This window comes from Mycobacterium sp. shizuoka-1 (assembly GCF_002723835.1).
Classification (GTDB): Bacteria; Actinomycetota; Actinomycetes; order Mycobacteriales; family Mycobacteriaceae; genus Mycobacterium.
This window is the reverse complement of record NZ_BEWG01000082.1, coordinates 1-57,218: the sequence shown is the minus strand read 5'-3', so window position 1 is coordinate 57,218 and position 57,218 is coordinate 1. Positions and strand designations below refer to the sequence as shown.

Sequence of the window (57,218 nt, the reverse complement as noted above, 5' to 3'; positions counted from 1 at the left end):
CCGGTTCCGGTCACGGTGATCTCCTCGACCATCGAGACCATGCCCGGGACCGAGCCGTTCGACGCGGTGGTGTGCTCGCTGGTGCTCTGCTCGGTGGCCGACCCGGACGGCGTGCTGCGGCAACTGCACGCGCTGCTGAAGCCGGGCGGTGAGCTGCGCTACTTCGAGCACATCGCGACCGGAGGCTGGCGGGGCGGGTTGCAGCGGCTGGCCGACGCCACCATCTGGCCGCGGACGGCCGGAAACTGCCACACCCACCGCCAGACGGAACGCTCGATCGCCGGCGCGGGATTCGTCATCGACACCGCACGGCATGCGGCAACCTTCCCGGCTTGGGTGCCGCTGCCGGTGCAGGAAGTCGCGTTGGGCCGGGCAAGTAAGTCGGCCTAGCTCCCCAGGAGTTCGGGCAACTGCTGCAACAGCCGCGGCAAGGCGGTGCTCGCCGACTCGCGGATCGACACGGTCGCGTTGTCGGACAGCGGGGTCGGCTCGGGGTTGACCTCCACCACGATCACCCCGCGGGCCAGCGCCACGTCGGGCAGCCCGGCCGCCGGATACACGATCCCGGAGGTGCCGACCACGACCAGGACGTCGGCGGTGGCCACCGCCTCGACGGCTGCCTGCCAGGGTTCGTCGGGCAGCTGTTCGCCGAACCACACGATGCCGGGGCGAATCAGGCCGCCGCATTCGCACTGGGGCGGCATCTTCTCCAGTTCCGGTTCCGGCATGTCCGGAAGCGGCGCGTGATAGCGAGATCCGCAGGTGTCACACCAGAACTCGAACAGGCTGCCGTGCAGATGATGTACCGGCCTACTGCCGGCGCGCTCGTGTAGATCGTCGACGTTCTGGGTGATCACGGTGACGTCGGCATAGTCCTGCCAGGCCGCGACCGCGCGGTGACCGTCGTTGGGCTCGACGCGACCGACCAGGTGGTGCCGCCACAGATACCAGGCCCACACCCGTTCCGGATGGCTCTGCCAGCCTTCGGTGCTGGACAGCTCATAGGGGTCGTACTTGGCCCACAGACCGGTCTCGTCGTCGCGAAACGTCGGCACCCCACTCTCGGCGGAGATCCCCGCCCCGCTCAGCACCGCGATACGCACATCCCCCAAAATAGCCGGTCTACGCGATACTGAGCAGGTGTCGGAGTTGGGGCTTGGACTGCGCTTGGACGCAGGGGCGGGGCGTCCATTGTTCGATCAGCTGAGAACACACGTCATCGCGGGTATCCGCGATGGGACGCTGCCGCCGGGGACCCGGCTGCCGACGGTGCGCGAGCTCGCCGGCGAATTGGGTCTGGCGGTCAACACCGTGGCGCGGGCGTATCGGGAGCTGGAAACCGCCGGAATCGTCGAAACCCGGGGCCGCTTCGGCACATTCGTGGCGCGGGCGGACCCGGCCGACGCCGCGATGGCCGCCGCCGCCAGCGCCTACGTGGAAGCTGCTCGTTCGCTCGGGCTCGACAAGCACGCCGCGCTGCGGTATCTGGACTCCGCGTTCGGTTGAGGCCTCAGCCGAACTCCAGCAGGGTGTAGGAGCCACGCAGGTTGCGGGCCGGGTGCAAGGCCCAGATCGCCGGGAACACCTTCTGGAAGAAGAATCCGCGGCCGGGCGGCATCGGGATGTCGTGGACGGCTTTGATTCCCGGCACCGTGTTCGCCAGGTCGGCCAGCTCGTCGTGGGTGAGGCTGAACGGCATGGGCGGCACCCGGTAGTGCCGCGAGGACCGCAACCCTTTCGGGGCGAGCTTCTTGACCAACACCGGCGGCAGGTCGAAGAACATCTGACCACCGGGAAAACGCTTGGCGCACTCGACGATCAGGCCCATCGCGTCGCCCGGCTGCAGGTACATCAGTAGACCTTCGGCGGTGATGAACACACCGTCGCTGCCGTCCACCTGGTCCATCCAGCTGTAGTCCAAGGCCGACTGGGCCAGTGCGGTGATACGCGGGGAGGCCGGCAGCAGGCGCTCACGCAGCTCGATCACCGGCGGCAGGTCCACCGACACCCACCGGAACTGCGGATCGGACACGGCGTCGGACACCCGCCAGAAGCTGGTCTGGAAACCCTCGGCCAGCGCGACGACGGTGGCCTTGGGGTGGGCTCTGAGATAGGCGACTGCGCAGCCGTCGACGGCCAGCGACCGAAGGGCCATCTCCTGGCCCTTGCGGCCGAACTTGTCGAAGTCGAAATCGATGGCGTCGCGCAGGGTGATGGCCATCGGGTCGTGCAGGATCGCACCGGGGAGCCCGGCCTGGTGGGCGCGGCCGTTGAGGGTCAGCAGCGCGGTCTCCGAGACGCCACCGAGCTGGCTGGCATTGATCTTGGGGCTGTTCACCCCACCACCTTTACCAGCGTGCGCAGATTACGGGTGGTGGTCGAGGATTTGTAGCGCTTCTTGCCCATCGTCTTGCCGATCGTCGAGTCCAGCGTGGACGCCTTGGGCACCTGCCAGTACAGGACGCCGTCGCCGCGGGCGATCTTCTCGTCCGGCCCGGCATCCTCGGCCAGCGCGGCAAGCTCGTCGAGCATCGCGGGATCGCTGACGAACGTCACGTACGAATGATGGCCCTCGACCTCGGGCTCGAACGGGTAATCCTGCGCGATCTTTCGCACGGTCTCCAGGTCGTACACCAGGACCCAGGCGTCGTAGCCGAATCGCTCCCGCAGCGCCGCTTCGGCGGTGGCGCGAGCTTTCGCTGAAGATTGCGGCGATTCGAGGACCACGTTGCCGGAGGCCAGGATCGTGCGCACATCGGTGAATCCGGCGTCGGTGAGGGCCGCGGACACGTCGGCCATCTTCATCGTCGTTCCCCGGACGTTGACACCGCGCAGGAACGCCGCGTAGCGCGTCATGGAGTCGATGCTATATGTCGGCCGCGACGGGACTCGGAACCTGTGTCCGGACCTGCTGAAGGCCAGCTTCTACCCCATTGGCAACGCATATTATGATCTCAGTCAGGCGTCGGCAATAAACTGCGTAGTCACAGGTCGATGCCCGGAAGGGAATGTGGACGTGGGAGTCAGTGCGCGGGACGCGACAATCGTCGGGCTCGGTATGACTGAGATGGGCAAGGTGTACGGGCGGTCCTCGACACGGCTCGCCGCGGAGGCAGTGCTGCATGCGGTGGCCGACGCGGGGTTGCAGCTGTCCGACGTCGACGGCTTGTTGGTGTCGCCGGGGGTGACCAATGACCTCGGGATCGGATTGTCGGCCGTCTTGGGACTGCACGAGTTGGCCGTTCTGAACGAAATCAAGGCCTTCGGTGCCAGCGCGGGTGTGATGGTGGCGCAGGCCGCTAGGGCTATCGCCGAGGGCGCCGCTTCCACGGTGGTCTGCGTGTTCGCGGACACACCGCTCAAACCCAAGGAATCTGCGGGCGCATCGTGGCTGGGAGCAGCGAACAAGCGGCAGAAGGGAACCCCGGCATCGGGATTCACCGGGTGGTCGCTGGTGTCCGGTGCGGTCAACCCAAACATCCTCTATGCCCTCTGTGCGAGGCGGCACATGGAACGATTCGGTACCAGCTCTACGCAACTGGCGGAAATCGCGGTGGCGCAACGGTCCTGGGCGGCCCGCAACCCACTGGCCCAACTGCGCAATCCCATCACCGTTGCCGACCACCAAGAGTCACGATGGATCGCCGATCCGCTGCACCTGCTCGACTGCTGCCTGGTCAGCAACGGAGCAGTCGCGGTCGTCGTCACCTCGGCGGAACGCGCCGTTGCGCTGGCCCAGCCACCGGTCCACGTCTGGGGCTATGGGCAGGCGCACGGGCCACGGCGAATGCATGCCGGTTCCGAGTGGGGCCTCGTCACACCCGCTGCCCGTTCGGGGCCACAGGCGATGCGTATGGCCGGGATCAGCGTCAGCGACGTCGACGTCGCGGAGCTGTACGACTGCTACACCTATACGGTCCTCGTCACGCTCGAAGACTACGGATTCTGTGCAAAGGGCGAGGGTGGCGAGTTCGTGTCGGACGGGCGGTTGGCTCCGGGCGGGGAGTTGGCCTGCAACACGGGCGGCGGTCAGTTGTCCTCCTACTACATGTGGGGTTTCACCCCACTGTCCGAGGCGATCATCCAGGCCCGTGGGGCCGGTGGCGATCGACAGGCACCGTGCAACGACGTGCTCATCGTCAGTGGCAACGGCGGCATCCTGGAACATCATTCGACGTTGGTGCTGAGCCCGCATGAACGGAGTGCCGCATGAACAGCTATCCGACTGTGCAGCGCGACGATTCGTCGGCCGCTTTCTACGATGCAGCGAGTCGCGGAGAGTTGCAGCTGAAGGCCGATGGGTCGGGTGGAGTCTGGCCTCCGCAAGCATCGTTGGATCCCGGTGATCCCGACGTGACGTTGCAACCAGTGATTGCCTCCGGTGGCGGGACATTGATGAGCTGGTCAGTGGTTCACCAGGCGCCGCATCCGCTGTTGGCCGGTGCCGTTCCGTATGTCAGCGCAGTCGTCGAACTGTCGGAGGGACCCTGGCTGTTCGTTCGGCTATACGGTGACGTAGAGCAGTGTGCCGTCGGTGCCAAGGTCCACGTCCGCTTCGATTCGACCGGTTCGCAGGATCAACCCGGCGAGGTTGTGCCGGTGTTCGAACTGGGTGCCGGTTAGATCGGGGCGACGCCGACAGCGTTTTCAGTGGCCGGTCATGCCGCCGTCGACGACGAGGGTCGTTGCGGTGATGTAGCTGGAAGCGGGGCTGGCCAGGAACAGCATCGCGGCGTCGATCTCGCGCTGTTCGGCGAATCGCGGTATGGGACAGGCGCCGACGAGTCTTTCGCGCCACTCCGGAGTAAGTTCGGCGGTCATTTCGGTCTCGATGAATCCTGGCGCGAGGGCATTGACTCGGATGCCCCGTCTAGTCGTCCATTGACCCGCGAGATCCCGCGTCAGCCCGATCAGTCCCGCCTTGCTCGCCGAGTAGGCCGCCTGCGGCAGTAGCGACCCGGACAATCCCATCACGCTCGCGACGTTCACGATGCTGGCCCCGGGCTCCATGACCCGAGCGCACGCGCACGCCATTTGATACGCCCCGACCAGATTGACGTCTATGACGCGGCGGAACTCGGAGACGCTCTGCTGCAAAGCCGGCGCGACAGCACTGATGCCGGCATTGTTGATCAAGATGTCCAACCGACCGAACTCCGAGACAGCTCGAGCTGCTGCCGCCTCGCAGGACGCCGGATCGCAGACGTCCATGCTGACCACCAGTGCCCCTCGACCGCGTTCGCGGACGGCACCGGCGGTTCGGGTCAGCTCGTCCACGCGTCGCGCGGCGAGAACCACATTGGCCCCGGACTCCGCGAGCGTACGAGCGAAACCGGCACCCAACCCGGAACTAGCGCCGGTGACCACGGCGACCCTGCCGTCGAGTCGGAAGAGATCGATGACCGACCGTGCCTCACCGTCTGGCTTGCTCAGAGCACGTGGCATAAGTTCTCCTCCTGGGATCACGATGTCACCTGGACATGCTCATCTGGACTCGACAGCCGTCGCGAACAATTGGCGTGCGGCGTTGTAATCAGCCTTACCCGATGGGGTACGCGGGACGTGCGGCACCCGGCAGATTTGGCGAGGCACCTTATAACCGGAAAGCCGCTCGCGGACAACGGCCACAATAGCGTCGTCCGTCGTCTCGCCCGCGTGCTCGGTGAGCTCCACCACGGCGACGACGCGTTGACCGAAACGTTGGTCGGCGACGCCGAAGACCAGACTGTCGGCGACACCGGGATGTGCTTTGATTGCTTGCTCGACTTCTTCGGGATAGACCTTCTCACCGCCGGTGTTGATGCAGCTGTTGCCTCGACCAATAAGGTGAATCGAACCATCCGCCTCGACGGTGGCCATATCGCCGGGTATGGAGTGTCGCACGCCGTCGATCACAGGGAAGGTGCGAGCGCTGCGCTCAGGGTCCTTGTAATAGCCGCGAGGAACCATCGTTGACGCAATTGCCACCGTGCCAATCTCGTTCGACCCCGGTGGTATCTCGCTGCCGTCGTCCCGCAGCACGCGCACACCGCGTCTGAGGCGAAAGCGCGCCGAGGCATTGCTCTGCCCTTTCCGTAAGACAGCGCCACCCATTGACCCCTCCGTTGAACCCAGCATGTCGGCCACCGCGATTTCGGGTAGGTGGTGCAACAGTCGGTCTTTTACGTCATCGGAGAGCATCGCGCCGCTGGACAAGATCATCGACAGGCTACTCAGGTCGGGTTGATCGGCTCGCTCGGCGCGTCGGTCGAGTGCATCGACGATAGGGCGGCCGAAAGCGTCGCCCACGATCACTGCGATAGCGACCTGGTGATCCTCGACTACCCGGATGAAGCTCTCGCCGTCGAAACCCTGCGAATCGTTCAGTACTACCGTGGCACCGAATAGATGTGGCGTAATCGCACCCATCCACATCCCGGCACCGTGCATCAGTGGCGGACAGGCGAACGTCCTGGTAGGCCGTTGCTCACCGTGAATCGTCAACGCGCATACTGCTGCCCGACTCGGATCCGTGACCGGCTCGTGGTGATAAGTGCCTGTTCCACCTCGCAGGAACGAGCGTGCCATGTCGCCGATGTCGTACATCACTCCTTTCGGCAGGCCAGTGGTCCCACCTGTATAGAGCATGTAGAGGTCATCTTCGGAACGCTCGATGATGGGCTGAGCGGTGGCCGTCCTCAATGCCGACTCGTAATCCAGTGCGCCCGGCAACGATGTGTCCCCGCTGCCAGCGTCAGATGCGTCTTCCACTTCGATCAATAGGCGAAGCTTGGGTAGACGATCGAGTGCCGGTTTCACTCTGGCGGCGAGGCTGGAGTGGTACACCAGTGCCTCCGCGTCGGCATTGTCGAGCAACTGTGCCAGCTCGTCGGCCTGGTAGCGATAGTTCACATTGATGGGCACCGCCCGCGTCTTGAAGGCTCCGAACTGTGCTTCGAGGTATTCCGGGCAGTTGTGGAGCAGCAAGCCAACTTTGGAATCGAATCCGATCCTATGGGCTGATAGCAGGCCGGCGAACCTGGCGGCACGTTGTTCGTAAGCACGCCAGGTCAAGACGCGGCTGCCCTGAATGACGGCGGGATGCTCCGGTACGGCTGCTGCGATTGACTCCCAGATGTCGGCGAAGTGCATCAACACGTGGTTCTCCTAGGTGGGATTCCATCCGAGAATGTATGGCGGCCCGCTGCCTGGGCCGATCAAAGTTCCGGAGCGCGATGGCAGTATGCGATGGTATCAGCATAATTATCGACGCAAAACATCACGGTGACTACCCAATGATGTTGATATTCGCATCGCCGTCGCGCCTCGAATCCGGACGGTCTGGGCGACTGCTCGCAGTCGCGCCGCCGGCAGGCCGTGGAGTGGACAGCACCTACGACCATGAATCACGTTGTGACAGAGATGGTACGGAACGCAAGCTATATACTTCTGGTCATCCCGTGTTACGTTTTGCAGTTATGAGTGGCGTACTCGGTGCCGTTGACAAGGGGGCTGCCGTAATGCCCCCCTCGATCGGCGCTCCGCCGTCAGCTGCTGACGCCTTGCGTGCCAGTGCCGCTCTGGTCCCCCTTGTGGGCTATTGGGCGCTCGACAGGTTGTGGTCACGCTCGCTGCCTGCGGGTGCCGTTGTTCCCGGCCGGGTCGAACTCGTCACGCCGGCATGGATGACTCGAGTGCTGCGACCGAAACTTGGCGGAGCACGCGTCGAATCGCTTACCGTAGAGCCGCATTCGTCAGGAACGTCGGTGCGGGCGCGCATCCGGTTGCGCTACGTGACGTCCGGCGACGCGCCACCCCTTCCTGCGACATTGTTCGTCAAGTCCACACCATCGTTGGCGACGCGGATCGGCAACGGGCTGACGGGATGCGCCCCTGCCGAGGCTGGTTTCTACAACACGGTGCGGCCGCTGCTGCGGATCGAAGCACCTCACGGGTACTACAGTGCCGTGCAACCGCTGGCGTACCGGGCCATCCACCTCTTAGAAGACCTCAGCGCCACTCGTGCGGCGACCTTCTGGACGCCGACTACCGCGCTCACCAGAGAGCAAGCCGACCAATTGGTCGAGCAACTTGCCCTACTTCATGCCCAAGCTGCCAGCACCGGCTTCCTTGACTGGCGGCGGCCGCAGTGGTTGCGCACCTATCCGCAATGGTGGCATGCGACCGGAGGGATCTCGATGATCCGCCGCTACCACCTGCGTGGTCAACAGCGTGCAGACGAGCAGGGGATCACTCCACCGGGACTGGTCGGTCGCGGCGAACGGCTCTGGCACAGCTTCGAGGCGTCGGTCGATGCTCATCGTCGGCTGCCGCACACCCTCATTCACGGTGACCCTCACCTGGGCAACTGGTACATCACCGGCGAGGGCCGAATGGGACTCTGCGACTGGCAGTGCATTTCGACTGGGCACTGGTCCCGCGACCTTGCCTACACCCTCGCTTCGGCGCTGACCATCGACCAACGTCGTGATTGGGAGGATTCACTCATTGATTCCTACCTCGATCGTCTGGGTGATGAAGGTGGCCAGGTAGTATCGCGCGATCGCGCTCGGGCGCTGTACCGCTTGCAAATACCTGGGGCACTGGCGATGTGGACGACTACGCTGTACCCGCCGAAGTTCCTGCCGGCCATGCAGCCTACGGAGACGTCGGCCGAGATGCTGCGGCGAATCCTCACTGCTATCGACGATCACGATGTCCTGCGGTTGGCGTGATCACGTCTGATCGGCGGCGCTCTGAGCCTGAATGGCGCGACTGATCTCGTCAAGCAGGCCGGGCTTGACTCGGTAGGGCGTGTAGAAGGTGACGCGGTCAGCGAGACCCTGGTAACGCCGGTACATCTCGGTCGCTACATGATCGGGTGTGCCGATCACTGCGAACTCAGCGAGTACCTCATCCGGAATCGCCGAACCCATCTCGTCCCACCGTCCTTGCTTGGAGAGGGCGTGTAGCTCGCTTTGAAGGTCACCCCAACCGTGTACGTCCAGGACTGCGCGATAGGCGGGGGTCGAGGCGTAGAACGCCAACTGCTTCTTGGTCTTGGTGACAGCGTTGGCCATCTCGCCCTCATCAGTTCCGGTCACGGTGAAGACCGGCCATGCCACCTCGGTACGGCCGCGGACGCCCTGCGCTTGGCCGCGTTCCAACGCCGGTAGCGTCACCTGCCGGAAGTACTCCGGAGTGCTGAATGCGTGCGCGATGAATCCGTCACAGACCTCGCCGGCAACCTCGGTCATCTTGACGCCGACTCCCGCGAGAAAGACTTTGGGAGTGCCGAATTCGCTACTCCCCGGATCGAAGAAGGGAGTCATCAGCGTGTGGGTGTAGAACTCTCCCCGGAAGTCGAGCTTGGTGCCCTCGTGCCAGCAGCTCCAGATTTCGCGCATCGCCATGATGATTTCACGCATCCGCGGTGCCGGATGCGACCACGGCATCGAGAATCGATTCTCGATATGTGTCCTGATCTGACTTCCGAGGCCGAGGATGAAGCGGCCTTGTGAAAGCCGCTGAAGGTCATTCGCGGTGACGGCCAATGTCATTGGCGTCCGCGCGAACGCGACGGCGATCGATGTACCGAGCTCCAAATGTGTCGTTTCCCTTGCGGCCGCCTGGACTGCGAGGAACGGATCGTGGCTCGTCTCGGCCGCCCAGGCGCCGGCGTACCCGGCGGTCTCGGCGTTGCGCGCCGTCTGAGCTGCTTCTACCGGGTCCGCCGCGATTCCTCCATCGACCTTCATGACACCTTCCCGCTGCTCGTCGTATCGAATACCGCAGGCCGACGTTCGATGACGGCCGCGACCGCCTCCCGCTGCTCGCGGGTGCCTAAACACAAAGATTGCGTGCGATCCTCGAGTGCGATCGCGTTCGCGAGGCTCGGTGCTTCCAAGTTCGACCACATGACCTCCTTGGTCATGCGAACGCCGAACGGGCTGTTGGCGGTGAAGCTGCGAGCCACCTCGACGGCGGCGTCAACAACCTCCCCATCGGATACCACGCGCAACACCAGACCACGGTCGGCAGCCTCCTCGGCACTGACCATTCGGCCGGACAACATCATTTCGAATGCCGCAGTCGTGCCGACAATGCGCGGAAGCAGGTAGCTGACACCCATATCGCAGCCGGAGAGTCCGACCCGGACGAACGCCGCACCGAACTTCGCAGATGTAGAAGCCAATCTGGTGTCCGCGCCGAGCGCCAGAGCCAAACCGCCGCCCACGGCAACGCCGTTGACCGCCGCGACGATCGGTTGCGGAAGTGCACGCATGGCGGTCACGAGCCGAGCGAACTCCTGCTGGTGCTCCATGCCGACCGCGGCCGGGTTGGACAGTCGGCGCCCACCGGAGGCTCCGTCTCTCAGCTCGCCGAGATCATGACCCGAGCAGAAGCCACGGCCCGCTCCGGTGAGGACGACTGCCCGGCAGCTGCGGTCGCGCCCGAGCTCATCGAGTGTCTCGTGAAGGTGCTCAACCAGGCGGGCCGACATGGCATTGAGCGTGGAGGGGCGGTTCAGCGTGCATACCGCCACCCCCCCCGTCGACCCTGTCGACCAGCACGGGAAGATCTTCGGTTTCCATCGGTTGTCTCCGCCCTCTCGTTGCCCCGCGCCGACAGCGCGAGCTGGTCTACAGGAACATTCAGGATCGGCGAAAGCTCCTCCTGGCGGCACCGCCTCAGGTAAGCATTTAACATCACTTCGGTACGCATTTACTAGTGGTGTAGGCATGAATACCGAACTATTGGTGATGAACTATCGATCATCACTCCGCAACATGTGATTTAATCGGAGCGAGGCCCGGGGGGCGAGCGCCTGAGTTCTTGGTGCGGTTGTCGGGTCGGGCCCGTTCGCGGTTGGGCCGCGTGTCGAGACGGTATGCGCTGACCAAGGAGAGTGAAGGGTTCCGTGGATCCAAGGCTCGTGACTGTGGATCGTAGGGTGGCGCTGGTGAGCGGTGGCAGCCGTGGCATCGGTCGGGCCATTGCACTTGGCTTGGCGAAAGACGGCTGCGATATCGCCGTCAACTTCCGTCGAGACGTGGACGCCGCGGCGGCAACGGTTTCCGAGATCGAGGCGCTCGGCGCCCGTGCGGTTGCGGTGCAGGCAAGCGTCGACGACGAGGCAGCCTGCAATGAAATCGTGCAGAACGTCGTCGAGAAGCTAGGGCCGCCGAGCATCGTGGTGCACAGCGGCGGCATCGCCAGTTCCGGCCGCAGCGTTCTCGACACCGAATTCGCCGAAGTCCAGCGCGTGATGGGAGTGCACGCTTACGGCGGATTCCACCTCGCCAAGGCGTGCATACCCTATCTGGTCGACTCGCCCCGAGGCGACATCGTCATGGTCTCATCGATCGCTGCTGACGAGTTGGCGGCCAACGGCTCGCCCTACAACATGGCCAAGGCTGCCCTGGAGGCGCTGGCCATGACGCTGTCCAAAGAGCTCCTACCGTATGGCACCCATGTCAACATCGTCGCGCCGGGCCTGGTGAGTACCGAGATGGGTGATCGTCTCACGCAGGCGATTACAAGAGGCAAGGTCAAGGAGGCGGCCGGCCTCGACGCCCGAGCGCCGTTCGGCCACGTATGCCATCCCGACGAGGTTGCCGACGTAGTGCGGTTTCTGGTCTCCGACGCTGCCAGTTACGTCAGCGGTGTTCGGATAAAGGTGAGTGGCGGCTTGGGAAACCGCTGGGACTGAGCATCTTTCGAAGTTGCCCTCGGCCGGTGATGGCACGGCGAGCAGCCAAGTAGTCAGATCTCTGCGTCGCAGTAGGACGCCGACGGACGTTGAGGAGGAGCATCGATGTGGATCAAGGCGGCTGTGCTGCGGTCCGCGGATGGGCCGTTTCTCATCGAGGATGTCGAGCTGTGCGATCCCGCGCCTGACGAAGTTCGGTTGCGAATCTCTGGCACGGGCTTGTGCCATACCGATCTGCTACCAAGGCATCCCGGCTTCGCAGCGGTGTCTCCCATAGTGCTTGGCCATGAGGCCTCCGGAGTCGTCGATGCGGTGGGCGAGGCGGTCACCAATGTCGTCGTCGGGGACCATGTGGTGGCATCCTTCGACTCGTGCCGACAGTGTGCTACCTGCACGTCGGGCCACCCGGCGTACTGCGATGGCTTTGTGGTGCGCAATCTGACGGGTGTGGGAATCGAACACTCCGACTCTGTGCTTGATATCGACGGCAACACCATTGCCTCACGTTGGTTCGGGCAGTCGTCATTCGCCAGCCACGCCATTGTCGCTGCTCGCAATATCGTCAAGGTCGACCCGAGTCTTCCCCTGGAACTGTTGGGTCCGCTGGGGTGCGGAATGCTCACCGGCGCGGGATCGATCTTTGGAGCGCTTGGCGTGACACGGGGCTCGAGCGTGGTCGCTTTCGGTGCGGGAAGCGTAGGTCTGTCGGCCGTAATGGCGGCGCGAGTTGTGGGGGCCGCGGTCATCGTCGCCGTCGATGTACACCCGGCGCGCCTGCAGTGGGCACGTGAACTGGGTGCAACACATGTCGTACCCGGCGCCGCGGACGACTTGTCCGAACAGCTGGCCGAGGCCACCGGTGGGGGCGCTGATTATGCGCTGGACACCACTGGCATTCCCGCGGTGGTTCAGGTCGCCATCCGGTCGTTGAAACGCACCGGCACCTGCGGCTTGGTCGGCGCGCAGCAGGGCCCGCTGATGCTGGAACCCATCGACCTGGCATTCGGCCGCACCGTCAAGGGGATCTTGGTGGGCGATGCGGTACCCGAGGTCGTGATTCCTCACCTCATCGAACTGTGGCAGCAGGGTTGCTTCCCCTTCGATCGACTTGTTACACGCTACCGACTCGACCAGATCAACGAGGCCGAGAGTGCGAGCCTTCGCGGTGAGGTAGTGAAAGCGGTTCTGGTTCCCTGAATTCCTGGCAGCGTGCGTCTTGAAAGGAGCACACCATGCAGTACAAATACACCACCATCTACGTTGACGGCCAGTGGGTTGAACCCCAAGGGCAAGAACCGATCCCGGTGATCTCACCCGCAAGCGAGCGGCAGATCGGGGTGGTGCCGCGGTCGACGTCAGCCGACGTGGACAGGGCTGTCGCTGCGGCACGGCAGGCGCTGACTGCCTCCCAGTGGAGCGGCCTCGGCGCCGAAGACCGGTCAAAGGTGCTGATGCGATTGGCCGATGAACTGGAAGCCAACTCAACCGAACGTGCCGCCCTGACGTCGATCCAAAATGGCATGCCGATCATGATTGCGGGGCCAGCCGAGGGCAGCGCTCCCGTGGGTATCCTGCGTTATTACGCGGCCCTGGCAAACGAGATGGCAGTCGAGGAGCGGCGGCCCCGGCTCGGCGGCGGGGGCACGACAGTCGTGCGGCGTGAGCCGGTGGGTGTGGTGGCCGCCATCGTGCCCTGGAACTACCCGCAGGCCTTGACGATGTTCAAGCTTGCACCAGCTCTCGCGGCCGGCTGCACCGTTGTATTGAAGCCGGCGCCGGAGACGACACTTGATGCGCTGGAGCTGGCCGCGGCTGCCGAGCGGGCCGGCTTGCCGTCCGGTGTGCTCAATGTGGTTACCGGTGCCGCCGATGTCGGCGCGTATCTGGTCTCCCATCCCGGTGTGGACAAGGTGGCGTTCACTGGATCGACAGCTGCAGGTCGTGCGATCGGTGAGGCGTGCGGTCGGCTGTTGCGTCCGGTCACCCTGGAACTCGGCGGAAAGTCGGCGGCGATTGTGCTCGATGACGCGGACGTGGCGGCCGTGGCTACCGGGCTGGCGTCGGTCTCGTTGCTCAACAACGGGCAGACGTGTCATCTGTCCACCCGAATTCTCGCCCCCCGCAACAGGTACGACGAAGTCGTCGGCGCGGTGGCAGCGATGGCGTCGGCGTTGCCGGTGGGTGACCCCCTCGATCCGGCGACGTTCATCGGACCCCTTGTCTCGCAGCGACAGCGTGATCGCGTGGAGTCCTACATCGAGCAGGGGAAATCGAGCGGCGCTACCCTGGTCGCCGGTGGCGGCCGCCCCGCTCTAGAGGCGGGCTGGTTTGTCCAGCCAACTGTCTTCGGAGACGTTGACAACAGCAGCGTAATCGCGCGCGAAGAGATTTTCGGGCCCGTGCTGAGCGTCATCCCTTACGGGGACGTCGACGAGGCGGTGAACATCGCCAACGACTCCGATTACGGTCTCGGGGGCAGCATCTGGACTACGGACCTCGACAAGGGTCTGGATGTCGCTCGTCGTGTGGAGACGGGAAGCATCGGAGTGAACTTCTACGAACTGGACCTCGGCTCGCCGTTCGGTGGCGCCAAGGCGAGCGGTCTGGGACGCGAGTTGGGACCCGAGGGACTGGCCGCGTACTACCAGCTGAAGTCGATCTACCTGAGGTAGAGCCAGAACTCGACGGGCGCATCGACGTCACTGCGGGGAGTCGAGTCTTCTCATCGACGAGCTGATTCGGACCACCTCGACAATCAACGAGGTGTCGGTTGCCAGAACACCATCCATGGACTGGATGGCACTGACGATGGACATTAGGTCCTGGGCGGTTCTAGCGGTCACCGCAACGTTGAGATCCCAGCTGCCCAGGCAGGTGGCGGCAAAGGCCACACTGGGCGACTGGGCGAGCTCCTTGAAGGTCGCGTACAGGCGGTGCCGATCGACCCGAATCGACACTGTCGCAATTACTCGGATCCGCCCCAGCGCAACGGTGTCCACCAGGGCTAAGACGCGGATGAGCCCGGACTGGGTAAGTCTGGTGACACGCGCTCGAACAGTTCCTTCGGACACTCCGAATCGCCGGGCCATCATGCGGGAGGACTGGCGTCCGTCATCGGCCAACGCTTGCACGATCGCGAAGTCGAGGTCGTCGAGCCCGATCCGTGGAGCAGGCATTCGGATCGGAGGGGTGTTGTGACCGAAAAATAGCTGCCGGCCGTGGGTGGGCACGGCAGTGTCGGTGGCCACGTCGACGTCGAGATCAGCCAACCCGTCGACCGCGGCGACCCGTTCGGTCAGATCTCGCAGCTCCGCGCGATCAGCGACCAGGAAATACCCGAGAACGTCGAATGAACCCAGCGCGACCGACACTGCTTCGCACTGCGGGAAGCCGCTGATGTCGTCGGCCACCTCCCGCGGGGTGCGGATTCGGGTCTTGATGCGGCAGATCACCAACCACTCGAAACCGGCCAGTTCCCAATCGATGATCGCGGAGAAGGCCAACACGCCAGAGTCGATGAGCTTGTGCAGGCGGATGCTGACAGCAGACTCGCTGATGCCGGTTCGACGGGCGAGTTCTCGGTTCGTGAGCTTGCCGTCCGCGATCAGCTCTTCGATCAATGCTGTGTCCTGGTCATCGATCGCGGCCGGCGGCGATGCGGTGTAACCGTCAGAGGGCGTCAGCCCTGCCAGGTCCTGCCTGACCACTAACGCACCGTTTCCCAGGCGCGGCAGTCACGATCGCTCGCCCTGTATGCGACGCGAATCATCGCCCCTTCCCCGTTCGGATCTAGAGTATGCGGACGTAGGACCGCTGTAATGTGCGCACACTCCAATCCACAAAGCGTACTGCCGAAGATTGCCGCCCGCGCCGGTTTTGGAACTGCGCTGACATGCGCGTCACGGTAGGCCATCATCCATCTGAGCTACGAAGATTGGGTTCAAAATCCTTGCATGGCGCTAGTTCGCGTAATACTGTGGTCGATACGTGGGGTGATTCAGAACACGCAACCGAACAATGAGGTAGGTACTATCTTGGCGATCACGGAACGGCATGGTGGACCCGTGGCGGCCGTCAGCACTGCACGGCGACGAGCGCCCGGCCCGGGGGTGGGCCGGCTGGCAGCGATGTTTGCGCGCTCCCGCGATCCGTTTCAACTTCTCAGCGATTGTGTCGAGCGCTACGGCGACTTCTACTCACTTCCGCTGGGGCCGGGCGGGACGATGGTGGTCAATGACCCTGAGCACGTTGGCAGTTGGCTGTTGGACTACTCGCGGTATCACAAAGGCGTGATGTCGAGAGCGTTGGTGCCCGCTATCGGCGAGAGCATCCCGGTGGCCGACGGCGAGCCATGGAAGCGCAACCGCAGATTGCTCAATCCGGCATTCGCGCGCCGGAATCTCAACGGAATCGCGGCGATTCTGAGCAGCGCCGTCGATGACACGTTGGAACGTTGGGATGCGATCGCGGCGGCGGGCGATGAAGTGGACCTCTATCGCGAGCTCTCCATCCTGACGATGGCGGCACTGCAGCGATCGATGTTCTCCTCCTCGGTGCCCTCCGACGGCATTCCCGAACTGGTCGATGACTTTCGGGTTCAGACCAACTACATGGGTGGGCTGATGCTCACCTTCTGGGCGCCGTCCTTCGTTCCCGTGCCACACGAACGTGGTGGGAAGGTGGCCGTGGCAGCAATTCGCCGCCGGATCGAGGCCGCGATCGACCATCGGCGAGCCAACCCCAACGACAGCTCCGATGTGCTCAACACGCTACTGGCAGTTGGCGAAGGCGACGGCGAGGGGGCACTGGAGCACGAGAATCTCGTCGATCAATTGATCGGCTTGTGGTTCGGTGGATTCGACACTACGGCGTCTGCCCTTGCCTGGACGGTCGCGATGCTGGCGCAGAATCCTGACGCCATGGAGGCGATGCGCGCCGAGGCGGACGGCTATACCGGCAACTTCGACTCGTTTGCCGACCTGAATCTACTGCCGTACTCGAAAGCGGCATTTGACGAAGCGCAACGATTGCAGGGCGCTCTCCTCCTGACCCGTCAGGCACTCGAGGACGACGAGATCGCTGGCTATCACGTGCCGGCGGGAAGCCAGGTTGGTGTCAGTGCCTACACCATCAACCGGCACCCAGCCCTCTGGGACAATCCCGAGCGGTACGACCCGATGCGCTGGCTAGACGAGCGCAAGGCAGCTCAGCATCGCTTCCAATTCGTCCAGTTCGGTGGCGGCCCACGGCACTGCATCGGCGTCGGCATGGCCTACCTCGAGGCGCAGTTTGTTCTGACGAAAATTGCCCAGCGCTTCTACATCCAACCCCGCCCGGGATGGACACCACGTCACGACTTTCATCTCAGCGTCGGGCTCAAAGGTGGTCTGCCCGGTCGGATCATTCGCCGCAAGCATGGAGTCTCAGCATGAAAAGAGTGATCTTCGACGACAATCTGTGCCAAGGCACCAAGGAGTGCGCGTCGATCGCGGCACAGACGGTGACATTCGCCAGCGATGGCATTGCGGAAGGTACCGACGCGGTGATCGACGATGACACCGCAGAGCGCATGGTCTCTTCCTGCCCGAGCATGGCCATCACCGCCGTCGACGCCTGAGCACAGTAAACGACAACACATTACGAGAACAGGAGTACATGAGAATGACTGCTAACGACTATGACGTAATCATCAAGGGTGGCACCTTGATTGACGGAACGAACACACCGCGCAAGTTCGCCGACGTTGCGATTCGCGACGGCCGGATCGCCCGGATCGGTGGACTGGGCAATGCAACGGCGACCCGGATCGTCGATGCGTCCGGAAAGATCATCGCGCCGGGTGTGGTCGATGTGCACACCCACTACGATGCTGCGATCTTCTGGGATCCGTACTGCACACCCTCGGGCTATCACGGGATGACTACCGCTGTGGTGTCGAACTGTGGCTTCGGTTTCGCTCCGTGCAAGAAGGAAAAGGCGGTGCAGGAACGCTACATGGGCATGATGGAGACCACTGAGCAGATTCCCACCGCCGCGCTGCGCGAGGCACTGCCGTTCTCATGGGAGTCGTTCCCGGAGTGGCTGGACGTCGTCAAGGGTCTTGGCAAGGGCATCAACGTCGCCAGCTACATTCCGCTGAACTCGCTGATGATCTTTGTGATGGGATCGGTCGAGGACGCCCGCGATCGACTGCCTACCGAGGTCGAGCTGGCCGAGATGAAGCGTCTCTTGCGGGAAGCTCTGGAAGCTGGAGCCATTGGGTTCGCCTTCTCCAAGCTCAATGAGTTCAACTCGCACAAGGACCACGGCTCGCCGATGCCCACCGACGCCGCCGATGAGTCCACCGCCTATGCATTGGCCGAGGTGCTTCGAGAGATGGACTACGGCGTCATCCAGGCATTGGTCGACTTGCCGATGGCCATCGACAACAACCACATCGCTGAGAGGCTTGCCGAGATCTCGGGACGCCCGGTGCTGCAGAACATCATCGTGCCGTTCGACCACATTCCCGAGGAGATCGACCGGGTTCTGAATTGGCTGGACGCGTGTGAGGCCAAGGGGCTGGACTGCTACTCACAGGCTCTTGCCTTCCGTACCTGGCAGGAATCGCGGCTGCTGGATTGGAACACCTGGGATATCCTTCCGGCGTTTGCTGAGTTCTCCGAGCTCGGTGACGACATCGACGCACGGGTCGCCAAGGCCAGCGATCCCGAGTGGCGGGCGAGGATCAAGGAAGTCCACACGGTGGACAACATGACATCCGGTGGCGGCATGCTCGACAACTTGAAGCTGATCACCATGCCCGACGCCAGTGATCCGCGCATCGGCAAGCGATTCGGCGACATCGCCGAAGAGGCGGGTATCCACGTTGTGGACGCCTTCTTCGACGCCGTTGTCGACTCCCGTTGCGAAATGGACTTCCGCACACTTAGTTCGATGAGCCAGGACCCGGCGCTGTTCGAAAAGCTCTACAAGCATCCGCGTGTCATCGCAGGCACCTCCGACGGCGGTGCACACATCCGGTTCTTCAGCGGCGGGAATTTTTCGACCGACCTGATCCTGTGGCTTGCGTTGGAAGAGAAGCGTTTTACTCTCGAGGAACTCCATCACAAGTTCAGCATGATGCCCGCACGGCTGCTCAACCTGGTTGATCGAGGCGCACTGCTGCCGGGCTTCGCGGCAGACCTGATGATCTACGATCCGGAGACACTGGGCTACCCCGATCAGTATGAGTTGGTGACGGACCTGCCTGGAGGTGAGTTCCGGCGGGTGATCCCGGCATTCGGTATCGATCTGATCATGGTCAACGGTGTCGTGACGTTCGAGAGCGGCATGAAGTCCACCGGGGCAACCCCCGGTCGGGTGCTCGTGTCTGCAGGGGTTGGGGAAAACAACTAAGCTGCCGGTCCCTTCCCTCACGGGGGGCATGAAGGACTGGCCGAGATGGTCGGGGCGAAGGCGCTTGGCTCTCCATGGAGGAGAAGGGCGCCTTCGCCCTGACTGCGTATGCAGGCTCGGTTTACATCCAAGCAGCATGTCAGCTTCGGACAAGCATTACTGAGGCACCCGGGTGCCACGGGCGAAAGACGGGACCCCGCACGTCAAATGTGCGGAGGTCCCTGTCATCTCCGCGGGCGCTCGGGTACTTTCCTCAATTCCGGCGGCTAGCCCGGTTCGCGGCAGTCATCATCGCCGACACCCGTTCAGCGACCATCACGCATCCCAGGTATGTGTTGCCCGCGGGTATGGTCGGCATGGCGGAAGCGTCGACGACGCGCAGTCCAGACACACCTCGCACCTGACATTCAGAATCGAGGACTTGACCCATCGGGCAGGTGCCAACCATATGGCCGTAGCTGATGATGACGCGCGCCAGCGCATCTTCGACTGCTGTCGGAGATGCGAGCTCATGCGGTTCGGCAGGCCGGCAGCCGAAATCGCGGAAAGCAGATGACTGCTCCCAGTCGGCAATTCGCTGGAAAGCGTGACCCAGCCGGATGTCGACATCGGTAGGCATCGGAGGTGCTGTCACAACGGGCGGAGCCTGGGGATCCTGGGCGAGCTCGACACGTCCTTGTCCGGTGGACTTCAAAACATAGGCGAGCAGCAGGAAATCTCCCGGCCGAGTGAGGTCCGGAGACGGTGAGGGGAATACGTGGTAGTCGATTTCGCGGCCGTTGGAGGAGCCGACGAGAACGGTCTGTGCGGGCCCGCCGAGCATCTCTGTCGGCCCGTCATGGTGATAGCGCAGGGCAGTGCCGAGGTGGTCACTCATCGTCAAACCGACTGGTAGGTCTGCATGTACCGCGATGCCGCGCGCCTCGAGCTCAGCTCGCGGGCCGATGCCTGATCTCATCAGCAGGGTCGGCGAACCAATCGCGCCGGCAGAAACGATGACCTCGTCGGCCATGAGTGTTTCCCCACACTCGAGGTTCACGCCGACCGCCTTGGCTCCTTCGATGATGATCGTCGACACAGGCGAGTTAGGCCGAAGGGTCAGGTTCGCTCGTCCGCGGACCTGCTCGGTCAAATAGGCCGTGCTGACCGTCAGTCGTTGCCGTGAACTGTCGAGTGTTGCGGGGAAGGCCCCGATGCCCGGCAGCTGATCGGGGTCATTGACGTCGTCGACGCTCGGAACACCGATTTCACGCAGGCCCTCGGAAAATGCCCTCTGAAAGGTGCTGTTCTCCTCGGATCTCCAACGGCTCACCGACAGTGGACCGCGGTTGCCGTGGATCGGTGCGTCAGGAAAGTCCAAATCGTTTTCGGCTGCGATGAAGTACTGGCGAACATCACGCCAGCCCCAACCGTCGAGGCCGGCCTGCTCCCAGCCGTCGTAGTCCTGCGGCTGACCCCGGATCGTCGCCAAATAATTGACGGCTGAGGTGCCGCCCATGACGTTACCCAGAACCATGGGGATGACTCCCTTAGGGTGCGCCATCGTGGTGACCGTGGAGTTCGCCAGCGTCGACCACACTTCGTGCGCCCGCCGCGGATCACGAACCTCTGCACCGTAGTTGTCAGTGGCGCCGGACTCCAGGAGCGTTACCGACATCAGGGGGTCTTCGCTCAGCCGGGCCGCCAGCACCGCGCCTGCCGTGCCGCCACCGACGACGATGACCGACCGCGCCGGTCGGTCAGCCGCGAACGTATCCGACGGGGCGGATCGTTGATCACAAGTCATGTTGGCATTGCTCATGGGCTAACTATACGCATTACCGAGTCAAGTCTATGGTGGGTTGCCTATCTGCGTAGAATATGTCCAAAACATGCAGCTAATGCTTCAGGTGCTGACGCGTTGTGACGTATACTGTGCGTTCCCCGAAGCTCGTCGTTATATGGACGCCGGGTGGTCCCCTCGAACAGGGGCGTGTGCGCTCGTCGTTTCGATGGGCGGCGTGGATGGCCGGAGATGTTTCCTCTGCAAGAAGGGCCGAGTCGTGGATCGTGGCGCCGTAGTTCGTCTTGCTTGGGATCTGGCCGAGGCCGCGCGGCCGGCTCTCGCCCCGTCCGCTCGCACCCGCGTGTTCACCGCACTAGGTGCCGGTGACACCGAACGTGCAATCGAATTGATTCTGTGCGAGCACAAAGGTTCTCCACAAGGATTGGCCCCCTCGCTCACGGCGTCCGTCGAACGCTGGATCGACGGCAGGGCTGATGAAGCCGTCAGGCTCCGACTCAAGGCCAGGCTGCGCTCCGTCACCTGTTCATCGCACCGTGGCGGCGATCCAGCGGTTCCGCCACTGGATTCTCAGCCGATCACCGCCGAAGTGGACCTCAAGTCGCACGAGGCTCTCGGATAAATGCGTCGCCCCAACGGCAGTTGGGAACGCGAAGTGCGGTAGTCGATTGCAGAATATCCGTGGTCTGCTTAGATTCTGCGCAACTCATGGTTAGACTGCCGGAATGGTCGATTCTTCGGCAGCCGCCAACGTTGTGCCGGCTGCCGAAGACGTGACGCCTTACATCCCTTCCGGGCGAGAAGAGCAGCTGTTCGCTGCGGCGCACGCCTGCGGGCTCGCGGTCATGCTGACCGGGCCAACAGGCTGCGGCAAGACCAAATTCGTTCAAGCCATGGCCGCCAAGCTGGGGCGTCCACTGATCACCGTTGCGTGCCATGACGACCTCAGTGCTGCCGATCTGGTTGGTCGATACTTGTTGCAGGACGGTCGAACTGCCTGGTTCGACGGCCCGCTTACCCGGGCGGTTCGGACCGGTGCCATTTGTTACCTCGATGAGGTGGTGGAAGCGCGCCAGGACACGACAGTGGTCTTGCATCCGCTCACCGACCACCGTCGCGAACTCCACATCGATCGATTGGGCGAGACGTTGGCGGCTCCGCCGCAATTCCAGCTCGTCGTGTCCTACAACCCCGGCTACCAGAGCATCATCAAGGATCTCAAGGACAGCACACGCCAGCGCATGGTGGCCATTGCAATGGACTTCCCAGCTGCGAGCACCGAGGTCGCAGTGCTGTGCCAGGAGGCGCTCGTCAGCAAGGAGCAAGCCACCGAGCTTGTCTCCCTTGGTGTCGCAATCCGCAAGGCCGGGCGTCTGGACCTTCGGGAGGTCGCCTCCACCCGGGCACTGGTGTCTGCGGCCCGGCTCATTGCGGTCGGCGTCCCGGCGCGCGAGGCCGCTACCGCGGCAATTGCCGGTCCGCTGTCCGACGAGCCGTCGATCCAGGCCGGGTTGACGGAACTGATCGAGAGCTATTTGGCGGAGTGAACGAACCGCAGGCGATTGGCGCTTCCACCGTTGCCAATCACGATCCCGATGAAAGTCGGCTCCAGCGATTGTCCTTTCTCGCAAGTGCGTTAGCCGCGCGTCCGATCGACGTCACGTACGCGGCGAACGGACGGGCACGGACCGATGGACGTTCGATATTCGTTGCCGCCGAGGCTGATTGGCAGACATCGCGCAAGCAGGTTCTTGTCCACGCTGCACTGCTCGCCGGCGGGATGACGGCTGATCAGCTCAAACCACTACGGCGGCGCCGGGAGGGGCTGCAGCGGTACTTCTTGCTTCAAATCCTCTGCGCGGCCGCAGCTCCGACCGTGGAGGCCGCGATAATCCAACGCGGAGTCGATGATCTCCCAACCGGAGTGCGTCCTCCGCGTGATTCCGCCGACGTCATGCGTCGCGCACTGAGCGTTGAAGATCTCCCTGCCGCGCCGGCCTGTTGGGGCACAATCGATGTGCGACTGTTGAGGTCCACTGGCGCCGTGGCCGATCCGGCTGTGGGTCGGCCTGCGGCTTCGGCGCTCAGCGACATGCTGGATGAGGATGAACGGCAATGCCCCGAATTCGATGACGGTGGCTCGCAACCGGACGTCTTGTTCGATTCGCCGATAGGCAGTGGCTTCCTACGCCGACTGTTCCAGAATATGGCAGGTGTGCAACAGGCGCGCATGACCGACAGCCCGGCCGGTGCCGAGTCGTCGGCCGGATCGGCGATGCGAGGTCGGTTGACCGGCGCGGTCCGTCCAGCCACGAGCTGGCGGGGCACCAGGGGCCGCGCAGCCGATCCACCCGGCCTCTCCCGCTTGCAATACCCGGAGTGGGACCACATTTCGGAGACGTTCAAAGCCGATTGGTGCCACGTCGTGGCTACTTCGGCAACCGATCGTCCGGTGATCGGCGGTGGCGAGGTAGCCGGTGGGATCAAAGCAGCAACGTTGCTCCCACGCCTGCTACGGGCTTTGTCGACAGTCGGGATGAGGTCTATTCCAGTCGGCCGACTTTCGGACGGTCCTGAGCTGGACATTGACGCGGCGATCGAGGCCATCGTCGACTCCGGGTCCGACCAGGATGCCGTCTATTCTCGTGCACTGCCCCGCAATCGAGATCTGGCCATTCTCGTGCTTCTGGACGCGTCGGCTTCCACGAAGGACCCGAGTTCTGCCGGTGGCACGGTGTTCTCACTGCAGGCGCAGGTCGCTTGGGCTGTCATCGCCGCGACGACGCGACTGGGTTGCCGCACATCGGCGATGGCGTTTCAGGGAATGGGGCGCAGGTCGGTGAAGCTGAGCTCTCTCAAGGACTTCGACTCCGTGCGGGACACACAGTTCTTGCGTCGGATTGTGGAGGTGGAACCGGGTGGTTACACCCGTACTGGCGCCGCCGTCCGCCACGGCACGCATGTGCTGAGAACTCGGTCTGGTGCTTCACGGGGCCTGCTTGTGGTGATCACCGACGGATTGCCGTACGACATCGGCTACACCGACGATTACGCGCGTGCCGATACCGCCCATGCTCTGGCCGAGGCGCGCGCGTCCGGGATCGGTTGCGTATGCCTGTCGGTGGGCTCTGATAATCCGAACGCTGAATTGGCGCGTGTTTTTGGGGGGTCGACGACGGCCATACTTCCCGACAGTTCTGAACTACCCGCAATGGCACGGCGTCTGTTCATTGATGCGCTGAAAGGAGCCGACCTTCGTCGACGTCTTGCGAGCTGACTACGACGCCTGATGGGGTGCGCCACCCGACTATCTGACAGAGCAGAACGGATATGAGGCGGGAGCGCGACTTTGGCGTGTTGCGGCGTTGGTCCCAGATACGTATTCCATTGCTGCACTGAAAAATTGGCTATTGATTTAGCGTATGTGCGACACTAATGTCGCACATATGGTGAGCTCTGAACAACGCGCCGTCGGTACAGCGACCGGCGGCAATCAACGTCCTGTCGCCGGTCGCTGGACCGGCGCATTCATCGCGCTTGGCGCAGTCTTTGCCCTGGTGGCCTTGGTCGCTATCGCCCGGTGGGGCTTGCAGGGCCCACACTCGGTAAATCCGGGCCCGGACGAGTTCGGTGGCGTAAAACTCGTCATCCTGCGTGTGCTCGAGTGGGGCCAGTTCGCAGCGTTTCTGGTCCTGGTGGGATGGTTCGTCGTCAAACCCCTCGTCGAACGCCGCGGCCTCGGGTTTGATGGACTGTTCATCCTTGTTTCCTTCGCGATGAACATCTGGGATCCGCTGGACAACTACTTCGTCTTCGCGTTTCAGTACAACGCACATTTCCTCAACGTTGGTTCGTGGGGCGGCTTCATCCCCGGTTGGCAGGGGCCGCACCCAGAACTCTGGGCCGTGCCGCTGGGATTCATCTTTGGCTGCTATACGTGGTCGTGGTATGCCGCCGTTCGGCTCGGTAGCTTCATCTACCACCGACTCGTGGTGGCCCGGCCGGCTTGGGCGCAGTGGCAACGCTACGGGTTGGTCTATCTCGCAGTTGTCGTCCAAAGCGCGATCAGCGAGATCATTTTCATTCGCCTCGAACACTGGACTTACCCAACTCAGAATTCGTTCTTCGTCATCGGTCACGGTCAGTACGGCTGGCCCTGGTTCAACTGCATCATCTACGGCATGACCTGGATGGTGATGGTGTGGCTTCGGGAGTCGGCCAATCAAGACAACGGGCAGGGATTGTCGTTCGTCGAGAGGGGCATCGATCGCTACCAGATCGGCAGTCTGCAGAAGACCACACTGCGCTTCCTGGCCATCTTCGGCTTCGTGAGCGCGGTCTACATCCTGATCTACTTCGTTCCCTTCAACTTGATCATGATGAACGGAACACCGGTAACCGACCTGCCGTCCTACTTCCCGGTCCCTTGGGGCGGCCGATGATCTGACTGCGACATAATGAGTTGATGCGCGCATCGTCACGCCCACGTCGTGCCGATGCGCGCATCGCTCGTGAACGAATCCTGGCCGCAGCGGTGAGTGTCTTGGGGACTGAGCCGCTGGTGTCCTTGGAGCGCGTTGCGCAACTGGCAGGTGTGCATCGCGCAACTGTCTACCGGCACTTCCCGTCTCGCGAACACCTTATCGAGGCGGTGGTGGAACAAGCGCTGGCCGAGGGGCGCGACGTGGTGGATCGCACGGCACGGCACCCCGTCGGCGAGAAGGCGGTGTACCTTCTGGCCGCTGAAACCACTCAATACGAAGATCGTTATTCCTTCCTCATCGGATTGCCGGAGGTCGCGGCTGCGGGCCCGGACCCGATCGGGCTTTCCGCGCTCATGCAAAGTTGGCAGGAACACGATGTACTGCGCGATGACATGAGTCCCCAATGGTTGGCAGCGACCTTCGTCGCTCTGGCCCAGGCGTTGCTCGCCCCGGGCGCGGTTCTCCCAGATCAACTACCCCATGAGGTGCTGGCCGCTATGTTCCTGCGGGGGGCTTCGGCAAGCGACTGAAGAGCTGCGGCCGGTGCGGCGTGGTTTGGGCCCACCGCATGGCGTCGCGGCGCTCTCAGACGATCCACGTCCATTCATAGGTGTGCTTGAGGCTCTGGCTCATGTGCAAGGTCTCGGTCCGTAGCACTCCGGGTATGAACGTGATCTCCTCATTGACAGCGGCCATGATCGAACTGTGATCTCGTGCAGTCATTACAAGAATAAGAGCGAAATCGTCGAGAACGTGGGTGATTTGGGAGATGTCGTCCCGTGCCGCGAGTATCGCTGCGATGGACTCAACCGTGCCGGGCTCCGCGGTGATCAGCACGAAGGCATAGGCATATCGGCCGAATGCGAGCAGGTTCGTCACAGCCTGAATGCGGAACACGCGTTCGTTCAGCATGCGCTTGATTCGTCCGCGAATGGTCCCTTCCGAGAATCCGAGCTCAGCGGCGATGCTTCGATTACTCCGGCGCGCGTTTTTCTGCAGCAGCTGGATGATCTCCAGATCGACGCCGTCGACGGTGTCGCTGGGCTGTGCTTGAGGTGTGGTTCCGGGGTTATGGAAACTCGCCCAGTTCGAGTCGTACTTCAGGACGTCGAGAGCAAGAGTGCCGTGAACTCCTTCGACGCCGTCAATAGCGGTCAAGACTGTTCCGAACATCTCCGCAGTGTGTGCGCGATCTCGGCACACCACGGGTAGAACGATATCGAAGCGTCCTGAAGTAACTGTGACACCGATGGTTTCGGGCAGCGCAGCTAACTTGGTCGCGACATCCTGGACTGAGCGCCCCCGTACTCGAAGGAGGGCGAAGTTGAATTCGCGATGGCCGAACAATCTGATGTCGGTCACGGCCACGACTCGCATGATGCCGGCATCTTCCATTCGGCGGAGCCGAGCAGCGACCGTCACCTCGTTGACACCGAGTCGCTGTGCCAAGGAGCGATTGCTCTCGCGTCCGTCGATGCGGAGCCGATTGATCAGAGCGCGATCGAGGTCACTGATCTCCGTTGCGCGCTCATGGTGGGGAGCTGTGCTCGGATCGCTCTCTTGTGCGATCGCCTCGGGCTCGCGCGCCACATCACCATCCTGTCGCTCGGCACGGGTTAGCAGCGCCGTCACTTTATGGCATTGTGGCAACCCTTCCGTGCATGGACTGCTGAATGCGCCAGCAGATGCGCCACAGACTACGCAGAGTATCGTAAAGCCAAGGCTCTCGCGTAAGTTTGCTCCCAGCATAGTGGGCCGTAACGGACGAGATGGCTGGTGAAGCATCAGGTTCCCAACAGTCATCCTGATCGGTTTGCTCAGGACAGCTTGACGCGGGTCGCCACAGCGGTCACACGCAGTGGCCTGCAACGTCCTGTGCGGCTGTCGTTCAGAACCAAACCAGATGTAGATGGCGGCCCGCGCAGAGGGCCGGACGATGGCTGCGTGCGACGAAAAGCTCAGCCGATTGTGTCGCCGTATGCCGTCGGGTTGGCGGGCCTGCCGGCTAGCGCCCAGGGTCTCGGCTGGCGGCCTCGCGCATCGTCGGTCGCGGCAATGGGCAACAGGCCGTGGTATCCCGCACCGTGGCGGTGCGGCTGTCAAAGGTGCAAGTGGCTGGAGAATTTATCGCAGCTGTTGCGCACTGAAACTACGCGTTCTTGACACTCACAAGCCAAGTACTGGCACCTTCCGATGCGAATCATCTGTAACTCACGCGAGTGATGTGGTAGACATCTCACTTGTACTGCACATGTGAGACTCGTGAGGTAAGGCATGCGGCACATTGACGGCAACGGTGACCGTTAACGCTCGGACCGAAAGCTCGGTCACCCTATTGACGACAGCCAGAGGCGCGGCCGAGAGAGTGGCGGCCCGCTTGGTTGCCATCCCGATGCGCAGCATGGCGACGACCGGCCGCAGTGTGCACTTGGCGCTGGCGGTGCTTCGCTACGCGGTAGTCGATACGGTGAAACTGCGGATACCTGTCGGAGAGATGATTGTCCAGGCGTGGGGTTTGCTGAAAGTGACAGCCACTCCTGCTTTGTTGATGGCCATCCCGATCGGCGCGATGGTGTCGGTGCAGGTGTCCGGGTTGGTCAACCAGGTCGGTGCCAGCTCGCTCGTGGGTGCCGCGAGCGGAGTCGGAGTCATTCGGCAGGGTGCGGCGATCACGGCCGGCTTGCTCATGGGCGGTGCAGCGGCATCGGCAATCGCGTCCGATCTCGGCGCCCGGCAGATCCGAGAAGAGCTCGACGCGCTGCGCGTGCTGGGAATCGATCCGGTGCGGCGACTTGTGGTCCCGCGCTTCCTCGCCCTGATCATGATTGCGCCGATTCTGTGCACACTGATCATCGCGTCGGCAGTGGGGGCCGCCTTCATGCTTGCGGTGACAGTCAGCGATGTGACGTCAGGGAGCTTCTGGATGTCATTTGGGTCGTTCGCGAAGATGGTCGACGTCTGGTTCGCCATGGGCAAGGCGGTCATCTTCGGCGCCATCGTCGCCGTCATCTCTTCGCAGCGCGGAATGGAGGCCAAGGGTGGTCCACGTGGTGTCGCTGACGCCGTCAATTCATCGGTGGTGCTCAACGTCGTCGGAATTGTGCTGGTGAACCTGGTGATGACTCAGTTGCAAGCGATGTTCTTCCCCATGGAGGTGTCCTAGTGGCGGTGCCGAATGGAGGAAGTGCCGTTCCTGCTAGGCTTTTCAGCCTTCCCGGCAGGCCGGTCGGGGCGATTCGGCGGACCTCCGAAACCGCCGGGCAGTGGGTGGTATTCATCGGGCAGACACTGTGGCTGCTTCCGCTGACGGTGCGCCAGTATCGGCGGCAGACGCTACAAGAGATGAATAGCCTTGCCTGGGGAAGAGGCTCGCTCATCGTCGACGGTGGCGTGATCAGTGTTTTGGTCATCCTCGGCCTGGCGGTCGGCGCATCGGTGGCCATCGAGGCGTTCGCCACCCTGAACCTGCTCGGCTTCGGCGCATTGTCCGGGATCGTCGGTGGTTTGGCGAATGTGCGCGAGATGGCTCCTCTGGTCGCAGGCATCGCATTCGCCACCCAGGCCGGTTGCCGTATGACCGCCGAGATCGGCTCGATGCGGATCGCCGATGAGATCGACGCGACCGAGGCGATGGGACTCAGAGCCATCCCATTCGTGGTCGGAACCCGCCTGGTTGGTGGCATGTTGTGTGTTGTGCCGGGCTTCTTGCTGACGCTCGTGGTCAGCTTCTTCGTCTCGGACTTCATGTTGCGCGTTCTGTACAGTCAGCCGGGCGGTACCTACCAGCACTACTTCGTGCAGTTTCTGTCCCCGACCGATATCGCGTATGCAGTCATCAAGGCCGTCGTGTTCTGTGCGGCTGTCACGCTGATCCATTGCTACTACGGATATTTCGCCTCCGGAGGCCCCGTCGGTGTAGGCCAGGCGTCAGGTCGTGCCGTTCGGGCGAGCCTCGTGGTGATCATGGTCCTTGACTTCATGCTCACGGTCACCCTGTGGGGCCTGCGTCCCGAGTTCGTTTTCAAAGGCTAGGAAGGGCAGGGCACAAGAATGCTGTTCCGAGCTTCGGCCGAAGAAGAAGCGCGTCGTCTGGCTTTCATCGGACTAGGACTGTTTCTCGCTGTCGCGCTGGCGATAACGCTGTGGGTGCTGAATCCGTTCGCTGGGCGGCCGGCGAATCAGCTGTCGTTGACCATCGATACGCCGTACTCCGGGCAAGGAGTGGTGAGCGGGACACCGGTCATCATGCACGGCGTCAAGGTCGGTGAGGTCAAGAATGTTTCGAGCATGGCTGACGGTGGTGTCCGGCTCAAGGTAGATCTTCAGGGGCCGTCAGCGGCAGGTCTCACCGAGACCTTTGGGATTGACTATCGGCCGGCCAATTACTTCGGTATCACCGGTATCAACCTAATCAAAGGGGAAGGGGGGCAACCACTTCGCGACGGAATGCGAATTACCACAGTTCCACGCGGCAACTTTGCCCTACAGACTCTGTTGTCAAGGCTCGGGCAGATCACTCAGGGAGTGGTCACACCACAGCTGGTGGGCGTCATCGACCGGTCGACCCGCTACGTCAACGGCATGGAGCCACTGCTGGAGACCATGTTGACGGTCACCAGAGCTGTGGACAATGTCCAGACCGTCAGCACCGCAAGGCTGCTCGCAAATGCGACCGGGCTGAGTGTCGCTTTCCCCGCCTTCACTGATGCGCTCATAAAGACGGGCACCGAGTTTGATAATTCGGGCCTGGTCGTGCTCGACGACGGCGGTGCGACAGTGACCGAGGAATTCTGGCAGAATCGGTACCTACCGACGGTCGAGCTGACCGCGAAGGGTCTGTTTGGTGCCGCTGGCAGGCTGGAATCCTCCCACGTCAGTGATCTGCTTCCAGTAGTCGGCATCACAAAGATCTTGTCCGACACAGTTCCGGGATTGGTGCGGCCAGACGACATCGCCGCAACGCTGGTCGAGCTTCGGCGTCGGTTCGAAAGCCTCTACGGAGGTTCACCGGAACAACGTGCCCTGCAGGTACATATCGTGCTGGATGCGCTTCCCGGTATGGCCGCACCGCTTGGTGAGATGGGAGTCGCGCCGTGAAGCCGAGAGCCGCGTTGTGGCGGTTTGTCCTGAGTGCGGCGCTCGCAGTGGTTGTCTTCATCATCTTGGCGAATGTCATGCTCCAGCCAGTGTCCAGTGAAACCCGCTCGTATACAGCTGATTTCACCGACGTGTCCGGCCTTCATCTGGACGCCGACGTCCGGGTACGCGGGGTGCGGGTTGGCAAGGTGAACTCGATCGCGCTCGAGCGTAGAAGCGGCCAGAGTCTCGCAGCAGTCGGATTCACCTTGGACAAGCGCTACGCGGTGAGTTCTGCGACTCGTCTTGCGGTCAAGTACCAAGCCCTCACCGGCCTGCGCTATGTGGACGTCGTGAACCCGTCGGATGCGGGTCCCAACACTGCCACGGTGACGCACATACCCACCACGATGACGCAGCCGTCGCTGGACATCACCACGTTGTTCAACGGCCTGCAGCCTGTCTTCGCGACATTGAGCCCAGAGGAGATCAATACCTTCACGGCCAACGCGGCGGCGTACCTATCCGGTGATGGCACCGGAGTCGGGCCGATGCTCGACAGCATCAGGAAACTGACGGCCTTTGTCTCCGATCGTCAGGAGGTTGTGGCCACTCTGATGCAGAACCTGACTGCGGTGGCGGACAAGCTCGGTGGTCACAGCAAGGACATGGTGCAAATTCTCAAGTGGGCGAACCGTCCGATGGATCAAGCACTGCTCATCCTCGACGAATTCCGCAAGTCCGATCTCTATGGGCTCGGATTCACCAGTGTCGTCGTGCGGCTGTTGCACAACGCCGGCATCAAGCCTGGAATCAACTTGGACACCGCCTTCGACAAGGCGTTCACGAATCTCGACAACGCAGTCGAGGCCTTCAAGTTGGTTCCTGTGATGTGGGACAACATCGAACCTCCACAGCAGGAGGGTGTTCCGCTCACCTGCTCGCGGGGTCGAGCCCAACTTCCGGCGACCATGGATGTGCTTCTCAACGGACAACGGGTGGTGTTATGCAATCAGTGAAGTTCTTGCGCAACCCCACGGTGTGGGGAGCCGCGGCGCTGATATTCCTTGCGGTAACCGCGATGGCCATTGCCTTGGTATACGTCAGCCCCCCCGGGCAGAAGACCGTCAGCTTCTATACCGATGACGCAGCATCGGTCCGGGCTGGTGACACGGTACGGATCGCCGGTATCACCGTAGGAAAGGTGAAAAGCCTCGCGATCGAACCGAATCAGGTCAAGGTCGACACTACGGTCAAAGAGGATGCCTTCGTCGGCGACCAGTCCCAGGTCGATGTCCGAATGCTCACGGTCGTGGGTGGTTATTACGTCAACGTAGTATCTCTGGGCGACAAGCCACTGGGGGACAAGGTCATTCCACGCGAACGCGTCACGATGCCCTACAGCCTGGTGCGCACACTTACCGATGCGGTGTCGATTACGGATCAGATCAAGACGAAGCCGATCAACGAATCCCTGGATGAGATCTCGAAGGGATTGACCGGTACCAACGTCGATTCGCTGAGTGCGGTGATCGACGCCGGCAATTCGTTGACCGAGACGATCGACAAGCAGCGCGGTCAGATCTCGGCGATCCTGAATCTCTCCGACGAGTACATCCAGGAGCTGAGCAACTCGACATCCGAGCTCAAGGAGGTGATCTCCAAGGTCTCGATACTCGAGCAGACGTTGACGTTGTATGGCAAGGGCTTCGGGGCGGCGTTGATGGGAATGGGCGACATCGGAGATGCCATTGCGCCGATCGCGCCGTTCTACAACGCACATCGGGAGCGGTTCCTGGAGAAGATCCACAACTGGCAGGCGATTTTCCGGAGCTGGGCGGATCGGAGCGGCATCATCGTTCGTGGACTTCGTCGGGTACGCGACAAGCTTGATCGCGTTCTCGACGCGCAGAATGCGCGGCCGGAGCTGCTCGCAACTGATGTGTGCATCCCGATGCCGGGGAGTGCGTGCTGATGCGCCACCACCTCGGAGTCTCATTGCGCCGCGCTGCCCTGTCTGGCGCCACCCTCGCCGCGGTTGCCGCCGCGGCGGTGTCATGCGCCACCCCATCGGCTTCCCCAATAAGCAGCACCAGCGCCGACTATTGCGCCGTGATGCCCGACAGCATTGGGCTGTACGTCGGAAATCCCGTGACGCAGATGGGCTTTCCCATTGGGAAGGTGAAATCGGTTACACCGAGCGCGAAGAGCGTCAGGGTCGATTTCACTTTGACCGATGACCGCCCGCTGCCCAGCGATGTGCGCGCGGTCATTCGTTCACCATCGGTTCTCGCCGATCGTGCGCTGGAGATGGTCGGCAATTATGAAAAGGGTCCCCGGCTCAAGCCGGGGGAGTGTGTTCCATTGGACCGCTCGCTCACACCGAAGTCGCTGTCCCAGGTGATCGGCTCGACAACCGAGTTCGTGAATGCGATCAATCCCAAGGATTCGACCAATGTCGGCGGAACTGTTGCGGGACTCGATCAGCTCATGCGCGGCAATGGGGAGCCTGCTAACAAGCTTTTGACATCCACGTCGGCACTGCTCGACAGCCCCGACCGGGCGATCAGCGAGATGGGGTCGATCGCCACCAATCTCGCTGACCTCACCACGTTCCTGGCCGATGTCAGAGGGCCGATGAAGCAGATCCTCCTCGACGCGGTGACCACGACCCCCGACCTCAATCGATCTCTGGACGGGGGCACACGCCTTGTCCGCCCGTTCCCCGCATTGATCACAGCCGTCGGTGACCTCGAGCAGCATGCCGGTGATGAGATCCAGCTGACCCTGGATTCCTTATCAGACGCGCTCAGAAAGACGACTCCGCACGCCAACGCGATGGCCGATCTGTTCAATCCGGTGCCATGGTGGATCAACACATTCGCCAATCATGTCAACAATCGGGGCCTCAGCATCCGGTATCGGCCCCCGATGTACCGGATTCCCACACACGACGGGCTGCTGCAATGTGGATACATGAACGCTCAGGTCCCGGGCAGCTGCATGGACGTCGCCGGCCAGCCCTACGCGGTCGACGTCGCGCTGCTGCAATACGTTCTGACGATGGCCAACAAACGATGAACCGCGTAATTCCGTCGATGCTGGCGTTGTTGAGCACAGTCGTCCTGCTCACATCCTGTTCGTCGCTGTCGGTGAACAATCTGCCCCAGCCGGGCAAGTCCTACAGCGACGGCTACGACATCGTCATGGAGTTCGCCAACGTCCTCAACCTGCCGGACCGGGCCAAGGTCGTCATTGACGGAACGGCGGTCGGGGTGGTGACCAAGGTGGCGAGCGCCCGCGATCACGTCGACGTGACAGCGCGCATCGAGCCGAGCGTGACGGTACCGTCGAATGCGCATGCGACGCTGCAGCAGGCTACCGTCCTCGGTGACATCTACGTTGCGCTTGAACGCTCCCAACAAGATTCCGCGACTACTGCGCTGTCAGCTGGTGGTCGGATCCCCCTGTCGAACACGACGTCGCCGCCACAACTCGAAGACACCATTGCCAACATGGCGAACTTCGTGGCCAGCGGGTCGATTCAGCGAGTGCAGCAAGCGATCATCGGCATCAACAGGGTCACCCCGCCCGAACCTGACGTTCGAAAGCTGACCACGCGGGTCGCTGTCGACCTCTCCGATCTGGCCAACAACATGGATCTCGTTGATCAGTGGCTCGACGGTGTCTCACGAACCGGGGATGTCATGTCCGTCCATGTGCCGGACTTCCAGCACTGGTTCTCCCCGGCCGGAATGCTTGGATTTGACCGGGGCACAACAACTGCGTCATACGTCGGGTTGTTGCTCCCTTCCATCGGAAGTATCTACAGCGGCGGCTTCTGGCTGGTACCGCTGCTGGATTCGCTCGGCGTCACAATGGGGGCGATTCAACACAGCAAGTGGGCCGTCGAAGACGAAGTGCCGCACTGGAGAAAGCTTTTCACGGACTTCTTCCTGCCGGTCGACAAGAACCCGGCGATCAACATCACCTCGATTCAGGGGCCAGACGGGCGAGAACTCTCCGGCAATATCCAAGACGTGCTGCGAATTCTGGGAGCAACGCCATGAGGCTACGTGACATGGTGTCGTTTACCGTCTTCGCGGCGATCATCGCTCTGTCGATCACCTATATCGCGTCCTTCGGACTACGACTGGGGCCGCCGTCGGATCGGACCAACCTGTCGATGACGGTCGCCGACGTCAACGGACTGGTCGTGGGATCCAATGTGTTGTTGCGCGGTGTGCCAGTGGGCAAGGTGACCGGAATCCAATCCACCGTCTCCGATGCCACGGTCGACTTCTATATCGACCGCAGCCAGCCCATCCCGGTCGATACCGATGTACGCCTGGACAACTTGTCGGCCCTCGGCGAGACCTATCTTGGCTTGCAGCCACGCACGTCTGACGGGCCGATGTTGAAGAACGGTCAACGGATCGCCGCCGAACGAGTTCACCAACCGGCTTCGATCTCGGAACTGGCCGCCAGCGTCGTCCGGGTGATGAATCAACTCGACCCCGATCAACTCAAACGCATCGTCAACGAAGCCGACGCGGCGCTGCCGGATCCGGGTTCGGTGCTGCCGAACCTCGCCCGCACGAGCTTGCTGCTGCGAAACACCACCGCAGGCATGAATGGCCGTGGGCAAACGGTCTTGGCGAATATGCAGACACTGCTGCAGAACGCGGACTGGCTTGGCCCGACGCTGACCAGCTTGGTCGACCCCGTCACCAAGCTAGGGCCACTGATCCACTCGACCTACGGCGCAGCTATGCAGGTGGTACTGGTGAACGGTCCGCCGGGGCTACGGCTGTTCCAGGCGTTCCTCGCCCGGCTGCAGAAGTTCCTCGACGACCGTGCGCCCGATCTCAAGGTGATCTCCGAAGCTCTTCTGCCCAAGATGAACGGCATCGCCGGATCCTTGATGAACTTCGACACCGGCCAGATCCTGTCGAACATGCTCGCAGCGGTTCCTGAGGACGGTGCCATCACACTGCATGTCACCGTTCCGGATCCGGCGGGATCTTGAGAGCGAGGCTCACCCGTGACCGAAACCCCCATTGAGAGAAGGAGATCTGACATGACTGCCGCGATGGATACCGAGAAGAGCGCGACCCCGCGCAGCGCTGAGGAGAGTTCTGCGGCGCCTGAGCCCGACGCCGCGAGGGTGGAGCGGAAGCCACCTAAGGCTGTGTCGGTGCGAGCGCTCGTTACGGGTGTCGTCGTCGTCGTTCTCGCCGCCGCAGTCGGAGTGCTGGCTTGGCTCTATGTCAGTGCTGAGGGCACGATCGATGCCCAAAAGCGCCAGGCCGCAAACTACAAACATGCCGAGGACGTGGCCCTTGACTATGCGGTGAATGCAGCGGTCATGGATTTCCATGACCTCGGCAGCTGGAAGACCAAGCTGGTTGCCGGGACGTCACCGGAGCTCAAGGACAAGCTGACCAAGGCCGCCGATTCCATGGAGCAGATCCTGGTACCGCTGCAGTGGAATTCGACCGCGAAGCCGCTAGTGGCCAAGGTACGGTCGGAGTCTGGCGGAGTTTACGTGGTCGATTCGTTCGTCAACGTCGTCACCAAGACGATGCAGGCGCCGGATGGTCTTCAATCGACGGCGACCTACAGCATCACCATGGATGCCAACAACAATTGGCAAATCACCGACGTCGGCGGCATCGACGCGGTCATGCCCCCGAAGTAAGACGCCTGTTGCGTTGGTGCTTGGCACCGTGTTTCTGATGGAGGGAGCTGGAGTGGCCGGTCGCCTGAACACGGCACGGAGCGTGTCCGCGCTCAGATGCCGAATGGGGGTCGTCGCAGCGTGTGCGGCGATGGCCGCGGCAGCGGTAGTTTCGCTGACCGGCCTCGCGGCCGCGGACCCGGCCGGCAATGACGCCCGACCACCGCTGTTGCCAGTCGTCACTCCGACTCCTACCAATTGGCAGCCTCGTTTCCCGTTCCCGTACGACCAGACGCGAGACGAGGTCACCGCCGCCGACATCACCGCCGCTGGCGAGATGTGCCAGTGGTACAACGCGCAATATGATCAGTTGATTCATCAAGTCGAGACCTTTAACTTGAACCTGATCGGCGAGAACGGCAACTGGAATGCGCCCGGCATCAATGAACAAGCCGATACCCTGGTTGCCAATCTCAATGAGTCGCTGGACTTCCTCACACCTCGTGCGCAGGCGTTGACTATCACCCAGGACTCATCGAACGACCAGTATTTCCCACTTTTTCAGGGCGAGAGCTTCTACCGCCTCTGGCAACAACTGTCCAATGTCCGAGACGGCCTCAGAGGCCGCCAACCCGCCTGGTTCACGGGCCCGTCGTTCCAGCATGCGCAGCGTTTCGGCAGCAAGATCCATCGGTCGCACGTCTGTGACTGACGGGGATGGCGCGGCGAACCGCGCGGAGAGAAGGGCCATTCACGTGAAGTGGCAATCCTTACGATGCCGGACTCCCGAAATCCTGCGGACGGCAGGCGCCGTCGCATCGATCGTGCCGTCGGTTGCACTGGCTCTCTGCACCGCCCTGTTGCAATCCGCACCCGCCGGTGCCGAACCATCGCCGACCTTGGCTGACGCGGTAGCCCAGTTGCGTGGCGGTACGAGTTGCCCTGCACTTCAGTATGACCCGCTCGCCGAACATACTGCCTCGATCGTGAATCGATCCACCGACACCTATCTCAGCCATCAGGCGGAGAACGTCCCCGTGGACGATGCACTTCCGATCTACCGGGACCTTGGCGGCAAGCGGGCCAAAGTGAAGGTTCTCCTCGGCGCGGCCGACAGCGATGGTGGTGCGACGAAGGGACTTATTTTGCAAGGGTTTTCGGCCCTTCCGGACTGTTCCTTTACCGCCTTCGGCGCAGACAGATTGTGGAACGCAGACGCTGGCAAGGTGCTTCTCGCTGTCGTGTTGGTGGGATCATGACAGCGAGGCTGTGGCCAGGGGCGCGTTCCGGAGATGTGGTTCGCGCTTTGGCAGTCCTGCTCTCAACGGCTTTCGTTGCGGGGCTCCTCAGCCCGTACGCGCGCGCGACCGACGACGTAGTGACCTATGAAGTGGTCTCCGACAGCGTCGGTATCGCCGGTATCGAGTACATGGATGCTCAGCGCAGGATGTTGATCAGGGATGTCCCCCTCCCATGGCGGCTCGATACGACAGTGGCCGGGGGAGTTGCACGAAGCGAGCTCCGGGCGGATTGGAGACCTCGAGCCCAGGTTAGGAATTGGGTGAGCGTCCGAATCTGGTATCAGGGAAAGCTGCTGTGCCAGAGCACTTTGGACATCGGCAATGCGACCTGCTATGGGGATACGCCGCACATGGCCTAACGGACGAGAGTGACCTTCGTAGACGAAAGTAGATGCTTGTGATTGCCTCAGACAGTATCCGGCGTCGGTACCGGCGCAACGTCGGTGTCCTTAGCGCCATATGTGTGGCGATGATGTTGACGGGCGGCACCGCCACCTCGCAGGCCGACCCCGCATCTCCGCCGCCGGACCCGCCGGCGGCAGCCGGTCCGGCGGACTCCCCGGCCGCTGATCCTGGCGCCAACCCATGGCCGGATATCAGGTACTACGATCGTCTCGACGCCAATGACTTTGCGCTGCCGGGCGGAGTGTGGTTCCTGTCACCGACCGGATTGACTTGCGGAATCTGGGGCAGGGGAAACTTCGGCTGCAGCGGCCAAATACCTGGTGCACCTGCTGATGTGACCCACATTGGATGGATCAACGGTGACCGTGATGTCCACTACGATTGGTCGATGGCGGTGAGGTTTCCAGCCACCCAGGCCCAGCAGCCGCTACTCCCGCGGTCGTTCATCACGCATGAAGGCACCACGTGTGCGGCGACACCAGACAGCCGAATCTACTGTGAACGCGGGCCCTTGAAGCTCTCGGTCGAACCCACCAGAACGTGGCTGTCTGCGCCCTGGACGGATCTCAGCTGGCAGGTCCTCGGCCCCACCACCAGTGCGCCAAAGTAGCACTGCCACCAGGTTGGGTTCACTTCGCAGGCCGGTGTAGTGCGCGCGCCGAGGGGGCGCACGACATGCGGGTCGTGAAGGGACCCACGTCATCCGGTGAAGGCACGGCCAATCGAGGCAATAGCTTCCGGTGACGGCGACGGCTGACCCTTGGCGGGCATGATCGCCAGCACCGGCGTGGTCACCCCAGCGTCCACGTATTCCCTTGTCCGCGCGGCGATATCGTTCGGACTACCGTAGATGAAAAGGTCGTCGATGACCGCCTCGGGTATTGCGGCAAGCGCGGCGGCACGGTCACCGGACTGCCAGGCTGCCCACATCGGCTCCAACTGGTCGCCGCGGCCCAGCCAGCGATGGAACTCTGCATACACCGGCACATTCAGGTATGCCGCGATCGCCCGTCGTGCGGTGGCCCGTACAAGCGCCACATCTTCGCTCGGAACCACGAACAGGCGGGCGACGATCTCAGCATCAGAGCCAGTCGAGCGCACACACCGCTGCAACCGGGGCACATCGGAGGCCGCGAGCCAGTTCACGATCGCCCCGTCCGAGATTGCACCGGCTAGCCGCAGCATGCCTGGTCGCAGCGCCGCTATCAACAACTTGGGTTGTCGCCTAGGGACACGTTCGAGTCGGAAGCCGTCGATCCGGAAGCTGTCGCAGACCATGTCGATGCGCTCACCTGTCATGGCCCGGCGTACGAAGGACACCACATCACGAACCTGTTGATACGGTGCCTGGAACTTGAGGCCGTTCCATTTCTCGACGATGACGTCGGAGCTGGCGCCGATGCCAACTGCGACGTCGCCTTGTGCGACGTCGGCCAAGGCTGCCGCAGACATCGCTATCAGCGCCGGGCCGCGCGTGAATGCCGACGCGATCGCCGTACCGAGTCTGAAGCGCGGATGACTGACCGCGGCGGCAACCAGCGGAGTGAAGGCGTCGGCGCCAGAGGCTTCGGCCGACCACAGGTCGGTGAAGCCGCCGCCTTCGATGGTGTCGAGGTGACATTGCTGCTGTGCTAGGGCTGTTCCTTCCAGTGGGATCGTCAAGCCGAGACGGGACATGGTGATCCGACCTTTCTGGTGGAATTGAGGACGGTACGCGGAACTGGCGTCAGGCCGTGCCGCCGTCGATGCGCAGGACAGCCCCCGTGCAGAACGACGACGCCGAGGTCGCGAAGTAGAGCGCAGCCCCAACGATTTCATTGGGATTGCCGCAGCGTTGCAGGGCGGCAGAGTTCTCCATGTGGGCGCGTCCTTCGGGCGTCCATGCCGAGGCGATGTCGGTCAAGAACGCGCCCGGCTGGATCGTGTTGACGCGGACCGTCGGCGCATATGCCTGGGCGAGGCCTTCGGTGAGCGAATTGAGGCCGGCCTTGGCCGCCGCATAGGGAATGGCGCTGGCATTGGGTCGGATCGCGGCAATGGAGCTGATGTTGATGATCGCTCCACCGCCGGCTTCGACCATCCGAGCGCCGATCTTCGCTGAAAGCCGGAACGGACCTTTGAGATTCACACCGATCACCTTGTCGAACAGCGCCTCGTCGACCTCCGCAAGGGAAGGGTACAGCGGCGATAGACCGGCGTTGTTGATCAGCACGTCGACGCGCCCGAACTCGTCATATACGGCCTGGGTCAACCGGTCACAGTCTGACCAGTTGCTGACGTTGCAACCCACGGGAAGCGCGCGGACCCCGTAGCGGTCAGTCACGAACGCAGCCAATTGCATGCAGTTCTCCTGTTTCCGGCTCGCGATTGCCACATGCGCGCCCCGTTCAGCGAAGGCCACGACCATCTCGCGCCCCATGCCCCTGCTACCGCCCGTGACAACGACTACTCGGTCCTTAAGGTCATCCATCCAGTTAATGTACCAAGCGCTCGGTTAATGTTGACCGACTCTCGCTAACGCAACGGGTTTCGCTTCATCCCCGGTATCTGACGGAGGACAATAAATGTCCTATCGAACCTATTAATTGGCTGCCATCGGGTGGGTCGTGCGGACGCCGACGCCCATCGAGGGGCTCAACCCGAGCGCGATCGAATCGTGGATGGCCGAACAGGGTCTCGGCACCGGGCCGCTTGGTCTTGCAGCGGCTAGTGCCTCGGTGGCCTGGTGAGCTTGAGTCCTACTCGGCCCTGAGCGACTACACCCCCGGTCAGCTACAGGGACGCTCGCACATTGTGGCCTCATCCCGAATTCGAAGATTCCGCGGAGCGCGGCCCAGTCCTTGCCGCCGGCGGCGAGGCATCCCGTGGGGACCCCGTCAAGCGCTACTCGGAGCGAACGGAACGCGACGCGTCGGCTATCACGTGGTACCTAGTCCTTGCCGGATTCAAACACGGCATCATTGCGGCGGCCACGCACGCCCGCGCCGGTGCGGGCAAGGCTTCCCGGCACGCCGGTGACCGGTTTCATCGAAGTGCGCGCAGCGTATTCGAGCCAGCCCATGAACTTCGACTGATGCCATCTCGCTGTTTTGAGTGAACGGACCCGTGATGATCAGCCGAGCGGGTCAGTTCAGCTCAATGACTCGGACGGGTGAACAGTCGACCGTTGACGATGCCGGTGTCGAGACGGTCCAGCGCCTCGGTAAGAGCATCGAACGGCACTTCCTCGAGTACCGGCACGAGCGACCCGTTGGCGATCAATCCGAGTACCTGGGCGAGCTCGTCCCGCGAGGAACCCAGTGAGCCCTGCAAACGGACGTTTCGGGTGACGAGATCGACCGTGTTGATGGTGGCCAGCTCCGCGCCAAGTCCGACGACGACGACGCGTCCACCCAGACGCACGGCAAGTGCCGCCTCCGCGGTGGTCGTACCGACACCGGCGAAGTCCACGACCACATCGATCGGCCTTGGTACGTCAGCGATACTCGTGAAGCACTCCGTCACGCCCTGCGGGCGTGCGGCGTCGAAGCTATTGATGTCGATATCGACGCCGTAAACGGTGGCGCCGCGCAGTACCGCGATGCGTGCTCCGCTGAGACCCAGGCCGCCAAGGCCGATAATGGCCACCCGCATGCCGCTGACGATCGCCGCCTCGGTGACAACCGCGTGGTAGGCGGTGGAAATGGAATCCGTTGCGACGGCCGCCTGTTCAAGGCTGACTCGGGGTGGGATCTTCACCAGGAAATCAGCAGGGAAAACTGCTTGTTCGGCATAGCCGCCGTCGCAGCCCAGTCCCGGTGCCGTTCTCGGATCCATCTCGGATAGCGGATGACTCACGAGCGCTATCGCGACTCGGTCGCCGAGCGCCACATTGCTGACGCCGGATCCGACCTGGCGAACCGTGCCCGCAATCTCATGGCCGAGAATGATGGGCCGTTTGGACGCCCAAGCCCCTCCGTGCCCCTTCAGAATGTGGAGATCTGAATGACAGAGGCCGGCGGCTTTCACGTCGATAACCACCTGACCCGGCCCTGCCGCTAGGTCATCGAGCTCGACGAACCTCAGACCTTCACTGGCGGAGTTGAAATGGTAGGCCTTCATGCGGTCGCCATCGCTTTCATCAGGGTCGGTGTTGCGCTCTAGTGGGAAGAGGCTTCGAGTAGGTGCGCGAACCGCTGTTGGGCGGCTTGTCGGCGGGTGGGCACGTGTTCTGTCGGAATGCCGTCGAGAGGCGGTTGGTAGTCGCGCAGGATCAGCCGCGCGACCGTCTCCCGATGCACCTCGTCCGGGCCGTCGTACATGCGTGCAGCGCGTGCGGCCTTGTACATCCATGCCAGCGGTAGGTCATCGGAGTATCCGAGCGATCCGTGCACCTGGATGGCGCGGTCGATCACGTTGTGGAGCACTGATGCCCCGTAGAACTTGATGAGAGCGATGTCCTTACGGGCGGCCCGGACCCCTTGCTGGTCGATCACCCATGCTGCGTGCAGCGTCATCAGCCGGGCCGCCTGGATCTCGGCAGCGGAGTCGGCGATCCACGCCCGGACGGTCTGCTTGTCACCCAATACGCTGCCGTGTGCCCACCGATAGGTGGCCCGCTCGCACAACATGTCGAACGCCCGCTGGGCCTGTCCAATCCAGCGCATGCAATGGTGAATGCGGCCGGGGCCCAGGCGTTTCTGCGCGATGGCGAAGCCCTCGCCGACGCCCCCGAGGATGGCGTGCGCAGGTACGCGTACGCCGTCGAAGACCACCTCGGAGTGGCCACCGTACAAGTTCTTCTCGGATGCGCCGTGGTCCAGTGAGGGAATGTCGCGCACAATGCGAAGACCAGCGCTATCAGCCGGCACGATGAATTGGGAGGTGCGGCCGTGGCTGGGTGCATCGGGGTCGGTGACGGCAACCACGATGAAGAAGTCGGCGATAGATGCGTTGCTGATAAACCACTTGTGCCCGTTAATGATCCAGTCATCACCATCGCGTACTGCCGTTGTGGTCAATCCGGTGGGATCTGAACCCGCATTGTCGAGTTCGGTAAGCGCGAATGCTGAATATGCTTGCCCTGCAAGCAGGGGGCGCAACCACCGGTCCTTCTGCTCGGGCGTGCCCATTTCGGCCAGTATCTCGCTGTTGCCCGAGTCTGGGGCCTGGTTGCCGAAAGTCAGCGGAGCGTAGAGGGATTTGCCCAGAATCTCGTGCATCAGCCCCAGCTTGACCTGACCGTAGCCCTGGCCGCCCAGTTCGCGGCTCAAATGGGTGGCCCATAGACCCTGAGCCTTGACCTCTTCCTTGAGTGGTGCCACGGCCTGAAGCAGCCCCTGCCAATCCAGGTCGATGGTCTCCAAGGGCAGGATCTCGGATCGGACGAAGTCATCCATCCAGTCAAGTTTCTTCTGGAAGTCCTCATCGGCAAACAGTTCGGTGATCATGGCTTTCCCTTCTGGTCATGGGAGTGACGAGCGACGTCCAGCGACAACATGCGGGTGCAGGGGATCCTTCGCTGCGGCCACATCATCGGACGGGGGGCCAGCGGACGAACCGAGGCAGCGCCTTGCGATGTCGACAGCGCGCCGAGGCGAAAGCCACTGCGGGTCTGCTTCGCCACGACGGTGTGCACGGCCCGAGAGTAGTCCTCATTAAATTGATTGTCTACTACAATTGTAGAGGCATCGCGGCCGACACCTGCTGTGCGATAGCGATACTGGCGGCGATTGGTACTTGATTAATTGTGTTGATGCTCCATTACCGTAAGCTGCGTTGAACGCCGCGTTCTGGTCGGCTCGAGAGCGCAGCGGGTGTCTGGGCGGAAAATCGGCAGCTGTCTACGCCGGCGTCTCGAGTGAGGGTTCCGGCTTCGCCGGCGATCTTGTGGGTCGGCGGCGGCGCGGCCTGAGAGACGCGATCAAATGTGCGAATATCATCCAGTCATGTCCCCGACCCGCCCGCGGAAAGATTCTGAGCATCGAGGTCCTGGCAGGCCTCGCGGCAGCGTAGCGGCCAATCGCGACATCACCCGTGACCGTATCTACGAGGCGGCCACCGAGCTATTCGCCCTGCGGGGATACCACGGCACCAGTGTGGCTCAGATCAGTGCGAGCTCTGGCATCCAGACTGGTGCCCTCTATCACCACATCAAGTCGAAAGAAGAGTTGCTGTGGCAGATTCTGCGTCGCTACACCGGTAAAGCCCTTGCAGCCGCGGTAGGCGTGACGTCAGCTGCTGCAGACCCCGTCGACAAGCTTTCGAGGCTCATCGACACCCATGTCGAGGTTATCGCCACGCACCGGCGGGAAGTCGCAATCCAGACACGTGACGCGTCTGAACTCAACTCCGAGCACGGCATTCAGCTGCAGGCACTGCGCCAAGGCGTCCAGGATTGCTGGGAAAGCGTGATCGGAGATTGTTGGCCGGACAAGCGGTCGGCCGAGGTTCGGGTGTTGGCCAATGGGATGCTCGGGATGGTGAATTCCCTGTGGTACTGGTTCCGACCCGAAAGAGGCGATACCGCAGCGGAAGTCGCGCGCGAGTTTCGCGACGTGATCATCAACGGGGTGGGACGTACGAGGTAGCGGTCGACGGCCGTCTACAGGACTCGCGCAGATGGCTAGACATCGTAGCCCGCATATTGTAGCTGTAGTAGAGCGGTTAATGCGTATTGCGTATTCGTCCGCCGCTGTGCTACGCATACTGCGTAACTGTCGGCCCGCCGAGTGAGCTAGTACGGACGAACGCTCCAGGGAGTAGGGCTCAGCGTTGTAGGTTGCCCATACGCGAGGGGAGTCCCTGATCCGATCGTCATTGGCGGGCGTCCCCAGCCCCAGCTTCGGTCACGAAGTGGCCGACGTCGTGGAGTTCACCAGCATGCGTCGTGCGTGAGTGTCCGTGCGCTCGTGCGTTTCGCCGGCCGCTAACCCCAGACCGACAGAGGAGACTGTCATGGATGCTCTGGTCTATCGAGAAGACCACGATGGCTGGACAACGTTGTGGTTGAACCGACCTGAGAAGCTCAACGCGCTCACCACTGCCATGTTCACCGAGTTGCGCAAGCATATCGAAGCTCTTGCGGGCGACGACTCCGTCCGATGCGTTGTCTTGCGGGGAGCGGGGCGGTGCTTCTCGGCCGGACACGACCTGACCGACATTTCGGCGGGGGAGACCTCGCCTGCGCCCGGTTGGCACAGTCAAACCCTTCGCCTCTTGGAAAGACTTCCGCAGCCGGTCATCGCCGCCGTCCATGGGCACTGCTACACCGGCGCCCTTGAAGTCGCGCTCGCCTGTGACTTCATCGTCGCAGCGGACAACGCCCGATTCGGTGACACCCATGCAAAGTGGGCGTTGACGCCCGTCTGGGGAATGAGCCAGCGGCTGCCTCGACGGGTCGGCCTGGCGACAGCCAAACGGCTGATGTTCACCTGCGACATCATCGATGCTGCCGAAGCTGTGCGCATCGGTTTGGCCGAGTTCCTGATAGCCGATGGCAGCTTTGATGGGGAAGTCAGCGGGTTGGCGACTCGGATCGCAACAAACTCGTCCTTCAGCCATCAGGCCGTCAAGGGTCTCTTGGACGCAACAGAGGGTAGCTCCATCGACGCCGGGCTGCATTGGGAAGTAATGGAGAGCGCGGGCACAGGTCCCGACATGCAGGAGCGCATCGCCACGTTCTCCGGCCGGGGAAAGGTCAGTGAGTCGCATGCATCTTGACGTTGATCCGCAACTCGAGGCGTTTCGCGGGGAGGTCGCCGAATTCCTGGACACCGCGCCGACAGAGGCCATCCGTGAGGCGGGCCGCAAGACGACGAGCGTGTTCGCGCCCTTTGAGGAAGTCATGCAGTGGCACCGAATACTGCACCAGCGAGGCTGGGCCGCGCCGGCATGGCCGGCCGAATACGGGGGTGCCGGTTGGACTGACGAGCAGCGGTTGATCTTCACCGAAGAGTACTGCGATCGTGACCTCCCCCCGCTGCTTCCCAACGGCCTCCAGATGGTGGGGCCCCTACTCATGGAGTTGGGTACCGAGGAGCAGAAACGGAAGTATCTGCCGGGAATCCTTTCCGGAGAAGACTACTGGACACAGGGGTATTCCGAGCCGAACGCGGGGTCTGACCTGGCTGCCCTCGCCTGCGCCGCCGTCGCGGACGGCGAGGACTACGTGATCAACGGGCAGAAGACCTGGGCGACTCTGGCGCATAAGGCTAACCGCATGTTCATGCTGGTGCGTACCAGTAGGGAGGGTAGGAAGCAGCACGGAATCACCTTCTTACTGCTGGACGATCTGGATCAGCCGGGCCTGACCGTGCGGCCGATCATCGGGTTGGACGGTCACCCTGAGCAATGTGAAGTGTTCTTCGACAATGTCCGGGTTCCGCAGTCCGGCCGAGTGGGGGCTGAGAACGACGGGTGGTCGGTCGCCAAGCAGTTGCTGCGCCACGAGCGCGGCGGCGCACTGCACAGTCCGTGGATGCGCCGGAATCTCCGTCTAATTCGAGACGCTGCCGAGACGGTGCCGGTGCCCACGGGAGGGTCGCTCGCCACCGATGCCGTCTTTCAGCGCGATATCGGTGAGCTCGAAGCAGAGGTAGCTGCGCTGGGAGCCCTCGAAAAACTGATGATCACCGGCCATGGGCTGATATCCGACCCGGCCACTCCATCGCTACTCAAGATCGTGAGCTCTGAACTCACACAGCGAATCTCGACCCTCATGACCCGGGTGTCCGGCATCGATGGTGTACCGCTACAGGTCGACGCGTTGACGGTGGGGGCCGGCGTGCAGTCATTGGGGAGTGACTTTGACCTTGTTGCGATGCCGTACTACCTGAATTCGCGGGCAACGACCATCTATGCCGGGACCAACGAGATCCAACGAGACCTTCTCGCCCGTACGCCGGCGCCTCTAGGCTGAAGGATCTATTCACAATGGACTTCAACTTTTCCGACGAGCAGACGATGTTGCGGGACTCGCTGACCGAGTTGCTCACCCAGCATTATGGTTTCGAGCAGCGCCAAGCCATCGTGCGATCGGCCGCAGGCGTGTCCGAGAGTGTGTGGACACTGTTTGAGGCGATGGGGCTGCTGGCGCTTCCGCTTCCCGAGTCTGTCGGTGGCTACGGTGGATCGGGTTCTGACATCGTCGCCATCAGCGAGCTGTTCGGCCGCCATCTGGTGGTCGAACCCTACCTCTCGTCGATCATCTTCGCCGGGCGCGCGCTGGCCCGTTCTGAAGGCAGCCCGCAGGCGACTGAGTGGTTGCGACGGATGGTGGCGGGCGAGCTGCGAGCTGCGTTGGCCCACGAGGAGTCTCGGGGAACGGCGACGATCGACATGGTCTCGACAACTGCCAAACCCGATGGGGAGGGCTATGTGCTCCGAGGGCACAAGCGCCTCGTCCTCGACGGAGCAACCGCCGATGTTCTGGTGGTGACAGTTCGGCTGACCGACGCGAACTTCGGCATCGTGGCCGTCGATCCCGGTTCCGACGGGGTCACGCTGACCCCCTACCGCACCATCGATGGTCGTCGTGCAGCGGACATCCGATTCGATGATGTACGGGTGCCGGATAGTGGTCTGGTTCGCGAGGATGCCGCAGCGGTCATTCAAGACGTCATCAATGACGCGGTGCTGGCCCTGAGTGCCGAGGCGGTCGGTGCGATGGGGGCGCTTCTGGAGGCGACAGCAAGCTACGCGAGCACCCGCAACCAGTTCGGGTCTCCGATCGCTGGTTTCCAGGCGGTGGCACACCGCATCGCGAACATGAAGGTCGCCTTCGCGAAGGCTCGGGCGACGCTGATCTATGTCACAGCGGCCATCGACAGTGGCCTGGCCAGCCAACGTGACTACTCACTGATCAAGGGGCAGGTTGGCCGGCTTGGCCGCGAAATCGCTGAGTCCGCGGTCCAGATACACGGCGGTATCGGAATGACCGAGGAGTGTGCCGTGGGACATCACTTGAAACGGATTCTCACAATCGACGCGTTGTTCGGTCCTGCTGACTACCATCTCCGAATCCTCGGAATCCGGCCGTCCGCCTGACTATTGAGGCGCAGCTGCCCGGGTGCGCGCGCCCACCAATTCCTTAGTCGTCCAACGACGTAGTCGCTTTCCAGCGCATCACGCCAGGCGATCCCGCACCGATACCGGAGATGATGCCCTCCACCATCGAACGGGCATCCTGAAAGAGCCGGCGCCGCTTACCCATGCGCGCCGGAAGCAGATCCTCGATCAGCCCCACTGAGCGTCAGACAAAGCGGTAAGCGTCATCCCCTGAGCCTTAGGCGAAACGCCCGAAACCATCGTCAGACACTCTATAGACGCACTGTGCGTGCTATCGGTATCCAACCAGCCGAGTTCAGGCCGGGACGCCTCTTCTGCAGTGTTGTGTGCGTGCAGCGCTAGCAGCGCTGGGGTGCGGCGTTATGCAGTTCTGGCATCGCCTTGAGGGCAAGACGTCCGGAGATGAGGTAGCGCAGTGGCCGCGGCGCATGGGCCATGACGAATGTTCCGATCTGATGGTGCTTGCCGTGCACGATCATGCGGTCGCCCCGCTTGGATGCCTCGAAGCCTTGTCGCGCCACAGCAATTGGGCTCATCATCGTCATCTGCATGGCCAGACCGTCGGTAAATTCCGTCACGTTGCTGTTGTCGAAGATGTCGGTGTCGGTCGTACCCGGGAGGCTTACAGTCGAGTGCACGCCCAATCGCTCGACCTCTTCAGCCAGACCTTCAGAGAATTTGTGTACCAGAGACTTTCCTGCGGAATACAACACCTGGCCGGGCAAGCCGGACATTACCGCAGCGATTGATGCGACGAAAACAATCCGGCCCCAACGACGTTCGATCATCGATGGGAGCAGCAGGTGTGTCAGCTCGATACCGCTCAGCCCGATCACCCGGAGAAAGGCCTCCTGATCGGACCACGAGCTATCAATGAACCGGCCAGCGATCGAATACCCCGCGTTGTTGACCAGTACATCGACAGTCGTGTTACGACGAGCCAGTTCGGTGTAGATCTCCGCGGGTGCGCCCGGCCTGCTCAAGTCGGCGGTCATCGGTGATACTGACACAGCCCAATCGGCTTCGAGACGTTGCTTGAGCGCGTTCAGACGATCCAAGCGGCGCGCGACCGGCACGATGTCGAAGCCCTTTGCGGCAAGTAGTTCGCACCATGCCAGGCCGATTCCCGACGAGGCGCCGGTGACCAGTGCCGTGCGCCCGCTGCCCTCGGAACTGCGGTCGTGCTCACCGATCGGCTTGGTGCGGCGTGCGAGCCAGTATCGGCTCTGCTGAGGGGTGATCGTGGGAGCCCAGGATGTCGTGTCTGCAGGCATAATCTACGCATAGTACTTAGCAAAGGCGATGTCGTCTATAATAGGCGTAGCTGTGCGGCAATATCGGTGTCATCCTTTAGTAGTTCACCGCCGCGGCCATTGCTACCCAGGAGGTGCTGATGTTTCCCGGAAGTCACCCGCGCGACAAGGTTGCGGTGATCATGGCCGATTCGGGGCGCACGCTTACCTATGGTGAGCTCGATGACAGATCCGCACAGCTGGCGGCAGCATTGCATCAGCTCGGACTACGGGGAGGTGACGTCATCGCGATGCTCGTCGACAACATCCCTGAGGCTTTTGAAATCTACTGGGCCGCAATCCGGTCTGGGCTCTACATCACCGCGATCAACTGGCACCTGCGAGCTGCTGAAGTGGACTACATCCTTAGGGATAGCGGAGCACGTGCTCTGTTCGTCTCGTCCGGTGTGGGGGATCTGGCTGACGAGATCGGCAAGCAGTGCACTGGAGGTGTCTCAGGATTCGCGGTGGGAGGAGCGGTGGCGGGCTGTTCCCCGTATGAGGAGCTGCTGGCCGGTGGCCATCCCCGTCTGAGCGACCAACCCAGAGGCGCAGACATGCTGTACTCGTCGGGAACCACCGGCCGGCCGAAGGGCATCAAGTCTCGATTGCCGGGCACTCAGGTCACCGATAGCTTCGACCCGCAAACAACGCTCCTCACAAAGCTGTTGGGTCTCAGCGCCGACGATGTCTATCTGTCACCTGCGCCCATCTATCACGCTGCTCCGCTCCGCTACTGCGCCACTATCCACGCACTGGGGGGGACGGTGGTGCAGATGGAGAAGTTCGACGCGGCAGCGGCTCTGGAGGTGATCGAGCTCCATGCGGTCAGCGCCACCCAAATGGTGCCCACGATGTTTGTGCGCATGCTTCAGCTCCCGGAGGTGGTGCGAGACCGGTTTGACATCTCCTCACTTCGGGTGGTCGTTCACGCCGGGGCGCCATGTCCTCCCTCGGTCAAGGATGCGATGTTGACATGGTGGGGGCCAATCCTCACCGAGTACTACAGCGCGACTGAAGGTCATGGGATGACGCTCATCACTGCGCAGGAGTGGCTGGAGCGACGGGGTTCGGTGGGCCGCGCTGTGGTCGGGGAGATTCATATCTGCGACGAGCAGGGCAGCGAATTGCCTGCCGGGCAGATCGGAACGGTCTACTTCGAGCGGGATGTCTCTGCCTTCGCTTATCACAACGACTCGGATAAGACTGGCTCGAGTCGACATCCGGCGCATGGCAATTGGTCAACAGTGGGCGACCTCGGGCACGTCGACGAAGATGGCTATCTCTATCTGGCGGAGCGTCAGTCTTTCGTGATTATCTCGGGCGGGGTGAATATCTACCCTCAGGAAATCGAAAATGTCCTGACCTTGCACCCCGCCATTTTCGACGTTGCGGTCATCGGTGTGCCAGATCCGGTGATGGGTGAGCAGGTCAAAGCGCTGGTGCAGCTACGCGACGGACATGCGGCGAGTAGCGAACTGGCGGGCGAACTGATTGAGTTCGTCCGCGAGAACGTCGCGCACTACAAGGCGCCGCGATCAGTTGGTTTCGTCGACGAGTTGCCGCGATCTGCAGCCGGAAAGTTGATGAAGCACAAGCTCGTAGACACCGTCGTGCAGGATGTCTCGGTCTGAGCGGATGCCCGCAGGTGTTGTCCGGGATCAGACGATCCAGGTCCAGGCGTACGTGTGCTTTGGCGAGGCCACCCCGGCCACGATCTCTGCACGGCGTACCCCCGGCAGCAGAGCAATCTCGTCGAAGACGCTGGCCACCAGTGTTGCGTCGTCGGGCGCCTGCATCACCGCAACCACTTCGACAGTGTCGAGTACGCGGGTGACCTGGACGATATCGTCTCGGCGCGCGAGGGCCTTCGCGATATCGTCGGCCTTTCCCGGCGCGGTGGAGACCAACAGATAGGCGTGTGCGCCAAGTCCTGACAACTCCACGTCGGACACGGCTTGGATGCGAAAGACCCGTTCTGCCACCATTCGCTTGATGCGAACCCGCACTGTGCCTTCGGAAACGCCGAGGTCGGCGGCAATCTGTCGGTTGCTTCGACGCGCGTTCTGCTGGAGGAGCGCGATGATCGAGAGATCCATTTGATCAACGGTGTCGCTGACTTGTGCTTCTGGAGTCGCCCCCGCCTCCGCCCGCAACAAACCCCACTTCGAGTCGTGCTTCAACACATCTAGTGCGAAGCTCCCGTGAACGGAGGTGACTCCCTTGATCTTTGGCAGCACTCGGCCGAAGAGATCGGCAAGGTGCTTTCGGTCACGGCCGAGGATGGCCACCATGATGTCGAATCGGCCGATGCAGATCGTGACACCGATCGACTCCGTCAGCTTCGCTATCTCGGTGGCGACGGCGTGCACGGGTCGACCTGCCACCTGGATCATCGCGAAGGCGAATTCGCGGTGCCCGAACAGCCGCATGTCGGTGATCGCGACCACGCGCATGACACCGGAATCTTCCAGCCGGCGCAGTCGCGCGGCCACCGTGACTTCATTCACCTTAAGTCGAGCTGCGAGCGCCCGATTGCCGGCGCGGCCGTCGACTGTCAGCGCCTCGATGAGTGCCCGGTCGAGGGTGTCCAGATCCACCGGCTCGGTGGGCAGGCCTTGGCCGAACGTGGTGCTCTTGGCTCTATTGACGCCCGGCCGAGGTGCCACTGCGAATACCATCCGATCTGACGATTGCGGTGATGTCTTGGCACGTCACTCTACGCAATCTGGCAGGAAGTCTGGGTGAAGGTAACGGCCTTCGGATGTTGGGTGGGGGATTTGTCGCCCGGGAGTGCTGTTTACTCAGGCATTTGCCGGAAGCAACGCTTCGGAAAGCTGTCGCCATTCATTCGCCGGGAACCGGCCGAACTCGGGGCCCATCACCTGAATGCTGACATGATCGGCGCCAGCCTCGACATGCTGTTGAACTCTGGTGAGGATGGTGTCGAGGTCGCCCCACACGACAAGGTCGTCGACGAGACGGTCGCTACCCCGCCCGCCGTCGATGTCGGCCTCGGTGTAGCCCAGCCGCAGGAACTTTGCGATGTTGTACCGCGTCGTGAAATACGGGCGGAGCTGTGCGCGCGCAAGTTCGCGCGCCTTGTCGGCATCTTTCTCGAAGATGACGGACTGCTCCACGCCCAAGAAAGCCTCAGTGCCCAGAAGCTCGCGTGCCTGTGATGTGTGCTCGACCGGGACGTGGTAAGTGTGCGCACCCTGGGCACGCTCGTGCGCCAGCTTGATCATCTGCGGACCGTAGGCAGCCAGCAACCGGGGCCGCGGTCCCGGTGGCACCGGGGCGGTGCAGAATGCCGAATCCATCTCGTCGAGGAACTTGGTGACAGCATCCATCGGCTTTATCCCTGGTCGTGCATCACCGAATCCGAGGCCCAGAACGTGACGGCCTGGATAAGCGTCAGCGAGCAAGACCGAAGCGGCATGGGTCGCAGTGGCAGTACGTGGCCAGATGCTGGCGATGGCGTTGACGACCGTGATGTTCTCCGTGCAGGACAGCAGGAAACCGGCGTGTGTCATCGCTTCGCGGCCGTAGGCCTCCGGAATCCAGATGGCTTTCCACCCGGATTGGTCCAGTTCCTGGACCACGTCCCGAATTGCGGCAACCGGCATGAACTCGAAGTCCGCCGTCCACACCCCGTAGCGGCCTAGGTCTCTGCCTTCAATGGTGCCCACGAGCGCTTCTCTCATCCATCCGAACTCGGGTCATGTCAACGTCGCCGACTGTCACCACGGAGCGGTGCATCTGCGGGTGGCGGCGAATTCACAGCAGTGGCCGGGGACTCGATGCCGCTCATCGATCACCCGAATGATCCTTCTCTTCTTCTCGCCGCCGTGGCGTGCCAACTCGCGCAGCCATTCGGCGAGAGTATTACGAAAACTATGGGCGGACAACAGTGGATGTTTAAGAAGCCGATCCTGTCCTGCGGCGGGCGGTATTCGGTGAATGGTCTATGCAAGCCCTGCATGCTTCGGCGAGGTCGTACGCTCGAAGGCATGTCTCGTCACGTGTTCGACGACAAGCTGCTGGCCCTGATCGCTAACAACTCCCTCGGGGTGCTGGCCACCATCAAGCGCGACGGACGGCCGCAGCTGTCCAACGTGACCTACCACTTCGACGCGCGCGAACCAGCCATCGAGGTGTCGATCACCGAGCCGCGCGCCAAGACCCGTAACCTGCGCCGCGACGCGCGGGCCTCGATCCTGGTGTCCTCCGATGACGGCTGGTCCTACGCGGTCGCCGAGGGCAATGCCATCCTCAGCCCGCCCGCGGCGTCGCCGCACGATGACACCGTCGAGGCGCTCATCGCGCTCTACCGCAACGTCGCCGGTGAGCATCCGGACTGGGACGACTACCGCCGGGCCATGGTCACCGACCGCCGAGTGCTGCTGAGGTTGCCGATCTCGCATCTCTACGGAATGCCGCCGGGAATCCGCTGAGGACGCGCTCGCGCGCTAGTCTGACCGTCATGGCCGAATCAGAGTCTGCACCGCAGGACGACACCAAGGCGAAGTTCCGCGAGGCGCTCGAGCGTAAGAAGGCGAAGGCGGCCGGCGGCTCCGCGCACACCGACGGCGGCGCCAAGCAGCCGCGGTCGCACGGGCCGGTGGAGAACCGCCGGGAGTTCCGCCGCAAGAGCGGCTAACCGACGACCCGTTCGGGAAGCTTTGCCCCACGGCGTGATTCCTGCCAGAGAATGGCCGCCAGGCACGCCAGTGCCAGCACCCCGACCGCGGCGGCGAACACCGTTCCCGCGGTGCGCAGGCCCCACGCCTGGGCGGCGAAACCCTCGCCGATCACCGGGATCGAGATCGCGACGTAGGCCACCACGAAATAAGTGGAGCTGACCTCGGCCCGCCGCTGCGCCGGGGTCTGCTCGGCGACGGCGGCGAGCCCGCGACTGAAGCTGATGCCCTGGCCGATGCCGGACACCACGGCCGCGGAGATCAGGCCGGACAGCGACGAATAGTGCAGCGCCGCAGCCAGAACACCCATCCCTGCGGTCAGGATCGCGCAGCCGACCGCCACCGCGCGCCGCGGCGGGATCCGGGAGCCGAGAATCTGGGCGATCGCCGACGCGCCGAAGATGGATCCGGCCATCAGCCCGGCCAGCGCGTGATTGCCGATGCCGATGACGTTGGTCAGCAGCGACGGCGCCACCGAGGTGAACAGGCCGGTGACCGAGAAGCCGGCGAAGGCGGCCAGCGCGGCGACGACGAACACCGAACGTACCTCGGCGGGCACCGAAAGTCGCTGCAGGCCAATGCTTCCGGTCCGGCTGGAGGTTTCCGGCACCAGCGCCACCGCGATCGCGGCCAGCACCACCAGGGCGATGTGGACGACGAAGACCAGGGTCAACGGGCTCGGGGCGTACTGCGCCAGGATGCCGGCCAGCACCGGTCCCGCGCCCAGTCCGCCGATGTTGGCGATGGTGGCCACCGCGGGCGCGCGCGTGCGCCAGCTCAGCGGCGCGGCCTCGATGACCGCGGCGGTCGCCGTGCCGGTGAACAGACCCGCCGACAGGCCGGACAACAGCCGGCCGACCAGCAACTGCGGCACCGAGTCCGCCAGCAGGAACACCACGGCGCTGGCCAGCGCGCACACCACGCCGGCCATCAGCACCGGCCGCCGCCCGATGGCATCCGACCACCGGCCGAACACCAGCAGCGCGAACAACACCCCGCCGGCATAGGTGGCGTAGACGACCGTCGTGGTCAGGACCGAGAAATGCATGCGGTCGCTGTACAGCGCATACAACGGGGTGGGCAGGGTGGTGCCCACCATGATCGCGGCGAAGGCGTAGGCCAGCAGGGCGACGGCGAATGCTCGCCGGGTGGGGGTCATGGGACAGTCAACGTCGTCGACACCTGCACACCATTCCCGAACCCGGCGAGATTCTCACCTCACTCAGTGATGCGTGGCCTTCTCGGCGCCCACCCCGGTCAGCGACCGCACCTCCATCTCGGCGTTGAGTTCGGGGTCGCCGGTATCCGACGACGTCACCGTCCCGACGATGCCGAGAATGAACGCCAGCGGAATCGACACGATGCCGGGGTTGGCCAGCGGGAACCAGTCGAAGTTCGCGCCCGGGATCATCGCGGTCTTGTTGCCCGACACGGCCGGCGAGAAGACGATCAGCACCAGACAACTGATCAGACCGCCGTACATGCTCCACAGTGCGCCGCGGGTGTTGAACCGCTTCCAGTACAGCGAGTACACGATCGTCGGCAGGTTGGCCGAGGCGGCCACCGCGAACGCGAGCGCCACCAGGAACGCGACATTCTGACCGTTGGCCAGGATGCCCAGGCCGATCGCGGCGATACCGAGCACCACCGCGGTGATCCGGGAGACCCGGACCTGCTCGTCTTCGGTCACCTTGTGGCTCTTCATCACGCTGGCGTAGACGTCGTGGGCGAAGGATGCCGACGCGGTGATCGTCAGGCCGGCGACCACGGCGAGGATGGTGGCGAAGGCCACCGCCGAGATGATGCCGAGCAGCACCACCCCGCCGAGCTGGAACGCCAGCAGCGGTGCTGCGGAGTTCTGCCCGCCGGGGGCGGCCAGGATCTTGTCCGGCCCGACCATGGCCGCCGCGCCGTAGCCCAGCGCGAGGGTGAACAGGTAGAAGGCGCCGATCAGTCCGATCGCCCACACCACCGATCGCCGAGCCTCTTTGGCGGTCGGCACCGTGTAGAAGCGCATCAGCACGTGCGGCAGGCCCGCGGTGCCCAGCACCAACGCCAGACCCAGCGACAGCAGGTTGATCTTCGAGGTGGTCGAGGCACCGTATTGCGCACCCGGTGCCAGCACGTCGCGGCTGGCCACCCCCTTGGTGGTCGCCTCGTGCACCATCTGCTGGGCGGAGCCGAGGATCTCGGAGAAGTTCAGCCCGAACTTGATCAGCACCAGAGCGGTCATGACCGCTGCGCCCGCGATCAGCAGCACGGCCTTGATGATCTGCACCCAGGTGGTGCCCTTCATCCCGCCGACCAGCACGTAGACGATCATCAGCACACCGACCACCGCGATCACGAACGACTGGGCGGTGCGCCCGTGGACGTCGAGCAGCAGCGCGACCAGGCCGCCGGCGCCGGCCATCTGGGCCAGCAGGTAGAACAGTGACACGGTCAGCGTCGAGGTGGCGGCGGCGACCCGCACCGGCCGCTGCTTGAGCCGGAAGCTCAGCACGTCGGCCATCGTGAATTTACCGGTGTTGCGCAGCAATTCGGCGACCAGAAGCAGGGCGACCAGCCACGCCACCAGGAAGCCGATCGAGTAGAGGAAGCCGTCGTAGCCGTACACCGCGATGGCGCCGGCGATACCGAGAAAGCTTGCCGCAGAGAGGTAGTCGCCCGCGATGGCGATGCCGTTCTGCGGCCCGGAGAACGCTCGGCCACCGGTGAAGAACTCGGTGGCGTTGGTGTTGGAGCGGCTGGCCCGGATCACGATGAACAGTGTGATGAGCACGAACGCGGCGAAGATGCTGATGTTGACGGCCGGGTTGCCGATCCGGGCGGCCTCGGCGAGCACGGTGGTGGTCACTGCGCGCCACCTTCCATCTCGGCGCGGATGGCTTCGGCGCGCGGGTCGAGCTCGCGGTTCGCAAATCGCACGTACAGGCCGGTGATGAGGAACGTCGTCAGGAACTGGCCCAGGCCGATGATCAGCCCGAGGTTGATGTTGCCCCACACCTTGATCGCCATGAAGTCGTGGGCGAACGCGCCGAGCAGGACGTAGGTGGCGTACCAGATCAGGAAGAACGCCGTGGTGGGAAACACGAAGCGGCGCAGGGTGCGGCGCAGCTCTTGGAACTCGGGACTGGCCTGCACGGCCAGGTATTGCGCGCCGCTGGGGTGGGTTTCCCGCGGCGGCAGGTCGGTTGTGGGCACCGCATGCTCCTCAGCTCAGTGTGTGAACTCCGATTCGTTCCCAGGCTATTGAGAGGTGGGTCACAGCCCTAGGTGTTCTTCACGGGTAGGTTGTGAACGCGTAGGCGCTCGATTGGTGTCATTCCGCCGATGCCGGTGTGGGGTCGGTGGTGA

57 protein-coding genes (1 of these 57 running past the window's edge) are annotated in these 57,218 nt (G+C 62.9%); 34 read left to right on the top strand and 23 right to left on the bottom strand.

What is annotated here, in order from left to right; all coding sequences use genetic code 11:
* Positions 1–390: the 3' portion of a class I SAM-dependent methyltransferase gene (locus MSZK_RS22535; protein WP_099250769.1), read on the top strand. The gene continues 246 nt to the left of window position 1, outside the view; the window shows 390 of its 636 coding nt (coding positions 247–636); the start codon falls outside the window, past its left edge; the stop codon is at positions 388–390.
* Here the strand turns inward: MSZK_RS22535 and MSZK_RS22530 are convergent.
* The gene (locus MSZK_RS22530; RefSeq protein WP_099250768.1) at positions 387–1,103 is read right to left on the bottom strand and encodes an NAD-dependent deacylase; all 717 of its coding nucleotides are present in this window, start codon (positions 1,101–1,103) and stop codon (positions 387–389) included. The genes MSZK_RS22535 and MSZK_RS22530 overlap by 4 nt on opposite strands.
* A 37-nt stretch (positions 1,104–1,140) precedes the next feature.
* Between MSZK_RS22530 and MSZK_RS22525 the strand changes: the two genes are divergently transcribed.
* Positions 1,141–1,506: a GntR family transcriptional regulator gene (locus MSZK_RS22525; protein ID WP_099250767.1), complete on the top strand. Its 366-nt coding sequence runs from the start codon at positions 1,141–1,143 to the stop codon at positions 1,504–1,506.
* A 4-nt stretch (positions 1,507–1,510) separates the two neighbouring features.
* Here MSZK_RS22525 and MSZK_RS22520 read toward each other — a convergent pair whose 3' ends face one another.
* Positions 1,511–2,338: a class I SAM-dependent methyltransferase gene (locus tag MSZK_RS22520; RefSeq protein WP_099250766.1), complete on the bottom strand. Its 828-nt coding sequence runs from the start codon at positions 2,336–2,338 to the stop codon at positions 1,511–1,513.
* Complete coding sequence (locus MSZK_RS22515) at positions 2,335–2,856, bottom strand: DUF1697 domain-containing protein (RefSeq protein ID WP_099250765.1); 522 nt, start codon at positions 2,854–2,856, stop codon at positions 2,335–2,337. Before MSZK_RS22515 ends, MSZK_RS22520 begins: the two co-directional genes overlap by 4 nt.
* Positions 2,857–3,016: 160 nt before the next feature.
* Between MSZK_RS22515 and MSZK_RS22510 the strand changes: the two genes are divergently transcribed.
* Positions 3,017–4,213, top strand: coding sequence for a thiolase family protein (locus tag MSZK_RS22510; RefSeq protein WP_255414247.1), 1,197 nt, complete (start codon positions 3,017–3,019; stop codon positions 4,211–4,213).
* Entirely contained in the window at positions 4,210–4,623 is a 414-nt protein-coding gene (locus MSZK_RS22505) for a Zn-ribbon domain-containing OB-fold protein (protein ID WP_099250764.1), read from the top strand. Before MSZK_RS22510 ends, MSZK_RS22505 begins: the two co-directional genes overlap by 4 nt.
* Before the next feature lie 24 nt (positions 4,624–4,647).
* On the opposite strand, the gene MSZK_RS22500 is transcribed toward MSZK_RS22505, so the two are convergent.
* Positions 4,648–5,445 carry an SDR family NAD(P)-dependent oxidoreductase gene (locus MSZK_RS22500; protein ID WP_099250763.1) on the bottom strand — a complete coding sequence of 266 codons (798 nt, stop codon included), beginning with the start codon at positions 5,443–5,445 and terminating at the stop codon, positions 4,648–4,650.
* A 39-nt stretch (positions 5,446–5,484) separates the two neighbouring features.
* The gene (locus tag MSZK_RS22495) at positions 5,485–7,131 is read right to left on the bottom strand and encodes an AMP-binding protein (protein WP_233211462.1); all 1,647 of its coding nucleotides are present in this window, start codon (positions 7,129–7,131) and stop codon (positions 5,485–5,487) included.
* Between the two features lie 614 nt (positions 7,132–7,745).
* On the opposite strand from MSZK_RS22495, the gene MSZK_RS22490 reads away from it, so the two are divergent.
* Positions 7,746–8,714 (top strand): aminoglycoside phosphotransferase family protein, encoded by a 969-nt coding sequence (locus tag MSZK_RS22490; RefSeq protein ID WP_233211455.1) that lies wholly within the window; start codon positions 7,746–7,748, stop codon positions 8,712–8,714.
* Here MSZK_RS22490 and MSZK_RS22485 read toward each other — a convergent pair whose 3' ends face one another.
* A complete protein-coding gene (locus tag MSZK_RS22485) occupies positions 8,715–9,737 on the bottom strand; it encodes a TIGR03617 family F420-dependent LLM class oxidoreductase (protein WP_099250760.1) in 1,023 nt (340 codons plus the stop codon).
* Positions 9,734–10,525: an enoyl-CoA hydratase/isomerase family protein gene (locus tag MSZK_RS22480; RefSeq protein ID WP_371411375.1), complete on the bottom strand. Its 792-nt coding sequence runs from the start codon at positions 10,523–10,525 to the stop codon at positions 9,734–9,736. Before MSZK_RS22480 ends, MSZK_RS22485 begins: the two co-directional genes overlap by 4 nt.
* Before the next feature lie 408 nt (positions 10,526–10,933).
* On the opposite strand from MSZK_RS22480, the gene MSZK_RS22475 reads away from it, so the two are divergent.
* The 3 genes from MSZK_RS22475 (at position 10,934) to MSZK_RS22465 (ending at position 14,364) form a co-directional block, all read left to right on the top strand.
* Entirely contained in the window at positions 10,934–11,692 is a 759-nt protein-coding gene (locus tag MSZK_RS22475) for an SDR family NAD(P)-dependent oxidoreductase (protein ID WP_233211453.1), read from the top strand.
* A 105-nt stretch (positions 11,693–11,797) separates the two neighbouring features.
* A complete protein-coding gene (locus tag MSZK_RS22470) occupies positions 11,798–12,889 on the top strand; it encodes an NAD(P)-dependent alcohol dehydrogenase (RefSeq protein WP_099250757.1) in 1,092 nt (363 codons plus the stop codon).
* Positions 12,890–12,924: 35 nt separating this feature from the next.
* Entirely contained in the window at positions 12,925–14,364 is a 1,440-nt protein-coding gene (locus MSZK_RS22465) for an aldehyde dehydrogenase (protein ID WP_099250756.1), read from the top strand.
* Between the two features lie 27 nt (positions 14,365–14,391).
* Here MSZK_RS22465 and MSZK_RS22460 read toward each other — a convergent pair whose 3' ends face one another.
* On the bottom strand, positions 14,392–15,399 hold the full coding sequence (locus tag MSZK_RS22460; RefSeq protein WP_099250755.1) for an Lrp/AsnC family transcriptional regulator: 1,008 nt from the start codon (positions 15,397–15,399) through the stop codon (positions 14,392–14,394).
* 357 nt (positions 15,400–15,756) lie between these two features.
* Between MSZK_RS22460 and MSZK_RS22455 the strand changes: the two genes are divergently transcribed.
* Positions 15,757–17,124 (top strand): cytochrome P450, encoded by a 1,368-nt coding sequence (locus tag MSZK_RS22455; protein WP_158230633.1) that lies wholly within the window; start codon positions 15,757–15,759, stop codon positions 17,122–17,124.
* A gap of 5 nt (positions 17,125–17,129) precedes the next feature.
* Positions 17,130–17,309, top strand: a complete 180-nt coding sequence (locus MSZK_RS22450; RefSeq protein WP_099250753.1) for a ferredoxin — start codon at positions 17,130–17,132, stop codon at positions 17,307–17,309.
* A gap of 20 nt (positions 17,310–17,329) precedes the next feature.
* On the opposite strand, the gene MSZK_RS32470 is transcribed toward MSZK_RS22450, so the two are convergent.
* The gene (locus MSZK_RS32470; protein ID WP_158230632.1) at positions 17,330–17,548 is read right to left on the bottom strand and encodes a hypothetical protein; all 219 of its coding nucleotides are present in this window, start codon (positions 17,546–17,548) and stop codon (positions 17,330–17,332) included.
* On the opposite strand from MSZK_RS32470, the gene MSZK_RS22445 reads away from it, so the two are divergent.
* A complete protein-coding gene (locus MSZK_RS22445) occupies positions 17,534–19,090 on the top strand; it encodes an amidohydrolase family protein (RefSeq protein ID WP_158230631.1) in 1,557 nt (518 codons plus the stop codon). The genes MSZK_RS32470 and MSZK_RS22445 overlap by 15 nt on opposite strands.
* Before the next feature lie 253 nt (positions 19,091–19,343).
* Here the strand turns inward: MSZK_RS22445 and MSZK_RS22440 are convergent, their stop codons facing one another.
* Positions 19,344–20,891 (bottom strand): GMC family oxidoreductase, encoded by a 1,548-nt coding sequence (locus MSZK_RS22440; protein WP_099250751.1) that lies wholly within the window; start codon positions 20,889–20,891, stop codon positions 19,344–19,346.
* A gap of 707 nt (positions 20,892–21,598) precedes the next feature.
* Here MSZK_RS22440 and MSZK_RS22430 point away from each other — a divergent pair.
* The 4 genes from MSZK_RS22430 to MSZK_RS22415 all read left to right on the top strand — a co-directional run bounded on the left by MSZK_RS22430 (position 21,599) and on the right by MSZK_RS22415 (position 25,887).
* Entirely contained in the window at positions 21,599–22,420 is an 822-nt protein-coding gene (locus MSZK_RS22430) for an AAA family ATPase (protein ID WP_099250749.1), read from the top strand.
* On the top strand, positions 22,417–24,150 hold the full coding sequence (locus tag MSZK_RS22425) for a nitric oxide reductase activation protein NorD (RefSeq protein WP_099250748.1): 1,734 nt from the start codon (positions 22,417–22,419) through the stop codon (positions 24,148–24,150). Before MSZK_RS22430 ends, MSZK_RS22425 begins: the two co-directional genes overlap by 4 nt.
* A 169-nt stretch (positions 24,151–24,319) precedes the next feature.
* On the top strand, positions 24,320–25,315 hold the full coding sequence (locus MSZK_RS22420; protein ID WP_158230630.1) for a spirocyclase AveC family protein: 996 nt from the start codon (positions 24,320–24,322) through the stop codon (positions 25,313–25,315).
* A 23-nt stretch (positions 25,316–25,338) separates the two neighbouring features.
* Positions 25,339–25,887, top strand: a complete 549-nt coding sequence (locus MSZK_RS22415) for a TetR/AcrR family transcriptional regulator (protein ID WP_099250746.1) — start codon at positions 25,339–25,341, stop codon at positions 25,885–25,887.
* 55 nt (positions 25,888–25,942) lie between these two features.
* On the opposite strand, the gene MSZK_RS22410 is transcribed toward MSZK_RS22415, so the two are convergent.
* Entirely contained in the window at positions 25,943–26,989 is a 1,047-nt protein-coding gene (locus MSZK_RS22410; protein WP_158230629.1) for an Lrp/AsnC family transcriptional regulator, read from the bottom strand.
* Between the two features lie 703 nt (positions 26,990–27,692).
* Between MSZK_RS22410 and MSZK_RS22405 the strand changes: the two genes are divergently transcribed.
* From MSZK_RS22405 to MSZK_RS33175, 12 genes are all read left to right on the top strand, one after another.
* Positions 27,693–28,520 (top strand): ABC transporter permease, encoded by an 828-nt coding sequence (locus MSZK_RS22405; protein ID WP_233211461.1) that lies wholly within the window; start codon positions 27,693–27,695, stop codon positions 28,518–28,520.
* A gap of 71 nt (positions 28,521–28,591) precedes the next feature.
* Positions 28,592–29,389 carry an ABC transporter permease gene (locus MSZK_RS22400; RefSeq protein WP_233211460.1) on the top strand — a complete coding sequence of 266 codons (798 nt, stop codon included), beginning with the start codon at positions 28,592–28,594 and terminating at the stop codon, positions 29,387–29,389.
* A gap of 18 nt (positions 29,390–29,407) precedes the next feature.
* The gene (locus tag MSZK_RS22395) at positions 29,408–30,454 is read left to right on the top strand and encodes an MlaD family protein (RefSeq protein WP_099250744.1); all 1,047 of its coding nucleotides are present in this window, start codon (positions 29,408–29,410) and stop codon (positions 30,452–30,454) included.
* Positions 30,451–31,452: an MlaD family protein gene (locus tag MSZK_RS22390; protein WP_233211452.1), complete on the top strand. Its 1,002-nt coding sequence runs from the start codon at positions 30,451–30,453 to the stop codon at positions 31,450–31,452. The genes MSZK_RS22395 and MSZK_RS22390 overlap by 4 nt, the downstream gene beginning before the upstream one ends.
* Positions 31,440–32,408, top strand: a complete 969-nt coding sequence (locus MSZK_RS22385) for an MlaD family protein (protein WP_199203438.1) — start codon at positions 31,440–31,442, stop codon at positions 32,406–32,408. Before MSZK_RS22390 ends, MSZK_RS22385 begins: the two co-directional genes overlap by 13 nt.
* On the top strand, positions 32,408–33,514 hold the full coding sequence (locus MSZK_RS22380; RefSeq protein ID WP_099250830.1) for an MlaD family protein: 1,107 nt from the start codon (positions 32,408–32,410) through the stop codon (positions 33,512–33,514). The genes MSZK_RS22385 and MSZK_RS22380 overlap by 1 nt, the downstream gene beginning before the upstream one ends.
* The gene (locus MSZK_RS22375) at positions 33,511–34,503 is read left to right on the top strand and encodes an MlaD family protein (protein WP_199203437.1); all 993 of its coding nucleotides are present in this window, start codon (positions 33,511–33,513) and stop codon (positions 34,501–34,503) included. The genes MSZK_RS22380 and MSZK_RS22375 overlap by 4 nt, the downstream gene beginning before the upstream one ends.
* Positions 34,500–35,462: an MlaD family protein gene (locus tag MSZK_RS22370; RefSeq protein ID WP_099250742.1), complete on the top strand. Its 963-nt coding sequence runs from the start codon at positions 34,500–34,502 to the stop codon at positions 35,460–35,462. Before MSZK_RS22375 ends, MSZK_RS22370 begins: the two co-directional genes overlap by 4 nt.
* A 51-nt stretch (positions 35,463–35,513) precedes the next feature.
* Positions 35,514–36,134: a hypothetical protein gene (locus MSZK_RS22365; protein ID WP_233211450.1), complete on the top strand. Its 621-nt coding sequence runs from the start codon at positions 35,514–35,516 to the stop codon at positions 36,132–36,134.
* A 130-nt stretch (positions 36,135–36,264) separates the two neighbouring features.
* Positions 36,265–36,825 (top strand): hypothetical protein, encoded by a 561-nt coding sequence (locus MSZK_RS22360; RefSeq protein WP_099250741.1) that lies wholly within the window; start codon positions 36,265–36,267, stop codon positions 36,823–36,825.
* 43 nt (positions 36,826–36,868) lie between these two features.
* The gene (locus tag MSZK_RS22355) at positions 36,869–37,372 is read left to right on the top strand and encodes a hypothetical protein (RefSeq protein ID WP_233211449.1); all 504 of its coding nucleotides are present in this window, start codon (positions 36,869–36,871) and stop codon (positions 37,370–37,372) included.
* A 511-nt stretch (positions 37,373–37,883) separates the two neighbouring features.
* Positions 37,884–38,429 carry a hypothetical protein gene (locus tag MSZK_RS33175; RefSeq protein ID WP_099250824.1) on the top strand — a complete coding sequence of 182 codons (546 nt, stop codon included), beginning with the start codon at positions 37,884–37,886 and terminating at the stop codon, positions 38,427–38,429.
* Between the two features lie 89 nt (positions 38,430–38,518).
* Here MSZK_RS33175 and MSZK_RS22340 read toward each other — a convergent pair whose 3' ends face one another.
* The 5 genes from MSZK_RS22340 to MSZK_RS22325 all read right to left on the bottom strand — a co-directional run bounded on the left by MSZK_RS22340 (position 38,519) and on the right by MSZK_RS22325 (position 43,248).
* Entirely contained in the window at positions 38,519–39,496 is a 978-nt protein-coding gene (locus MSZK_RS22340; RefSeq protein ID WP_099250740.1) for an LLM class F420-dependent oxidoreductase, read from the bottom strand.
* Positions 39,497–39,545: 49 nt separating this feature from the next.
* On the bottom strand, positions 39,546–40,289 hold the full coding sequence (locus MSZK_RS22335; RefSeq protein ID WP_099250739.1) for an SDR family NAD(P)-dependent oxidoreductase: 744 nt from the start codon (positions 40,287–40,289) through the stop codon (positions 39,546–39,548).
* A 459-nt stretch (positions 40,290–40,748) separates the two neighbouring features.
* The gene (locus tag MSZK_RS33455; protein ID WP_255414246.1) at positions 40,749–40,880 is read right to left on the bottom strand and encodes a hypothetical protein; all 132 of its coding nucleotides are present in this window, start codon (positions 40,878–40,880) and stop codon (positions 40,749–40,751) included.
* Between the two features lie 74 nt (positions 40,881–40,954).
* Entirely contained in the window at positions 40,955–41,920 is a 966-nt protein-coding gene (locus MSZK_RS22330; RefSeq protein WP_099250738.1) for a zinc-binding dehydrogenase, read from the bottom strand.
* Between the two features lie 38 nt (positions 41,921–41,958).
* Positions 41,959–43,248, bottom strand: a complete 1,290-nt coding sequence (locus tag MSZK_RS22325; protein ID WP_099250737.1) for an acyl-CoA dehydrogenase family protein — start codon at positions 43,246–43,248, stop codon at positions 41,959–41,961.
* A gap of 498 nt (positions 43,249–43,746) precedes the next feature.
* On the opposite strand from MSZK_RS22325, the gene MSZK_RS22320 reads away from it, so the two are divergent.
* From MSZK_RS22320 to MSZK_RS22305, 4 genes are all read left to right on the top strand, one after another.
* Positions 43,747–44,388 carry a TetR/AcrR family transcriptional regulator gene (locus MSZK_RS22320; RefSeq protein WP_158230628.1) on the top strand — a complete coding sequence of 214 codons (642 nt, stop codon included), beginning with the start codon at positions 43,747–43,749 and terminating at the stop codon, positions 44,386–44,388.
* 367 nt (positions 44,389–44,755) lie between these two features.
* On the top strand, positions 44,756–45,520 hold the full coding sequence (locus MSZK_RS22315) for an enoyl-CoA hydratase/isomerase family protein (protein ID WP_099250735.1): 765 nt from the start codon (positions 44,756–44,758) through the stop codon (positions 45,518–45,520).
* Positions 45,510–46,718 (top strand): acyl-CoA dehydrogenase family protein, encoded by a 1,209-nt coding sequence (locus MSZK_RS22310; RefSeq protein WP_099250734.1) that lies wholly within the window; start codon positions 45,510–45,512, stop codon positions 46,716–46,718. The genes MSZK_RS22315 and MSZK_RS22310 overlap by 11 nt, the downstream gene beginning before the upstream one ends.
* Before the next feature lie 14 nt (positions 46,719–46,732).
* Entirely contained in the window at positions 46,733–47,845 is a 1,113-nt protein-coding gene (locus MSZK_RS22305; protein WP_099250733.1) for an acyl-CoA dehydrogenase family protein, read from the top strand.
* A 43-nt stretch (positions 47,846–47,888) separates the two neighbouring features.
* Here the strand turns inward: MSZK_RS22305 and MSZK_RS22300 are convergent, their stop codons facing one another.
* On the bottom strand, positions 47,889–48,044 hold the full coding sequence (locus MSZK_RS22300) for a hypothetical protein (RefSeq protein WP_199203435.1): 156 nt from the start codon (positions 48,042–48,044) through the stop codon (positions 47,889–47,891).
* A gap of 160 nt (positions 48,045–48,204) precedes the next feature.
* A complete protein-coding gene (locus tag MSZK_RS22295) occupies positions 48,205–49,140 on the bottom strand; it encodes an SDR family oxidoreductase (RefSeq protein ID WP_099250732.1) in 936 nt (311 codons plus the stop codon).
* A gap of 119 nt (positions 49,141–49,259) precedes the next feature.
* Here MSZK_RS22295 and MSZK_RS22290 point away from each other — a divergent pair, with 119 nt between their 5' ends.
* Positions 49,260–50,792: an acyl-CoA synthetase gene (locus MSZK_RS22290; protein WP_099250823.1), complete on the top strand. Its 1,533-nt coding sequence runs from the start codon at positions 49,260–49,262 to the stop codon at positions 50,790–50,792.
* Positions 50,793–50,819: 27 nt separating this feature from the next.
* Here the strand turns inward: MSZK_RS22290 and MSZK_RS22285 are convergent, their stop codons facing one another.
* Positions 50,820–51,839, bottom strand: a complete 1,020-nt coding sequence (locus MSZK_RS22285; protein ID WP_099250731.1) for an Lrp/AsnC family transcriptional regulator — start codon at positions 51,837–51,839, stop codon at positions 50,820–50,822.
* 123 nt (positions 51,840–51,962) lie between these two features.
* A complete protein-coding gene (locus MSZK_RS22280; protein WP_199203434.1) occupies positions 51,963–52,850 on the bottom strand; it encodes a TIGR03620 family F420-dependent LLM class oxidoreductase in 888 nt (295 codons plus the stop codon).
* 321 nt (positions 52,851–53,171) lie between these two features.
* Here MSZK_RS22280 and MSZK_RS22275 point away from each other — a divergent pair, with 321 nt between their 5' ends.
* Both MSZK_RS22275 and MSZK_RS32465 read left to right on the top strand, forming a co-directional pair.
* A complete protein-coding gene (locus MSZK_RS22275) occupies positions 53,172–53,615 on the top strand; it encodes a PPOX class F420-dependent oxidoreductase (RefSeq protein ID WP_099250729.1) in 444 nt (147 codons plus the stop codon).
* Between the two features lie 29 nt (positions 53,616–53,644).
* Positions 53,645–53,821 (top strand): DUF5302 domain-containing protein, encoded by a 177-nt coding sequence (locus tag MSZK_RS32465; protein ID WP_099250728.1) that lies wholly within the window; start codon positions 53,645–53,647, stop codon positions 53,819–53,821.
* Here MSZK_RS32465 and MSZK_RS22265 read toward each other — a convergent pair.
* From MSZK_RS22265 to MSZK_RS22255, 3 genes are all read right to left on the bottom strand, one after another.
* Complete coding sequence (locus tag MSZK_RS22265; protein WP_099250727.1) at positions 53,818–55,020, bottom strand: MFS transporter; 1,203 nt, start codon at positions 55,018–55,020, stop codon at positions 53,818–53,820. The genes MSZK_RS32465 and MSZK_RS22265 overlap by 4 nt on opposite strands.
* 63 nt (positions 55,021–55,083) lie before the next feature.
* Positions 55,084–56,718 carry a cation acetate symporter gene (locus MSZK_RS22260; RefSeq protein WP_099250726.1) on the bottom strand — a complete coding sequence of 545 codons (1,635 nt, stop codon included), beginning with the start codon at positions 56,716–56,718 and terminating at the stop codon, positions 55,084–55,086.
* Positions 56,715–57,065: a DUF485 domain-containing protein gene (locus MSZK_RS22255; RefSeq protein WP_099250725.1), complete on the bottom strand. Its 351-nt coding sequence runs from the start codon at positions 57,063–57,065 to the stop codon at positions 56,715–56,717. Before MSZK_RS22255 ends, MSZK_RS22260 begins: the two co-directional genes overlap by 4 nt.
* Between the last annotated feature and the right edge of the window lie 153 nt (positions 57,066–57,218).

Bases quoted from the DNA above. Each gene is read 5' to 3' on its own strand.
- MSZK_RS22380 (WP_099250830.1), top strand. From the start codon at position 32,408: ATGCGCCACCACCTCGGAGTCTCATTGCGCCGCGCTGCCCTGTCTGGC.
- MSZK_RS22325 (WP_099250737.1), bottom strand. From the start codon at position 43,248: ATGATCACCGAACTGTTTGCCGATGAGGACTTCCAGAAGAAACTTGAC.
- MSZK_RS22315 (WP_099250735.1), top strand. From the start codon at position 44,756: ATGGATGCTCTGGTCTATCGAGAAGACCACGATGGCTGGACAACGTTG.
- MSZK_RS22310 (WP_099250734.1), top strand. From the start codon at position 45,510: ATGCATCTTGACGTTGATCCGCAACTCGAGGCGTTTCGCGGGGAGGTC.
- MSZK_RS22365 (WP_233211450.1), top strand. From the start codon at position 35,514: ATGACTGCCGCGATGGATACCGAGAAGAGCGCGACCCCGCGCAGCGCT.
- MSZK_RS22330 (WP_099250738.1), bottom strand. From the start codon at position 41,920: ATGAAGGCCTACCATTTCAACTCCGCCAGTGAAGGTCTGAGGTTCGTC.
- MSZK_RS22440 (WP_099250751.1), bottom strand. From the start codon at position 20,891: ATGAGCAATGCCAACATGACTTGTGATCAACGATCCGCCCCGTCGGAT.
- MSZK_RS22335 (WP_099250739.1), bottom strand. From the start codon at position 40,289: ATGGATGACCTTAAGGACCGAGTAGTCGTTGTCACGGGCGGTAGCAGG.
- MSZK_RS22465 (WP_099250756.1), top strand. From the start codon at position 12,925: ATGCAGTACAAATACACCACCATCTACGTTGACGGCCAGTGGGTTGAA.
- MSZK_RS22515 (WP_099250765.1), bottom strand. From the start codon at position 2,856: ATGACGCGCTACGCGGCGTTCCTGCGCGGTGTCAACGTCCGGGGAACG.
- MSZK_RS22295 (WP_099250732.1), bottom strand. From the start codon at position 49,140: ATGCCTGCAGACACGACATCCTGGGCTCCCACGATCACCCCTCAGCAG.
- MSZK_RS22430 (WP_099250749.1), top strand. From the start codon at position 21,599: ATGGTCGATTCTTCGGCAGCCGCCAACGTTGTGCCGGCTGCCGAAGAC.
- MSZK_RS22395 (WP_099250744.1), top strand. From the start codon at position 29,408: ATGCTGTTCCGAGCTTCGGCCGAAGAAGAAGCGCGTCGTCTGGCTTTC.
- MSZK_RS33175 (WP_099250824.1), top strand. From the start codon at position 37,884: ATGATGTTGACGGGCGGCACCGCCACCTCGCAGGCCGACCCCGCATCT.
- MSZK_RS22500 (WP_099250763.1), bottom strand. From the start codon at position 5,445: ATGCCACGTGCTCTGAGCAAGCCAGACGGTGAGGCACGGTCGGTCATC.
- MSZK_RS22285 (WP_099250731.1), bottom strand. From the start codon at position 51,839: ATGGTATTCGCAGTGGCACCTCGGCCGGGCGTCAATAGAGCCAAGAGC.
- MSZK_RS22495 (WP_233211462.1), bottom strand. From the start codon at position 7,131: ATGCACTTCGCCGACATCTGGGAGTCAATCGCAGCAGCCGTACCGGAG.
- MSZK_RS22470 (WP_099250757.1), top strand. From the start codon at position 11,798: ATGTGGATCAAGGCGGCTGTGCTGCGGTCCGCGGATGGGCCGTTTCTC.
- MSZK_RS22340 (WP_099250740.1), bottom strand. From the start codon at position 39,496: ATGTCCCGTCTCGGCTTGACGATCCCACTGGAAGGAACAGCCCTAGCA.
- MSZK_RS22290 (WP_099250823.1), top strand. From the start codon at position 49,260: ATGTTTCCCGGAAGTCACCCGCGCGACAAGGTTGCGGTGATCATGGCC.
- MSZK_RS22505 (WP_099250764.1), top strand. From the start codon at position 4,210: ATGAACAGCTATCCGACTGTGCAGCGCGACGATTCGTCGGCCGCTTTC.
- MSZK_RS22360 (WP_099250741.1), top strand. From the start codon at position 36,265: ATGGCCGCGGCAGCGGTAGTTTCGCTGACCGGCCTCGCGGCCGCGGAC.
- MSZK_RS22305 (WP_099250733.1), top strand. From the start codon at position 46,733: ATGGACTTCAACTTTTCCGACGAGCAGACGATGTTGCGGGACTCGCTG.
- MSZK_RS22375 (WP_199203437.1), top strand. From the start codon at position 33,511: ATGAACCGCGTAATTCCGTCGATGCTGGCGTTGTTGAGCACAGTCGTC.
- MSZK_RS22275 (WP_099250729.1), top strand. From the start codon at position 53,172: ATGTCTCGTCACGTGTTCGACGACAAGCTGCTGGCCCTGATCGCTAAC.
- MSZK_RS33455 (WP_255414246.1), bottom strand. From the start codon at position 40,880: ATGGGCTGGCTCGAATACGCTGCGCGCACTTCGATGAAACCGGTCACC.
- MSZK_RS22415 (WP_099250746.1), top strand. From the start codon at position 25,339: ATGCGCGCATCGTCACGCCCACGTCGTGCCGATGCGCGCATCGCTCGT.
- MSZK_RS32465 (WP_099250728.1), top strand. From the start codon at position 53,645: ATGGCCGAATCAGAGTCTGCACCGCAGGACGACACCAAGGCGAAGTTC.
- MSZK_RS22420 (WP_158230630.1), top strand. From the start codon at position 24,320: ATGGTGAGCTCTGAACAACGCGCCGTCGGTACAGCGACCGGCGGCAAT.
- MSZK_RS22320 (WP_158230628.1), top strand. From the start codon at position 43,747: ATGTCCCCGACCCGCCCGCGGAAAGATTCTGAGCATCGAGGTCCTGGC.
- MSZK_RS22370 (WP_099250742.1), top strand. From the start codon at position 34,500: ATGAGGCTACGTGACATGGTGTCGTTTACCGTCTTCGCGGCGATCATC.
- MSZK_RS22385 (WP_199203438.1), top strand. From the start codon at position 31,440: ATGCAATCAGTGAAGTTCTTGCGCAACCCCACGGTGTGGGGAGCCGCG.
- MSZK_RS22485 (WP_099250760.1), bottom strand. From the start codon at position 9,737: ATGAAGGTCGATGGAGGAATCGCGGCGGACCCGGTAGAAGCAGCTCAG.
- MSZK_RS22265 (WP_099250727.1), bottom strand. From the start codon at position 55,020: ATGACCCCCACCCGGCGAGCATTCGCCGTCGCCCTGCTGGCCTACGCC.